49 protein-coding genes, 1 tRNA gene and 2 other RNA genes (1 of these 52 only partly in view) are annotated in these 57,671 nt (G+C 56.4%); 29 read left to right on the plus strand and 23 right to left on the minus strand.

The genetic code is table 11. The annotated features are described in order from the left end of the window. On the plus strand, window positions 1-380 hold the 3' portion of the coding sequence (locus DW56_RS03620) for a gamma-glutamylcyclotransferase (protein WP_024562133.1). The gene continues 316 nt to the left of window position 1, outside the view; the window shows 380 of its 696 coding nt (coding positions 317-696); its start codon lies beyond the left edge, outside the window; the stop codon is at window positions 378-380. 29 nt (window positions 381-409) lie between these two features. Here the strand turns inward: DW56_RS03620 and DW56_RS03625 are convergent, their stop codons facing one another. The 3 genes from DW56_RS03625 to DW56_RS03635 form a co-directional block, all read right to left on the minus strand. Further along, window positions 410-649 carry a DUF1883 domain-containing protein gene (locus tag DW56_RS03625; RefSeq protein ID WP_024555143.1) on the minus strand — a complete coding sequence of 80 codons (240 nt, stop codon included), beginning with the start codon at window positions 647-649 and terminating at the stop codon, window positions 410-412. A 219-nt stretch (window positions 650-868) separates the two neighbouring features. Next, a complete protein-coding gene (locus tag DW56_RS03630) occupies window positions 869-2,656 on the minus strand; it encodes a methyl-accepting chemotaxis protein (protein WP_024555144.1) in 1,788 nt (595 codons plus the stop codon). 106 nt (window positions 2,657-2,762) lie between these two features. Next, the gene (locus DW56_RS03635) at window positions 2,763-3,116 is read right to left on the minus strand and encodes a DsrE/DsrF/TusD sulfur relay family protein (protein ID WP_024555145.1); all 354 of its coding nucleotides are present in this window, start codon (window positions 3,114-3,116) and stop codon (window positions 2,763-2,765) included. 69 nt (window positions 3,117-3,185) lie between these two features. Between DW56_RS03635 and DW56_RS03640 the strand changes: the two genes are divergently transcribed. The 6 genes from DW56_RS03640 to DW56_RS03665 all read left to right on the plus strand — a co-directional run bounded on the left by DW56_RS03640 (window position 3,186) and on the right by DW56_RS03665 (window position 14,422). After that, window positions 3,186-4,400 carry a nitrate regulatory protein gene (locus tag DW56_RS03640; protein ID WP_024555146.1) on the plus strand — a complete coding sequence of 405 codons (1,215 nt, stop codon included), beginning with the start codon at window positions 3,186-3,188 and terminating at the stop codon, window positions 4,398-4,400. A 364-nt stretch (window positions 4,401-4,764) separates the two neighbouring features. Continuing rightward, window positions 4,765-6,021 carry a CmpA/NrtA family ABC transporter substrate-binding protein gene (locus DW56_RS03645; RefSeq protein ID WP_024555147.1) on the plus strand — a complete coding sequence of 419 codons (1,257 nt, stop codon included), beginning with the start codon at window positions 4,765-4,767 and terminating at the stop codon, window positions 6,019-6,021. Between the two features lie 71 nt (window positions 6,022-6,092). Further along, window positions 6,093-6,911 carry a nitrate ABC transporter permease gene (gene ntrB / locus DW56_RS03650; protein WP_235048765.1) on the plus strand — a complete coding sequence of 273 codons (819 nt, stop codon included), beginning with the start codon at window positions 6,093-6,095 and terminating at the stop codon, window positions 6,909-6,911. A 9-nt stretch (window positions 6,912-6,920) separates the two neighbouring features. Beyond that, window positions 6,921-7,709, plus strand: coding sequence for an ABC transporter ATP-binding protein (locus DW56_RS03655; protein ID WP_024562135.1), 789 nt, complete (start codon window positions 6,921-6,923; stop codon window positions 7,707-7,709). A gap of 9 nt (window positions 7,710-7,718) precedes the next feature. Further along, complete coding sequence (gene nirB, locus DW56_RS03660) at window positions 7,719-11,783, plus strand: nitrite reductase large subunit NirB (RefSeq protein ID WP_081711363.1); 4,065 nt, start codon at window positions 7,719-7,721, stop codon at window positions 11,781-11,783. Beyond that, on the plus strand, window positions 11,780-14,422 hold the full coding sequence (locus tag DW56_RS03665) for a nitrate reductase (RefSeq protein WP_024562137.1): 2,643 nt from the start codon (window positions 11,780-11,782) through the stop codon (window positions 14,420-14,422). Before nirB ends, DW56_RS03665 begins: the two co-directional genes overlap by 4 nt. On the opposite strand, the gene DW56_RS03670 is transcribed toward DW56_RS03665, so the two are convergent. Beyond that, window positions 14,360-14,911, minus strand: coding sequence for a YbhB/YbcL family Raf kinase inhibitor-like protein (locus tag DW56_RS03670; protein WP_024562138.1), 552 nt, complete (start codon window positions 14,909-14,911; stop codon window positions 14,360-14,362). The genes DW56_RS03665 and DW56_RS03670 overlap by 63 nt on opposite strands. A 205-nt stretch (window positions 14,912-15,116) precedes the next feature. Here DW56_RS03670 and DW56_RS03675 point away from each other — a divergent pair, with 205 nt between their 5' ends. Beyond that, window positions 15,117-16,532, plus strand: coding sequence for a YchO/YchP family invasin (locus tag DW56_RS03675; RefSeq protein WP_049294505.1), 1,416 nt, complete (start codon window positions 15,117-15,119; stop codon window positions 16,530-16,532). Here the strand turns inward: DW56_RS03675 and narL are convergent. Beyond that, window positions 16,529-17,179, minus strand: a complete 651-nt coding sequence (narL, locus tag DW56_RS03680; protein ID WP_024562140.1) for a two-component system response regulator NarL — start codon at window positions 17,177-17,179, stop codon at window positions 16,529-16,531. The two genes, DW56_RS03675 and narL, sit on opposite strands and share 4 nt — an antisense overlap. After that, a complete protein-coding gene (narX, locus tag DW56_RS03685; protein ID WP_029589731.1) occupies window positions 17,172-18,965 on the minus strand; it encodes a nitrate/nitrite two-component system sensor histidine kinase NarX in 1,794 nt (597 codons plus the stop codon). The genes narL and narX overlap by 8 nt, the downstream gene beginning before the upstream one ends. A 309-nt stretch (window positions 18,966-19,274) precedes the next feature. Here narX and DW56_RS03690 point away from each other — a divergent pair, with 309 nt between their 5' ends. The 5 genes from DW56_RS03690 to narI all read left to right on the plus strand — a co-directional run bounded on the left by DW56_RS03690 (window position 19,275) and on the right by narI (window position 27,717). Next, on the plus strand, window positions 19,275-20,666 hold the full coding sequence (locus DW56_RS03690; RefSeq protein WP_024552361.1) for a NarK family nitrate/nitrite MFS transporter: 1,392 nt from the start codon (window positions 19,275-19,277) through the stop codon (window positions 20,664-20,666). Window positions 20,667-21,057: 391 nt separating this feature from the next. Then, entirely contained in the window at window positions 21,058-24,804 is a 3,747-nt protein-coding gene (locus tag DW56_RS03695; RefSeq protein ID WP_024552360.1) for a nitrate reductase subunit alpha, read from the plus strand. Then, complete coding sequence (gene narH, locus DW56_RS03700) at window positions 24,801-26,333, plus strand: nitrate reductase subunit beta (RefSeq protein ID WP_024552359.1); 1,533 nt, start codon at window positions 24,801-24,803, stop codon at window positions 26,331-26,333. Before DW56_RS03695 ends, narH begins: the two co-directional genes overlap by 4 nt. Further along, window positions 26,333-27,040 (plus strand): nitrate reductase molybdenum cofactor assembly chaperone, encoded by a 708-nt coding sequence (narJ, locus tag DW56_RS03705; RefSeq protein ID WP_024552358.1) that lies wholly within the window; start codon window positions 26,333-26,335, stop codon window positions 27,038-27,040. The genes narH and narJ overlap by 1 nt, the downstream gene beginning before the upstream one ends. Continuing rightward, a complete protein-coding gene (gene narI, locus DW56_RS03710; protein WP_024552357.1) occupies window positions 27,040-27,717 on the plus strand; it encodes a respiratory nitrate reductase subunit gamma in 678 nt (225 codons plus the stop codon). Before narJ ends, narI begins: the two co-directional genes overlap by 1 nt. Window positions 27,718-27,806: 89 nt before the next feature. Here the strand turns inward: narI and DW56_RS03715 are convergent, their stop codons facing one another. Next, entirely contained in the window at window positions 27,807-28,700 is an 894-nt protein-coding gene (locus tag DW56_RS03715) for a DMT family transporter (protein WP_024552356.1), read from the minus strand. A gap of 104 nt (window positions 28,701-28,804) precedes the next feature. Between DW56_RS03715 and DW56_RS03720 the strand changes: the two genes are divergently transcribed. Further along, window positions 28,805-29,251 (plus strand): Lrp/AsnC family transcriptional regulator, encoded by a 447-nt coding sequence (locus tag DW56_RS03720; protein ID WP_024552355.1) that lies wholly within the window; start codon window positions 28,805-28,807, stop codon window positions 29,249-29,251. A 126-nt stretch (window positions 29,252-29,377) separates the two neighbouring features. Here the strand turns inward: DW56_RS03720 and DW56_RS04115 are convergent. The 5 genes from DW56_RS04115 to DW56_RS03735 form a co-directional block, all read right to left on the minus strand. Next, a non-coding RNA gene (locus DW56_RS04115) (RtT sRNA) lies at window positions 29,378-29,509 on the minus strand. Between the two features lie 46 nt (window positions 29,510-29,555). Further along, a tRNA-Tyr gene (locus DW56_RS03725) sits at window positions 29,556-29,640 on the minus strand. Window positions 29,641-29,669: 29 nt separating this feature from the next. Next, window positions 29,670-29,808: non-coding RNA, RtT sRNA (locus DW56_RS21255), on the minus strand. 168 nt (window positions 29,809-29,976) lie between these two features. Then, the gene (gene purU, locus DW56_RS03730; protein WP_024553051.1) at window positions 29,977-30,819 is read right to left on the minus strand and encodes a formyltetrahydrofolate deformylase; all 843 of its coding nucleotides are present in this window, start codon (window positions 30,817-30,819) and stop codon (window positions 29,977-29,979) included. 50 nt (window positions 30,820-30,869) lie between these two features. After that, window positions 30,870-31,328, minus strand: coding sequence for a YchJ family protein (locus DW56_RS03735; protein ID WP_071789765.1), 459 nt, complete (start codon window positions 31,326-31,328; stop codon window positions 30,870-30,872). A gap of 116 nt (window positions 31,329-31,444) precedes the next feature. Between DW56_RS03735 and DW56_RS03740 the strand changes: the two genes are divergently transcribed. From DW56_RS03740 to DW56_RS03760, 5 genes are all read left to right on the plus strand, one after another. Beyond that, window positions 31,445-31,801, plus strand: a complete 357-nt coding sequence (locus DW56_RS03740; protein ID WP_024553053.1) for a hypothetical protein — start codon at window positions 31,445-31,447, stop codon at window positions 31,799-31,801. Beyond that, window positions 31,798-32,811, plus strand: coding sequence for a two-component system response regulator RssB (gene rssB, locus DW56_RS03745; protein ID WP_024553054.1), 1,014 nt, complete (start codon window positions 31,798-31,800; stop codon window positions 32,809-32,811). The genes DW56_RS03740 and rssB overlap by 4 nt, the downstream gene beginning before the upstream one ends. A 201-nt stretch (window positions 32,812-33,012) precedes the next feature. Next, window positions 33,013-33,921: a UTP--glucose-1-phosphate uridylyltransferase GalU gene (gene galU / locus DW56_RS03750; RefSeq protein ID WP_024553055.1), complete on the plus strand. Its 909-nt coding sequence runs from the start codon at window positions 33,013-33,015 to the stop codon at window positions 33,919-33,921. Between the two features lie 22 nt (window positions 33,922-33,943). Next, complete coding sequence (locus tag DW56_RS03755; RefSeq protein WP_024553056.1) at window positions 33,944-35,284, plus strand: UDP-glucose dehydrogenase family protein; 1,341 nt, start codon at window positions 33,944-33,946, stop codon at window positions 35,282-35,284. A 14-nt stretch (window positions 35,285-35,298) separates the two neighbouring features. Beyond that, window positions 35,299-36,312 carry an NAD-dependent epimerase gene (locus tag DW56_RS03760; protein ID WP_024553057.1) on the plus strand — a complete coding sequence of 338 codons (1,014 nt, stop codon included), beginning with the start codon at window positions 35,299-35,301 and terminating at the stop codon, window positions 36,310-36,312. A 57-nt stretch (window positions 36,313-36,369) separates the two neighbouring features. On the opposite strand, the gene hns is transcribed toward DW56_RS03760, so the two are convergent. Then, window positions 36,370-36,780 (minus strand): histone-like nucleoid-structuring protein H-NS, encoded by a 411-nt coding sequence (gene hns, locus DW56_RS03765; RefSeq protein WP_024553058.1) that lies wholly within the window; start codon window positions 36,778-36,780, stop codon window positions 36,370-36,372. Between the two features lie 557 nt (window positions 36,781-37,337). Between hns and tdk the strand changes: the two genes are divergently transcribed. Then, window positions 37,338-37,961, plus strand: coding sequence for a thymidine kinase (tdk, locus tag DW56_RS03770; protein ID WP_024553059.1), 624 nt, complete (start codon window positions 37,338-37,340; stop codon window positions 37,959-37,961). 109 nt (window positions 37,962-38,070) lie between these two features. Here the strand turns inward: tdk and adhE are convergent, their stop codons facing one another. Then, window positions 38,071-40,746 carry a bifunctional acetaldehyde-CoA/alcohol dehydrogenase gene (gene adhE, locus DW56_RS03775; protein WP_024553060.1) on the minus strand — a complete coding sequence of 892 codons (2,676 nt, stop codon included), beginning with the start codon at window positions 40,744-40,746 and terminating at the stop codon, window positions 38,071-38,073. Between the two features lie 471 nt (window positions 40,747-41,217). Here adhE and DW56_RS03780 point away from each other — a divergent pair, with 471 nt between their 5' ends. Next, window positions 41,218-41,865: a YchE family NAAT transporter gene (locus DW56_RS03780; RefSeq protein ID WP_024553061.1), complete on the plus strand. Its 648-nt coding sequence runs from the start codon at window positions 41,218-41,220 to the stop codon at window positions 41,863-41,865. A gap of 521 nt (window positions 41,866-42,386) precedes the next feature. Here DW56_RS03780 and DW56_RS03785 read toward each other — a convergent pair. Then, complete coding sequence (locus DW56_RS03785; protein WP_024553062.1) at window positions 42,387-42,569, minus strand: hypothetical protein; 183 nt, start codon at window positions 42,567-42,569, stop codon at window positions 42,387-42,389. A gap of 88 nt (window positions 42,570-42,657) precedes the next feature. On the opposite strand from DW56_RS03785, the gene oppA reads away from it, so the two are divergent. The 6 genes from oppA (at window position 42,658) to DW56_RS03815 (ending at window position 49,239) form a co-directional block, all read left to right on the plus strand. Next, window positions 42,658-44,286 (plus strand): oligopeptide ABC transporter substrate-binding protein OppA, encoded by a 1,629-nt coding sequence (oppA, locus tag DW56_RS03790; protein WP_024553063.1) that lies wholly within the window; start codon window positions 42,658-42,660, stop codon window positions 44,284-44,286. A 185-nt stretch (window positions 44,287-44,471) separates the two neighbouring features. Then, entirely contained in the window at window positions 44,472-45,392 is a 921-nt protein-coding gene (gene oppB, locus DW56_RS03795) for an oligopeptide ABC transporter permease OppB (protein ID WP_024553064.1), read from the plus strand. Between the two features lie 14 nt (window positions 45,393-45,406). After that, on the plus strand, window positions 45,407-46,315 hold the full coding sequence (gene oppC / locus DW56_RS03800) for an oligopeptide ABC transporter permease OppC (RefSeq protein WP_024553065.1): 909 nt from the start codon (window positions 45,407-45,409) through the stop codon (window positions 46,313-46,315). A gap of 11 nt (window positions 46,316-46,326) precedes the next feature. Further along, window positions 46,327-47,340 (plus strand): ABC transporter ATP-binding protein, encoded by a 1,014-nt coding sequence (gene oppD, locus DW56_RS03805; RefSeq protein ID WP_024553066.1) that lies wholly within the window; start codon window positions 46,327-46,329, stop codon window positions 47,338-47,340. After that, window positions 47,337-48,341 carry a murein tripeptide/oligopeptide ABC transporter ATP binding protein OppF gene (oppF, locus tag DW56_RS03810; protein WP_024553067.1) on the plus strand — a complete coding sequence of 335 codons (1,005 nt, stop codon included), beginning with the start codon at window positions 47,337-47,339 and terminating at the stop codon, window positions 48,339-48,341. The genes oppD and oppF overlap by 4 nt, the downstream gene beginning before the upstream one ends. A gap of 49 nt (window positions 48,342-48,390) precedes the next feature. Further along, the gene (locus DW56_RS03815; RefSeq protein WP_024553068.1) at window positions 48,391-49,239 is read left to right on the plus strand and encodes an ion transporter; all 849 of its coding nucleotides are present in this window, start codon (window positions 48,391-48,393) and stop codon (window positions 49,237-49,239) included. A gap of 15 nt (window positions 49,240-49,254) precedes the next feature. On the opposite strand, the gene DW56_RS03820 is transcribed toward DW56_RS03815, so the two are convergent. Beyond that, on the minus strand, window positions 49,255-49,584 hold the full coding sequence (locus DW56_RS03820) for an HI1450 family dsDNA-mimic protein (RefSeq protein ID WP_024553069.1): 330 nt from the start codon (window positions 49,582-49,584) through the stop codon (window positions 49,255-49,257). 33 nt (window positions 49,585-49,617) lie between these two features. Then, window positions 49,618-51,078 (minus strand): cardiolipin synthase, encoded by a 1,461-nt coding sequence (gene cls / locus DW56_RS03825; RefSeq protein WP_024553070.1) that lies wholly within the window; start codon window positions 51,076-51,078, stop codon window positions 49,618-49,620. A 134-nt stretch (window positions 51,079-51,212) separates the two neighbouring features. On the opposite strand from cls, the gene DW56_RS22300 reads away from it, so the two are divergent. Beyond that, the gene (locus tag DW56_RS22300; RefSeq protein ID WP_125454196.1) at window positions 51,213-51,386 is read left to right on the plus strand and encodes a YciY family protein; all 174 of its coding nucleotides are present in this window, start codon (window positions 51,213-51,215) and stop codon (window positions 51,384-51,386) included. Window positions 51,387-51,818: 432 nt separating this feature from the next. Here DW56_RS22300 and DW56_RS03835 read toward each other — a convergent pair whose 3' ends face one another. Then, the gene (locus DW56_RS03835; protein WP_024553071.1) at window positions 51,819-52,115 is read right to left on the minus strand and encodes a YciI family protein; all 297 of its coding nucleotides are present in this window, start codon (window positions 52,113-52,115) and stop codon (window positions 51,819-51,821) included. 223 nt (window positions 52,116-52,338) lie between these two features. Here DW56_RS03835 and tonB point away from each other — a divergent pair, with 223 nt between their 5' ends. Further along, window positions 52,339-53,076, plus strand: coding sequence for a TonB system transport protein TonB (gene tonB, locus DW56_RS03840; RefSeq protein ID WP_024553072.1), 738 nt, complete (start codon window positions 52,339-52,341; stop codon window positions 53,074-53,076). Window positions 53,077-53,110: 34 nt separating this feature from the next. On the opposite strand, the gene yciA is transcribed toward tonB, so the two are convergent. The 5 genes from yciA to DW56_RS03865 form a co-directional block, all read right to left on the minus strand. Next, the gene (gene yciA / locus DW56_RS03845) at window positions 53,111-53,512 is read right to left on the minus strand and encodes an acyl-CoA thioester hydrolase YciA (protein WP_024553073.1); all 402 of its coding nucleotides are present in this window, start codon (window positions 53,510-53,512) and stop codon (window positions 53,111-53,113) included. Window positions 53,513-53,670: 158 nt separating this feature from the next. Continuing rightward, window positions 53,671-55,836 carry a TonB-dependent siderophore receptor gene (locus DW56_RS03850; RefSeq protein ID WP_411431231.1) on the minus strand — a complete coding sequence of 722 codons (2,166 nt, stop codon included), beginning with the start codon at window positions 55,834-55,836 and terminating at the stop codon, window positions 53,671-53,673. A gap of 365 nt (window positions 55,837-56,201) precedes the next feature. Further along, a complete protein-coding gene (locus DW56_RS03855; RefSeq protein ID WP_024553075.1) occupies window positions 56,202-56,915 on the minus strand; it encodes an ArsR/SmtB family transcription factor in 714 nt (237 codons plus the stop codon). After that, window positions 56,908-57,306 carry an amino acid-binding protein gene (locus DW56_RS03860; protein WP_024553076.1) on the minus strand — a complete coding sequence of 133 codons (399 nt, stop codon included), beginning with the start codon at window positions 57,304-57,306 and terminating at the stop codon, window positions 56,908-56,910. The genes DW56_RS03855 and DW56_RS03860 overlap by 8 nt, the downstream gene beginning before the upstream one ends. A 4-nt stretch (window positions 57,307-57,310) precedes the next feature. After that, window positions 57,311-57,622: an antibiotic biosynthesis monooxygenase family protein gene (locus DW56_RS03865; RefSeq protein ID WP_029697464.1), complete on the minus strand. Its 312-nt coding sequence runs from the start codon at window positions 57,620-57,622 to the stop codon at window positions 57,311-57,313. Window positions 57,623-57,671 lie beyond the last annotated feature (49 nt).

Here is a 57,671-nt window from a genome sequence, read left to right on the forward strand (position 1 = left end):
GCGTCGCTTACCGTCTGCCGGAGGCGCAACTTGAAGCTGAGCTGTCGTTACTGTGGAAGCGCGAGATGATTACCGGCTGCTATCTGCCAAGCTGGTGCAAACTTGAGCTTGACGACGGACGCACCATCAACGCGCTGGTTTTTATTATGGACCCGCGCCATCCGCTCTATGAACCAGACACCCGCGCCCGGGTTATCGCCCCGCTTATCGCCACCGCCAGCGGGCCGCTTGGCACTAACGCGCAATATCTTTTCTCGCTGGAGCAGGAGCTGAAAAAGCTCGGCATGCAGGATGACTGTCTGGACGAACTGGTAGGTGAAGTGCGCGCCTGGCAGCAGCGCGGCGAAGGGGACGCAGAGCTGCGTCCCGGGTTCGCCTGATCCCTCCGCTGGCGCGGAGGGGAATAAAATCAGGCCGCAACGTAGCTCACAGAGTGTTCCAGCGACTGGCTGCGGCTGTCGATTAATACATTCCATAAACCGCTGTAAGGCACCGTCAGATAAGCGCTGCTGCGATCCTGCACGCTAAGAATATCCGCCTCATCCGTCGACGCTTTCGCGCTCATCAAGTGGATATGGCATTTATCCGAGCAACGAACCACCACCGTATCGCCGCCAAATAATTTCAGAGTCGTTTTTACCAAAGCCATTTTTACCCCCGCTCATCATGTGAAATTGCTGTTTCAGCCGGAACGAAGGCTGAAAACAGAGAAGTTGTTCACAAAACCTGCCTTGCATAACACCAAAGAGGGAGTAAACCGATGCTGACTTTGATCAAAAAAAAGAATAAGCCATAAACTTTTGTGACAATCTGCCTGAAACCTTTCAGCGGGCGCGCCATTATGTGTAAAGAACGCGCCCGCGCAGAGTTAAATACGGAAATGGCCTGCTGTCTCCGCCAGTTCCCCCGCCTGGCTTTGTAAGGCGCCAGCGGCAGCGGCGGACTGCACCACCAGTTCCGCGTTCTGTTGCACCATGCGGTCCAGATGCACGACGGCATGGTTAATCTCCTGAATACCCTTCATCTGTTCACTGGTCGCGACAGTGATTTCTCGCATGATGCCGGAGACACTGCCAATGCTGCTGACAATTTCCTGCATCGACTCTCCCGCCTGTCGCACATAGCGGGAGCCTGTCGCCACGCTGCTGGTGGTGGAATCAATAAGCGATTTAATCTCCTTCGCCGCCTGCGCGCTGCGGCTGGCGAGGCTTCGCACTTCGCCGGCCACCACCGCGAAGCCGCGACCCTGTTCGCCGGCCCGTGCGGCTTCCACCGCAGCATTCAGCGCCAGGATATTGGTCTGAAAAGCGATGCCGTCGATAACGCTGGTAATATCGCCAATTTTCGAAGAGGCGGTTTCGATTATCTGCATGGTGTCGATAGCGCGGGTAACCACCTCGCCGCCGCGGCTCGCCACTTCCGAGGCGTTCTGCGCCTGGCCGCTCGCCTGGGCGGCAGCCTCGGTGGACTGCGCGACGGAGGCGGTAATTTGCTCTACGGCGCTGGCGGTTTCGCGCAGGCTGGAGGCGGCCTGCTCGGTGCGCCCGGAAAGATCCTGGTTGCCCGCCGCGATTTCATTGGCCGCCACCTTCACCGAGGCGCTGGCGTCACGCAACTGACCCATCACCACCGAAAGTTTGTCGCTGAAGGCGTTAAACGCGTGCGCTATCTGCGCCACTTCGTCTTTGCCATGCTCCGGCAGGCGTTGTGAAAGGTCATTCGTACCGGTGCTGATGGCATGCATGGCGTCGCGAATGGTCAGCAAGCGCGCAAGCAGCTTTGCAACCAGCAGGTGCACCAGCGCGCCCGCCACCAGCACCAGCACAATCAGCGAAAAGGCGGAAGCGTTAAGCTGCGCCCGCATGCCGGAGGTGGCGTCGTCTTTGTCCAGCGCCACCACCAGGTACCACTGCGTGCCCGGCACTTTTGACGCCAGCAGCTGTTTTTCTACCCCCTCCATTTCGCCGCTCTCGCTTTCCTGCTCCTGGATAAGCTCCCTGAAATCAACGCCGGAAACCGCATCGCCGAAGGGTTTAAGCGTCAGCGCCGCGTTGCTGGCGGCAATCACTGAACCATCAGCATTCACCAGCATGCCGCTGCTGTGTTCTGTAGGGCGGATGCTGCGCACGTTGGCGATAACGCTTTCCATCGACAGATCGCCCGCCACCACGGCGGCGAGTTCGCCATTGCGCTTCACCGGCACGGCGAAAGTCACAACCAGTTTGCCGGTGCCGGCATCGACGTAAGGCGCGGTAACGACGGGCGCATCGGCTTTCAGCGCCTGCTGATACCAGGGGCGAAGGGTCGGATCGTAGTCGGCGGGCACGCCGGTCGGGTCGGAGAATTTCGCGGTTTTACCCGGGTAGCCAACATAAACATTGGTAAATCCGCCCGCGGCGGCGATCTGGCGAAATACCGGAACCGGGTCATCGTTAACCGCTACGGCATCCAGCGACTGGACAACCGTCATCTTGTTTTTAACCCAGTCGGCAACCGCCAGCCTGTGGCTTGCACTGGTGCTGCGCAGCGTTTCAAGGCGTGTCTGCTGGTTATCGTTGCGAGAAACCAGGTAATTGAACACGGTATTTAGCAAAAGCGCGACAACGAGACAGCCAGCGGTGGCGGCGATTATCCGCGTGCGAATGGAAGTGAACATAGTAAGTACCCTGCTGTGTGGTTATAAAAGGGCTATCGGCAACCCCAGCAGGGACTTGATGACCAACGTCGCAGTATAAGAAAAAAGTATTACCCGGCGGTGATTATTAGAAAGTTAACACTTTATCCGCCGCAAGCGTCCACTGCGCAAGCTCCACCAGCGTGCCGACAGTCACGCCGTCCGCCAGCGGCAAATCGGTGATGCCGCGCCCGTCGGTGCAGGTTTTGCACAGCTTCACCGGCACGCCCTGGGCGGTCAGGATCTCAAGCATCTGCTGAATGTTATAGCCCTCGGCAGGGCGCTGGCCGCGCAGCCCGGCCGTCACGGCGTCAGACATCAGAAAGAGTCTCAGCGTCAGGCTCTCGTCCTGTTCGCGCAGCGCGATAGCCAGCCGCAGGCTGTTGAATAACGACTCGCTGCCGTAGGCGGCGCCATTCGCGATAATCACGATATTTTGCATATTCGCTCCTTTGCCCGGAAGGCACAGTTATTGCTTAGGTTAAAGAAATCCAGTTACGGGAGAGGCGGGATGCGCAATCCATCCGACCAGCCAACAGAGGCGCTGAGCTGGTTTCATTTTGCCCGCGAGCAGCAACGGCGGCAGCGCGAAGCCGGGTTGCATGTGGGCGAATGGGCCAGCCGGATAAGCCATCTGGTTCATATGCTACAGCGCGAACGGGGGGCTTCCAACATCTGGCTCTGTTCCGCAGGGCAACTCTTCGCCCGCGAAGTGCCGTTTTGTATCAGCCAGTCGGACGAACAGCTGGCCGCGCTGCGCGAGCGTCTGGCGGCGCCAGGCCTGGCGGTTAATGCCGCAATCGCCGCACGGCTGGCCTGCGCGTTCTGGTATCTGGAGTCGCTGCCTGCGCTTCGCAACCGCATCCGCAGGCGCGAAATCGAGCCGGAGGCGGCGATGGAGCAGTTCAGCCAGACCATTGCGCATTTGCTGAGCATTGTGCCGGAAGCAAACGACACGCTGGATGACGCCAGTCTCGCCCGGGCGCTCACGGCGCTTTACAGTTTTATGCAGGGCAAAGAGCTGGTAGGGCAGGAGCGGGCGGTAGGCGCGATAGGCTTTGCCCGGGGCGATTTCAGCGCACCGCTGCGCCAGATGCTGGTTGACCGTATTGACGGGCAGCAACGCTGTTTCTCCACTTTCGCCGCGCTGGCGGAAACCGCGCTGGCTGAGGAGTTTCACGCCCAGGGTGAAGCCACCCGTGAAACGGAGCAGTTGCGTCGGCTGGCCTGTACGCGCATGCCGGCAAATACCGAAACGGCGGAACTGGCGGTGCGCTGGTTCGCGCTGCAAACCAGCCGGCTCGACAGGCTTCGTGAAACCGAGGAAAAGCTTATCGCTTCCCTGCAACAGGTGGCGCATGTGCAGTTTGACCAGGCAATGCCAGGCGGCGAGGCGGATGAAGAGGCGTTTGCCCGCTGGGTTGGCGCTCACGCCTGTCAGGATGCCGCCGTCGCCCTGGACCGCCATCTTTTGCCGCTGGTACGTCAACAGGCGAGGCAGCTTGAAGCGCTGAGTCGCCAGCTCGCTTCGCTGCAAGAGACGCTGGAAGAGCGCAAGCTCATTGATAAAGCCAAGAGTTTGCTGATCCGCCATCAGCAAATGAGCGAAGAGCAAGCCTGGCAGCAGTTGCGAAAGCTGGCGATGAACCAGAATAAACGGATGGTGGAAATTGCCCGCGCCATGCTCGCCGTGGCCGATTTATGGCCGGTAACACCAAAGGAGTAGTTGCACAGTAAAAGGGCATTTTTTGCCTGGTGATGGTGCGGGGCGGGAGTTCTTCTGCCTCCTCGGGTAAAAGCCGGGTGAAGGGCAATAACGGCTTGCCCATAGAAGGCGGTAACGCGCTGAGCGCAGATAAAACGGCTAAGCCTGCGTCTTTCAACCTGTTGCCCGAAGAGAAGCGAGAAGGCGCTAAGTTATCGTCCGGCGTAAACGCTATAACCTGGCACAGCCTTTGCTTATTTATTTCTGACAGACATTTTCCGGCAGTCCGCCAACGGCGGCGGGCCAACCGGAAAGGATAAAGGCGTCCTGCAATGTGCTCGCACATTGCCGGGCGCTTTTTTTTTGCATTTTTTCAGGAGCCGATATGAGCGATTCGCCTTTCACCTTCTCCCGTCGCCGCTTTCTACAGGCCGGTGCTGCGCTTGGGAGCGCCGCGTTGCTGCCGGGGCTGATGAACAGCGCCTGGGCTGGCGGGTCCGACGCCCCGGAACGCACCACCGTTAAGGTCGGGTTTATTCCGTTGACCGACTGCGCCCCGGTGGTGATGGCCGCCCTGAAAGGGTTTGATAAAAAGCACGGGATCGCGATTGTGCCGAGTAAAGAGGCGAGCTGGGCGGCGGTGCGCGACAAGCTGGTTTCCGGCGAACTCGATGCCGCCCACGTGCTTTATGGGCTGCTTTACGGCCTGGAGCTCGGCATCGCGGGCAAAAAGCAGGCGATGGCGAACCTGATGACTCTTAACCGCAACGGGCAGGCGATCACGCTCTCGGCTGATTTACAGCAAAAGGGCATTACCGATGCCGCGGGGCTGAAAAAGCTTATCGCAGGGGCGGAACCGGGCGCTTACACCTTCGCCCATACCTTTCCGACAGGCACCCACGCCATGTGGCTTTACTACTGGCTTGCCGCGGCGGGCATCGATCCCTTTAACGACGTGCGTACCGTGGTGGTGCCGCCGCCGCAAATGGTAATGAACATGCGCATCGGCAACATGGTCGGCTTTTGCGTGGGCGAACCGTGGAATGCCCGCGCCATTAACGACCGTATCGGCTTTACCGCCGCCACCTCGCAGTCCATTTTTCCCGACCATCCGGAAAAAGTGCTCGGCACCCGCAACGCATGGGTGGAACAAAACCCCAATACCGCCCGCGCGTTAACGGCGGCGGTGCTGGAGGCGGCGCGCTGGATTGACGCCTCTGATGATAACCGGCGTGAAACCGCCCGCGTCCTTGCCAGACGCGCTTACCTCAACACCAAAGAACAGTACCTCACGCCGCGCATGCTCGGCGATTACGACAACGGCATCGGCAAGCGCTGGCGCGACGCGCACGGCATGCGCTTCTTCGCCGACGGCGACGTCAACTATCCGTGGCTTTCCGACGGCATGTGGTTCCTGACGCAGTTCAGGCGCTGGGGGCTGCTGAAGAGCGATCCGGATTACCGCGCTGTAGCGCAAAGCATCAACCGCACCGATATCTACGCCCAGGCAGCAACGGCCGCAGGCAATGTGGCGCTGCCCGCATCGCCTTTACGCGCCAGCCAGCTTATGGACGGTTCCCGCTGGGATGGCGCCGATCCGGCCGCCTACGCCGCCAGCTTTTCACTTCATCGTCAGGGGTAAACACAATGAAACAGGCGCAACAACGAGAGATCACGCCGCAGCCGCAACCCGCCCGCGCGGAAGTGATAACCATGCCGAAACCGCCAGCGCGAAAGCATCGCCCGCAGTGGCAAACCAGGGTTAACGCCGCGCTTTTGCGCGTGATCCCGGCGCTGCTGGGAATAGGGCTGCTGCTGGTGGCATGGCAAATCGCCGCCCTTAACAGCAAAGGGTTTCCCACACCGCTCAGCACGCTCGACTCGGCGTTAACGCTCTTCGCCGACCCGTTTTATAACGAAGGGCCGAACGATCAAGGCATCGGCTGGAATGTGCTTGCCTCGCTAATGCGCGTGGCCGTGGGCTTTGGCCTCGCCGCGCTGGTCGGCATTCCGCTCGGCTTCCTGATTGGCCGCTTCACTTTCTTTTCGCGCATGTTCACGCCGCTCATCGCGCTGCTGCGCCCGGTCAGCCCGCTCGCCTGGCTGCCCATCGGCCTGCTGCTGTTTCAGAAGGCGGAACCGGCGTCGAGCTGGACGATTTTCATCTGCTCTATCTGGCCGATGGTGATTAACACCGCCGACGGGGTAAAGCGCATTCCCGAAGACTACCTCAACGTCGCCCGCGTGTTGCAGCTCTCTGAGTGGACGGTAATGCGCCGCATTCTGTTTCCGGCGGTGTTGCCTGCGGTGCTCACCGGCGTGCGGCTCTCTATAGGCATCGCCTGGCTGGTGATTGTCGCCGCGGAAATGCTCACCGGCGGCCTCGGCATCGGCTTTTGGATCTGGAACGAGTGGAACAACCTCAACGTGGAAAACATTCTCATCGCCATCGTCATTATCGGCGTGGTCGGTCTGTTGCTGGAGCAGGGGCTGATGCTTGTCGCCCGCCGCTTTAGCTGGCAGGAAAAATAAGGAGCGCGCATGAAACCGATTATTCAGGTCCAGAACGTCAGCCAGCGTTTTTCTACCGCCAGCGGCGACTTCCTGGCGTTGCAGAACGTGAGTTTCGATATCTGTGAAGGCGAAACCGTCAGCCTTATCGGCCATTCCGGCTGCGGCAAATCAACGCTGCTTAACCTCATCGCCGGGATCACTTTGCCGAGCGAAGGCGGGCTGCTGTGCGATAACCGCGAAATCGCCGGTCCCGGCCCCGAGCGCGCCGTGGTGTTTCAGAACCACTCGCTGCTGCCCTGGCTTACCTGCTTTGACAACGTGGCGCTGGCGGTCGACCAGGTCTTTAAGAAGAGCATGAGCAAAAGCGAACGCCGGGAATGGATAGTCCACAACCTTGAGCGGGTGCAGATGGGCCATGCGCTGAACAAGCGTCCGGGGGAAATTTCCGGCGGCATGAAGCAGCGCGTCGGCATCGCCAGAGCGCTGGCGATGAAGCCGAAAGTGCTGCTGATGGATGAACCTTTTGGCGCGCTCGATGCGCTCACCCGCGCCCATCTCCAGGACGCCGTTATGCACATTCAACAGGAACTGAACACCACCATCGTGCTGATCACGCACGACGTGGACGAAGCGGTGTTGCTTTCTGACCGCGTGCTGATGATGACCAACGGCCCGGCGGCGACGGTGGGCGAAGCGCTGGAGGTCGATTTGCCGCGCCCGCGCAACCGCGTGCAACTGGCGCAAGAGAGCCGCTATCACCACCTGCGCCAGCGCATTCTCCACTTCCTTTACGAAAAACAGCCGAAGGCGGCGTAAGGAGGCGATATGGCGCAGCGACTGGCGATTATCGGCAACGGCATGGCGGCGGTGCGGCTGGTGGAGCAACTGACCGACCGCGCGCCGGGGCGCTTCGCCATCACCCTGATTGGCGAGGAGCCGACCCTTGCCTATAACCGCATTCTGCTTTCGCCGGTGCTGGGCGGCGAGAAACTCGCCAGCGCCGCGCAACTGCACGACGCGGCCTGGTACGCGGCGCGCGGCGTGGAGCAGCTAACAGGCGAGCGTGTGGAAGCGGTTGACCTGGCGTCGCGCTGGCTGCGCACCACGGCGCGCATGCTCAGCTGGGATGAACTGGTATTCGCCACCGGGTCAGTGCCGTTTATTCCCCCGGTTGAAGGCCATGACCTGCCGCACGTGCGCGGCTTTCGCACGCTGGCGGACGTAGAGGCTATTCTCGCCTTGCCTGGCCCTGCGGTGGTGCTTGGCGGCGGCCTGCTTGGCGTCGAGGCCGCCGCCGCGCTCAACAACCGGGGCGCGCAAGTTACCCTGGTGCACCGCCATCCCTGGCTGATGGAACAGCAGCTCGACGAGCAGGCCGGGGCGATTCTGGCGCAGCATCTGCGCGAGCGCGGCATTGCGTGCCGTCTGGCAAGCGGTATTGCCCGTATTGAAGCGCGACAGGTTGTGCTGAACGAGGGCGAGCGGCTGCCCGCCAGCCGGGTGGTGATGGCGACAGGCGTGCGTCCGAACGTGGCGCTTGCGCAGCGCGCCGGGCTGGTTTGCCAGCGCGCCATTGTTGTAGACGGCCAGCTTCGCGCCTCGCAGCCGGGCGTAAGCGCCCTTGGCGAATGTTGTGAACACAACGGCGAACTGTGGGGGCTGGTGGCGCCCTGTCTGCAACAGGCGGATGTGCTGGCGGCGCGGCTGGCGGGGGAGCCGGTAGCCGATTTTCACTATCAGCAAAGCGGCACGCGCCTGAAGGTTTCCGGCATCGATCTCTTCAGCCTGGGCACGGTCACGCCTTCAGCGGACACGCGCGAGCTGACCGCCTTCGACCCGCTTTCTCGCCACTATCGCCGCCTGCTGTTGCGCGACGGCAAATTAACGGGCGCGCTGCTGCTTGGCGATACCGCCGACGCCGCACAGCTTGCCGCCCAACTGCACCAGCCGGTGGAAGAGCACGCCGGGCTTCTCTTTAACTCTGATTCGCAGCCGCAGGCTGCCGGAAGCGATGCAATGACAAAATCAACCCTGGTGGTTGTCGGCCACGGCATGGTCGGCCACCACTTCCTTGAACAGTGCGTTAACACAAACCTGCACGAGCGTTTTCACATCATCGTTTTCGGCGAGGAAGCGCATCCCGCTTATGATCGCGTGCACTTATCGGAATATTTTAACGGCCGCAGCGCGCAGTCGCTCTCAATGGTCGAGGCGAATTTCTTTGAAACGCACGGCATTGAACTGCGCAGCGGCTGCAAAATCAGCCACATCGATCGTCGCCGCCAGGTGGTTATCGACAGCGAGGGACACGAGACCCACTGGGATAAGCTGATGCTGGCGACGGGATCGTTTCCCTTCGTGCCGCCGGTGGCGGGCAACGCTTTGCCGGGCTGTTTTGTCTACCGCACGCTGGATGACCTGGACGCCATTCGCGAACGGGCGCTAAACGCCACGCGCGGCGTGGTGATAGGCGGCGGGCTGCTCGGGCTGGAAGCCGCCAACGCGCTGAAACAGCTTGGCCTGCAAACGCATGTGGTGGAGTTCGCGCCCGGTCTGATGGCAGTGCAGTTAGATGCGCCGGGCGCGGCGATGCTGCGCGAGAAAATCGAGGCGCTCGGCGTTGGCGTGCATACCAGCAAGGCGACAACCGGGATAGCCGCTGTTGACGGCGCTCTGCGGATGCAGTTTGCCGACGGCGAAAGCCTGGAAACGGATTTGATCGTCTTCTCGGCGGGCATCCGCCCGCAGGACGCCCTGGCGAAGGCCGCGGGGCTTGAGATCGGCGAGCGCGGCGGCATCGTGATTAACGACCAGTGCCGGACAAGCGATGCGAACATTTTCGCCATTGGCGAATGCGCGCTGTGGCAAAACAAAATCTTCGGCCTGGTGGCGCCGGGCTACCAGATGGCGCGCGTCGCCGCCGCACAGCTTGCGGGCGAGGCGGCGGCGTTTCAGGGCGCGGACATGAGCACCAAACTCAAACTGCTGGGCGTGGAGGTGGCGTCTTTTGGCGACGCGCACGGGCGCACCCCGGGCAGCCAGAGCTACCAGTGGACCAACGGCCCGCAGCAGATCTACAAGAAAATCGTGGTCTCGGCGGACAACAAAACGTTGCTTGGCGGCGTGCTGGTGGGCGATAGCAGCGAATACGCCACCCTTTTGCAGATGATGCTTAACGGCATGGCGCTGCCCGCCCGGCCGGAAACACTGATCCTCCCCGCCGACAGCGGCGCGCCCGTAAAGGGGCTGGGCGTGGCGGCGCTGCCGGAAAGCGCGCAAATCTGCTCGTGCCATAACGTCAGCAAAGCGGATATCTGCGCCGCGGTGGCGAATGGCGCCACGGAAATGGGCGCGATAAAAAGCTGCACCAGGGCGGCTACCGGCTGCGGCGGTTGCAGCGCGCTGGTTAAGCAGGTCATGGAGTACCAGCTTGAGCAGCAGGGCGTGGCGGTGAAAAAAGATATCTGCGAGCACTTCCCTTACTCCCGCCAGGAAATTTATCACCTGGTGCGCGTCAACCATATCCGCAGCTTCGACCAGCTCATCAGCCGCTACGGCCAGGGCCTCGGCTGTGAAATCTGCAAGCCGCTGGTGGGCTCCGTGCTCGCTTCCTGCTGGAACGACTATTTGCTCAAGCCCGCGCACCTGCCGCTTCAGGACACCAACGATCGCTACTTCGCCAATATTCAGAAAGATGGCACTTACTCGATCGTGCCGCGTATGGCGGCGGGCGAAGTCACGCCTGATGGGCTTATCGCCATCGGCCAGATTGCCAAACGCTATAACCTTTACAGCAAAATTACCGGCGGCCAGCGTATCGATCTCTTCGGCGCCCGCCTGGAGGAGCTGCCCGCCATCTGGGCTGCGCTGGTGGCCGCAGGTTTTGAAACCGGGCACGCCTACGGCAAGTCGCTGCGCACGGTGAAATCCTGCGTCGGTTCTACCTGGTGCCGCTACGGGGTTCAGGACTCCACGGGCCTCGCCGTTGAGCTGGAACACCGCTACAAGGGGCTGCGCGCGCCGCACAAAATCAAAATGGCGGTTTCTGGCTGCACCCGCGAGTGCGCCGAAGCCCAGGGCAAAGACGTGGGGGTTATCGCCACCGAAAAAGGCTGGAACCTTTACCTTTGCGGCAACGGCGGCATGAAGCCGCGCCACGCGGATCTCTTCGCAAGCGATCTCGACCACGACACGCTTATTCGCACCATTGACCGCTTCCTGATGTTTTACATCCGCACCGCCGACCGTCTGCAACGCACCAGCGTCTGGATGGATAACCTGGAAGGCGGCGTGGATTATCTGCGCCAGGTTATCGTGGACGATTCGCTCGGCATCGGCGAAGAGCTGGAACGCGAAATGGCGCAGATCGTGGATAGCTACCAGTGCGAATGGCAAACCACGCTGGCAAGCCCCGACCGCCTCGCGCTTTTCCGCTCTTTTGTGAATAGCGATAAGCCGGACGAAGCCGTGCAGCGGCGTGAGCTGCGCGGCCAGCCGCAGCCGGTGGAGGTGGCGCAGCCGGTTAGCCTGAAGGGGAGCGAGCCCCCGTGGCAGGCCATTTGCGACGTGGCGGATATCCCGCCGCAGGCGGGCATCGGCGCGCGGCTTGGCGAAATGCAGATTGCGCTCTTTCGCGTAGGCGAGCAGATTTACGCGCTCGATAACCTGGAGCCAGGCAGCGAGGCGAACGTGCTTTCGCGCGGCATACTCGGCGATGCGGCGGGCGAGCCGGTGGTCATCAGCCCGCTCTACAAGCAGCGCATCCGCCTGCGCGACGGGCGGGGTGTTGAAAACGAAGCGGTGTGCGTACGCGCCTGGCCGGTGAAGGTGGAGGCGGGCAAAGTGCTGGTCGGCAACCTGGCGCTGATGGCGCGCGCGGAGGCGTCATGAACACGGTGCGCACCACCTGTCCGTACTGCGGCGTCGGCTGCGGAGTGATTGCGCAGCGCGACGCACACGGCGCGGTGACCGTGCGCGGCGATGCGCGGCATCCGGCGAACGTCGGGCGGCTGTGCGTAAAAGGCGCGGCGCTTGGCGAAACCACCGGGCTTGCCGGGCGGCTGCTTTATCCGGAAATCAACGGCGAGCGGGCATGCTGGGATAGCGCGCTGGATGAAGCGGGAGCGCGGCTTCGCGCCATTATCGACCAGCACGGCCCGCAGGCCGTGGCGTTTTACGCCTCCGGCCAGCTGCTGACCGAGGATTATTATGCCGCTAACAAGCTAATGAAAGGGTTTATCGGCGCGGCGAATATCGACACCAACTCCCGGCTTTGCATGTCTTCCGCCGTGGTGGGCTACAAGCGGGCCTTTGGCGCTGACGCCGTGCCGTGCAGCTATGAAGATATTGAGCAAACGGATCTGCTCATTCTGGTCGGCTCGAACGCCGCCTGGGCGCACCCGGTGCTTTACCAGCGTATTGCGGCGGCAAAGCAGGCGCGTCCTGAAATGAAAGTGGTGGTGATTGACCCAAGACGCACCGCCACCTGCGATATCGCCGATGCGCACCTTGCGCTTGCGCCCGGCAGCGACGCCGGGCTGTTCGTCGGCCTGCTGAACCGGCTTGCGCATAAGCAAGGCGACCGTTTTGATGGCGAAGAGGCGGCTTATGCCGCCGCCCGCGACTGGCCGGTCGAGCGCGTTGCGGCATTCTGCGGGCTGGCCGCTGAAGAGCTTGAACGCTTTTATGATGACTTTCTGAGCGCGCCGCGCGTTATGACGCTCTACACCATGGGGGTCAATCAATCCTCCAGCGGCAGCGATAAGTGTAACGCCATCATCAATGTTCACCTCGCCAGCGGCAAAATCGGTCTTCCCGGCTGCGGGCCTTTTTCGCTGACCGGTCAACCTAACGCCATGGGCGGGCGAGAAGTGGGCGGCCTGGCTAACCAGCTCGCCTGCCACATGGGGTTTGAGCCAGCCGACATCGCCCGGCTCGGGCGCTTCTGGGGCAGCGAGCGCATCGCGCAAACCCCCGGGCTGATGGCGGTAGAGTTATTCGACGCCATCGGGCGCGGCGAGGTGAAAGCCCTGTGGGTGATGGGCACTAACCCGGCGGTTTCGCTGCCGGACAGCGACCGGGTTAAAGCGGCGCTGGCGGCTTGTCCGCTGGTGATCGTTTCCGAGGTTGCGGCGCAGACAGACACCAGCCGCTATGCGCATATCCGCTTTCCGGCGCTGGCCTGGGGCGAGAAAAACGGCACCGTCACCAACTCCGAACGGCGTATTTCCCGCCAGCGGCCGTTTATGCCGGCGCCTGGCGAAGCGCGCGGCGACTGGTGGATAATTTCACAGCTGGCGCAGCGGCTCGGCTATGGCGACGCTTTTCGCTGGCCGCATCCGCATGCGGTTTTTTGCGAGCATGCGGCGCTTTCGGGCTATGAAAACGACGGCGCGAGGGCGTTTGATATCAGCGGGCTTGCCGCGCTTTCACGTGAGGAATATGACGCGCTTGAGCCGGTGCAGTGGCCGGTAAACGCCGGCAGCCCACGCGGCACGACGAGGCTGCTGGCGCAGGGGAGCGGCTGGCGGCAGGAGGGGAAATTACACATGGCGGCGGTCAAACCGCAACTGCCGCAGGCGCGGGTTAACGCACATTACCCGTTGCTGCTTAATACCGGGCGCATTCGCGACCAGTGGCACACCATGACGCGCACCGGTTATGTGCCGCGCCTGATGCAGCATATCCCGTTACCGCAGCTGGATATTCATCCCGACGACGCAACCCGTTATGGGCTTATTGCCGGGGCGCTGGCGAGGGTGCATTCGCCGCTCGGCTGGATGGTGGCGCGGGTGAATCTCACAACGGCGCAGAGGCCAGGCACGTTGTTTGCGCCAATGCACTGGAACGACTGCTTCGCCCGCCAGGGGCGGGTTAACGCGCTGGTGGCGCCGGTGGTGGACCCGCATTCGGGGCAGCCGGAGAGCAAGCAAACGGCGGTGCGTGTTGAAGGCTGGCGCGCTGCATGGCAGGGCGAAATATTCAGCCGTGAAGCGCTAACGCTGCCAACGGAGATGGTCTGGTGGCGGCAGGCGGCAGGCGCGCTTCAACATTATCTTTTCGCCACCGACAGCCAGGCGCCGGAGTGGGCGGCCGGGCTATGCCGCGTGCGCGGCTGGCAGGTTCAGTACGCGCGCGGCGAAAGGTTTGCCCATTTTCTGGCGTGGCGCGAAGGTGAGCTGCAACTGGCTTTTTTCGGCGGCGAAACGGCGCCGAAGATTCAGCGGGAGGCGTTGCTCGCTGCCTTCGTGACGCCTCCCGCTGACGCGCAGGCGCGCCATGCGCTGCTTGGCGCAAACGCGCCCGGCAATCAGGCGCAGGCGGGGCGCACCGTCTGTAGCTGCTTTAGCGTAGGGGAAAACAGCATACGCGCCGCCATTGCCGACGGCTGCGCCAGCGCCGCTGCGCTCGGCGAAAAGCTGCGCTGCGGCACTAACTGCGGTTCCTGCGTGCCGGAACTGAAAGCCTTACTGGCCGAAGCGGCCCACCAGCCCGGTGGCGGCGAGCGCGTGCCCCTTAAGCTTCTCTAACAGCGCTTCGCGGGTCAGCCCTGCCGGCAGGCCAGGCTCAAGGTCGGTTGCTATCAGCGTGAAATTATAATGGTGCGCGCCGCTGCCGGTGGGAGGGCAGGGGCCATACCAGGCGGCGGTGCCGGGGCTGTTTTTGCCGCCGGTAAAGCCTTTAGCGTCACGCAGGTCGTTCGCCGCGAAGCCGGTTGCGGTCGGCGGAATGTTGTAAGCCACCAGATGGGTAACGCCAAGGCCTTTCGCTCCTTCCGGGTCAAAGACAATCAGCGCGTAGCTTTTGGTGCCCTGGGGCGCATTGCTCCAGACCAGCGGCGGCGATTGATTTTCGCCGGTGCAGTTAGGGTTATCTTTGGCGTTGCCCGCATACTTTTTTTCCATCATGGCGTTATCGGCAACAGCCGGAGACTGCAACATAAAAATGCCTTCCGCACAGGCGGCGGAGGCATACAGCGCAGCGGCGCAGGTCAATGCGGACAGCAGCAGCCTTTTCATCATCGGTTTCTCGCACAGGGTGGGTGAGTTAAGCGTAGCGCAGGAGGTTAAAAACGCCTGAGGATAATCCTGAAATCGCGCTTTAACCGCCCGCTTTCTGGTGCGAACGGGTGAGGGCGCTTAGCGCGCGGGAGCGGTATGTTATACTGTGCCGATGTTTTATTTTCCCGGTTATCCGGTCTGAGAGCTGTCGCCGCCTGTCGTTATGCTGTTGTTACGTCAATCTGCTGTCTCATCTGTTGTGTTGCTTGCGCTCCTCTCCGGGGGCGGGGCTGTCGGTGCGCCATCAGGCTATATGCAAAAAGCGCAAAACCCCTTCGATAATAACGCGGATAATCTGCCCGACCTTGGCATGGCGCCGGAAGGCGACGCCACGGCGCGCCATATCGCCACCGTCGCCAAAGCGTTTGGCGAGGCGAGCCAGACCGAAAGCGATCTGGCGCCCGGCCAGCAGGCGCGGCAGTTCGCTTTTACCCGTCTGCGCGACGCCATCAGCGAGCAGGTGACCAGCGAGGCAGAATCGCTGCTTTCGCCGCTCGGCACCGCCAACATTGACTTACTGGTGGACGAGCACGGCAACTTCAACGGCAGCAGCGGTTCGCTCTTTACCCCCTGGCAGGACAACAACCGCTACCTGACGTGGACGCAGCTTGGCGTAAGCGAGCGCAGCGACGGCCTGGTGGGCAACGCCGGCGTCGGCCAGCGCTGGGTGGCGGGCGACTGGTTGCTTGGCTACAACACCTTTTATGACAGCCTGCTGGAAGAGAACCTCCAGCGCGCCGGTTTCGGCGCCGAAGCCTGGGGCGAGTACCTGCGGCTTTCGGCCAATTATTATCAGCCGCTCAGCGGCTGGCGCGAGGGCGAAAGCGAAACGCAGGAACAGCGGCTGGCAAGAGGTTATGACGTGACGGCGCAGGCCTGGCTGCCTTTTTACCGGCACATCAATACCAGCCTTAGCCTTGAGCAATACTTCGGCGACCGGGTCGATCTTTTCGACAGCGGCACCGGTTACCACAACCCGGTGGCGGTAAAAGTCGGGTTGAGTTACACGCCGGTGCCCCTCGTGACCGTCAGCGCGCAGCACAAGCAGGGAGAGAGCGGCGAGAGCCAGAACAACCTGGGGCTGCGGGTGAATTACCGTTTTGGCGTGCCGCTCGGCAAGCAGCTTTCGGCGGCGGAAGTGGCGACCACCAGTTCGCTGCGCGGCAGCCGTTACGACCGGGTGGAGCGCAGCGGCGCGCCAGTGGTGGAGTTTCGCCAGCGTAAAACGCTTTCTGTTTTTCTCGCCACGCCGCCGTGGGACCTGAACCCCGGCGAGACGGTGGCGCTGAAGTTGCAGGTGCGCAGCCTGCACGGGATCCGCCAGCTCTCCTGGCAGGGAGATACCCAGGCGTTGAGTCTGACGCCGCCGCTGAACGGCCGCAGCGCCGACGGCTGGAGTATTATCATGCCCGCCTGGGACAGCACGCCCGGCGCCAGCAATAGCTGGCGGCTTTCAGTCACGGTGGAGGATGAGCGCGGCCAGCGTGTGACCTCTAACTGGATAACCCTGCGCCTGACCGAGCCGGTGCAGGCGCTGCCGCAGGACGACCCGCGCTACAATTTGCTGCCGGAAAATTAGAACACGCGTTCCTGATGCACCCAGACTGCCGCTTCCACGCGCGATTTAAGCTTCATCTTTTTCAGCAGGTGCTTCACATGCACTTTCACCGTGCTTTCGGTGATATCAAGCTTGCGGGCGATCATCTTATTAGGCAGCCCCTGGGCGATGAGTTTTAAGATATCGCGCTCGCGCGGCGTAAGCTGCGACACGTCGCGCTCGGAGGTGGCGCGGCTTGCGCGCAGGCTCGCCGCCAGCACCGGCGTGAGCGCTTCGCTCAGCACCATTTCGCCTGCCGCCGCTTGCTGTAACGCCCGCAGCAGCTCTTCCGGCTCCATGTCTTTCAGCAGGTAGCCATCCGCGCCGCGCTTGAGCGCCGTCACCACGTCCTCTTCATGATTCGAAACGCTAAAGACGACCACGCGGCCGGAAAGGGCTTTTTCACGCAGCTTGTCCAGCGTTTCCAGACCATTCATGCCGGGCATGTTGAGATCGAGCAGGATAAGGTCCGGATCTAACGCCTCGGCCATGTCGATACCCTGTTCGCCGTTGCCGGCTTCGCCGACAACCGTAATGCCTGGCGCCATGCTGATAAGTTGCTTAACGCCGGTGCGCAGCATGGGATGATCGTCAATCAGCAGGATGGTGGCGGGTTCCGGGTTACTCATGGAGTTCTCCTTGTACAGATAAAAGGGGCGCATCGGGAATAAAGGTCACCACCACTTCGGTGCCGCCTGTCTCCCGCCGCCGGATCTGACAGTCACCGCGCAAACTCTGCGCGCGGTCACGCATAATAATCAGGCCATAGTGGTTGCTGCGCTCGGCGTTGTCGGGCAGACCGCAGCCGTTGTCTTTCACCGCCAGGCGCACCTGCTTGCCCTGCAACGCGACGATGACGGTCAGCGCGCTGGCCCCGGCGTGCTTGAAGGCGTTATTGAGCGCTTCACGGGCAATCTGCACCAGGTGAATGGCCTGATGTGAAGGCACAAGACGCGGCGGCAACTGGTAGTCAAGCTCAACCGGGAAGCCAAGACGCGCGCTAAACTCCTGACAGCTTGCCTCCAGCGCCGCCTTCAGGCCCGGTTCGGTAAGCTTAAGACGAAACGTGGTCAGCAGCTCGCGAAGCTGGCGCCAGGAGGTGTTGAGTTCATTGCGGATCTGGCTGAGAAGATCGCGGCTCGCCTCGGGCAGCGCGTCGCCCTGCATTTGCAGACAGCTTACCTGCATCTTCATGCAGGAGAGCGACTGGGCGATAGAATCATGAAGCTCGCGCGCGATGGCGGCGCGCTCTTCCAGCAACATCAGCTGCTGTTTGCGTTCCTGCTGGCGTTCCAGTGCGAGCGTAGCGGTAAGCTGCTCGGTGAGCGTATCAATCATCTGTTGCTGGTCGTGGCTTAAATGGCAGCCCGGCGGCAGCTTCGCCAGCAGCAGGCCGTACTGGGTATGGCTGTCTGCAAGGCGCCACTTCAGGGTCGTTTGCGTTTCGCCCGCTGGCTCGCGGCGCGGGCACAGCGTGCAGCCTTTTTCCGCACAGCGCTCGTCCGGCTGCCAGAGAAACTCCTGGTAGTGCTCCTCGTCATCCACTTCATAAACCCGCAGCGCGATGTCATGCAGCAGGGTGAGCTGTTGCAGATCGTTAAGCACCGGCGCCAGTCTTTCGCACAGCGGCGCGCTGGAGTGAAGGCGGCGGTTCGCCTGCCAGAGAAACGCGAGGATCTGGTTTTTATGCTCAAGCCCGGCGGTTTTTTCTTTTACGCGCGCCTCCAGCACCGCGTAGCTTTCCGCAAGCTCCGCCGACATGCTGTTGAGCGCCTGGCCAAGCGTCGCCATTTCGTCGCGCCCGGTGATTTGCACGCGCTGGGTGAAATCGCGCTGGCCAGCCGCCTGCGCCATCGACAGCAGCGCGCGCCAGGGGCGCAACAGCCGTTTTCGCAGCCAAATCAGGGTGAAAACCAGCAGTAGCCCGGTCAGCAGCGCCATGGCGCGCTGGAGCCAGACCACTCGCTCAATACGCAGCTCGGTTGTGTGATCGAAGGCAGTGACAAGGCGGTCTATCTGGCTGACGAACTGCCCGACGGCAGCGTTCACTTCCTGCGGCGCAGAGGCCGCGCGCAAGGCGGGGGAGAGATCGCCGCGCCAGTAGGCCTGAATTGCCCGCAACTGCGGCTGCTGGCCGTCGCGCGCGGCGGCGCGCTCAAGCTCCGGGCTCCAGGCGGTACGCGCCATTTCGTCGAGCAGCGGCGCGTCGTCCGCATCCAGCGGCACGCTGGCAAGCAGCCGGTAACTTTGCATACGCAGGGAGCCTGCTTTGTTAATGGCGTGCGCATTGCCCTGAATGCCCTGCGCCAGCCAGCCTGCAACGCCCATGCCCGCTACGCCAAGCCCGGCGAGCAGAAAGACAATCAGCGCCAGCTGATTGACCAGGGTAAGCGGAGAAAAGAGGCGTTTTAGCATGCGCGAAGCGTCCTGAATGGCGATAAATACGACAGGGAAACTATTGTCTGGTATCCCCCGGAGTATACCCATACCTCTAAGGGATTACTCCTTTATTGCCATGAGCCGGAGGAAAAGGGGCAGGTCGGAACAGGGGAAGCGCAGCGGAGTGAAAAACCACACTTTTTTTGCCTGTTCAGGCTACTCACTTAGGGGCATGGTTAATTTTTTATCGATTTACGGCGTGAATATCCATTGATTTACATCAACTTACGCGACGCGCTAACGCCTAAGGTGGCGGGGAGTTTATCCCCAACATTTGAGGTGTCTATGAGTCACTCTTCCGTCCCGGAACGGGCTTCCGGCGCGTTGTTAACCGACTGGCGGCCCGAGGACAGCACATTCTGGGAACGCCAGGGGCATCGCACGGCGCGTCGCAATCTCTGGATTTCTGTGCCTTGCCTGCTGCTCGCGTTTTGCGTCTGGATGCTGTTCAGCGCCGTCGCGGTGAACCTGAACAAAGTCGGCTTTCAGTTTACAACCGACCAGCTCTTTATGTTGACGGCGCTGCCTTCAGTTTCCGGCGCGCTGCTGCGCGTACCGTATGCGTTTATGGTGCCGGTTTTCGGCGGCCGCCGCTGGACGGCGTTCAGCACCGGTATTTTGATTATTCCCTGCCTGTGGCTCGGCTTTGTGGTGCAGGATCCGACCACGCCCTTCAGCACGTTTATTATTATCGCGCTGCTGTGCGGCTTCGCAGGGGCTAACTTCGCTTCCAGCATGGCTAACATCAGCTTTTTCTTTCCAAAGCAAAAGCAGGGCGGGGCGCTGGGTATTAACGGCGGTCTGGGTAACCTTGGCGTAAGCGTAATGCAGCTGGTGGCGCCGCTTGCGGTTTCGCTCTCTATGTTTGCGGTATTTGGCGGCACGGGCGTCCAGCAGGATAACGGCACAATGCTGTATCTGGAAAACGCGGCGTGGGTCTGGGTGGCGCCGCTTGCGATTTTCACCGTGGCGGCCTGGTTCGGCATGAACGATCTCGCTACGTCTAAAGCCTCGTTGCGTGAACAGCTGCCGGTACTCAAGCGCGGTCATTTGTGGATCATGAGCTTGCTTTACCTGGCGACCTTCGGCTCTTTTATCGGCTTTTCCGCGGGCTTCGCTATGCTCTCGAAAACCCAGTTTCCCCAAGTGGACATCATGCACTTCGCCTTCTTCGGGCCGCTGGTAGGCGCGCTTGCCCGTTCGGCGGGCGGGGCGATTTCCGACCGTCTTGGGGGAACGCGGGTAACGCTTGTGAACTTTATTCTGATGGCGGTCTTCAGCGCGCTGCTGTTTCTTACGCTGCCTGCGGGTGGCGAAGGCGGCAATTTCATCGCCTTCTTCGGCGTCTTCCTGCTGCTCTTTTTGACCGCAGGGCTTGGCAGCGGCTCTACTTTCCAGATGATCTCGGTTATTTTCCGCAAGCTAACCATGGACCGCGTGAAAGCGCAGGGCGGTACCGAGGAACAGGCGCTGCGCGAAGCGGCAACCGACACGGCGGCGGCGCTTGGGTTCATCTCCGCCATTGGCGCTATCGGCGGTTTCTTTATCCCGAAAGCGTTCGGCACCTCGCTGGCGCTGACCGGCTCGCCAGCGGGCGCGATGAAAGTCTTCTTTGTGTTTTATGTGGTATGCGTTGTGGTGACCTGGGCCATTTATGGTCGTAAGTCGTCACGCTAAAAGTTAACCTTTTGGTTATCCTTTGCGCGGCTTCGGTCGCGCCTTTTTTTAGTGCTATTTAGTTACAACATACTAAAAAGAAACGCGTTACAGACAGCGACCTTATGTGAAGTGCATCGCAGCGGGTAGGGGATATACCACCAAATACCCCGCCGTGGCTGGAAAACGGTATATGGCGATGACATTTTCAGGAAATCCTTTTATAAACAACATGATAGTTATTTCCAGTAATTGCCACTTTGGTGGTAGCGCCGAATTTCGCACGCCTTAACCTTCCCCTCCCGCTTGATCGTTATCAATTCCGCTAACTTAGCGCGGCGTTACCGTGCCGCCATTGCAGCAATGTCGATTTACCAGAAGGGCCTTAAGGCTCTCTACAGGAGAAACGCTGATGAGCAAATTTCTGGACCGGTTTCGCTACTTCAAACAGAAGGGCGACACCTTTGCCGATGGGCACGGCCAGCTTCTTAAAACCAATCGTGACTGGGAAGAGAGTTACCGCCAGCGCTGGCAGCACGATAAAATTGTGCGCTCGACGCACGGCGTGAACTGCACCGGCTCCTGTAGCTGGAAAATTTATGTCAAAAACGGCCTGGTGACCTGGGAAACCCAGCAGACCGACTATCCGCGCACCCGCCCGGATATGCCGAACCACGAGCCTCGCGGCTGCCCGCGCGGCGCCAGCTATTCCTGGTATCTTTACAGCGCTAACCGCCTGAAATACCCGCTGATGCGCAAACGCCTGATCAAACTCTGGCGTGAAGCCAAAGCGCGCCATAGCGACCCGGTCAACGCCTGGGCTTCCATTATCGAAGACAGCGAAAAAGCGAAAAGCTACAAACAGGCGCGCGGGCGCGGCGGCTTTGTTCGCTCCTCCTGGCAGGAAGTGAATGAGCTTATCGCGGCGGCGAACGTGTATACCGCTAAAACTTTCGGCCCGGACCGTATCGCGGGCTTCTCGCCGATCCCGGCGATGTCGATGGTCTCTTATGCCTCCGGGGCACGTTACCTCTCGCTGATTGGCGGCACCTGCCTGAGCTTCTATGACTGGTATTGCGACCTGCCGCCTGCGTCGCCCATGACCTGGGGCGAACAGACCGACGTACCCGAATCCGCCGACTGGTATAACTCCAGCTACATTATCGCGTGGGGCTCTAACGTTCCGCAGACCCGTACGCCGGATGCCCACTTCTTTACCGAAGTGCGCTACAAAGGCACCAAAACCGTTGCGGTAACACCGGACTACGCCGAAATCGCCAAGCTGTGCGACCTGTGGCTGGCGCCGAAGCAGGGCACCGACAGCGCCATGGCGCTGGCGATGGGCCATGTGATGCTCAAAGAGTTCCATCTCGACAAGCCAAGCCAGTATTTTACCGACTACGTGCGCCGCTACACCGATATGCCGATGCTGGTGATGCTGGAAGAGCGCGACGGCTACTATGCGGCGGGCCGCATGCTGCGCGCCGCCGACCTGGTGGACGCGCTGGGCCAGGAAAATAATCCTGAGTGGAAAACCGTCGCTTACGACAACCGCAACGGCGACCTGACAGCGCCGAACGGATCTATCGGCTTTCGCTGGGGCGAAAAAGGCAAGTGGAACCTGGAACAGCGCGACGGCGCCACCGGCGAAGAAACCGAGCTGCGTTTGTCGCTGCTGGGCCATCAGGACGAGATTGCCGAGGTGGGCTTCCCGTACTTTGGCGGCGAAAGCAGCGAGCATTTCAAGAATGTGAAGCTGGAAAATATCCTGCTGCACAAACTGCCGGTGAAGCGCATTACGCTTGCCGACGGCAGCCAGGCGCTGGTCGCCACCGTTTACGATTTGACGCTTGCCAACTATGGCCTCGACCGCGGGCTGAACGACGCTAACTGCGCCGCCAGCTACGACGACGTCAAAGCCTATTCACCCGCCTGGGCTGAGCAGATCACCGGCGTGCCGCGCGCGCAGATTATCCGCACCGCCCGCGAGTTTGCCGATAACGCCGATAAAACCCACGGCCGCTCCATGATTATCGTCGGGGCGGGTCTGAACCACTGGTATCACATGGATATGAACTACCGTGGGCTTATCAATATGCTTATTTTCTGCGGCTGCATCGGCCAGAGCGGCGGCGGCTGGGCGCACTATGTAGGCCAGGAGAAGCTGCGTCCGCAGACCGGCTGGCAGCCGCTGGCGTTCGCGCTGGACTGGAACCGTCCGCCGCGCCACATGAACAGCACCTCCTTCTTCTATAACCACTCCAGCCAGTGGCGCTATGAATCCCTGACGGCGGAAGATCTGCTGTCGCCGCTGGCGGATAAATCCCGCTACAGCGGTCATCTGATTGACTTTAACGTGCGCGCCGAGCGCATGGGCTGGCTGCCTTCCGCGCCGCAGCTTGGCGTTAACCCGCTGCGCATTAAAGCGGCGGCTGACAAAGCGGGCATGAGCCCGGTGGATTACACCGTGAATGCGCTGAAGTCGGGCGATATCCGCTTCGCAGCAGAGGAGCCGGAAAACGGTAAAAACCACCCGCGCAACCTGTTCGTCTGGCGCTCCAACCTGCTCGGCTCTTCCGGTAAAGGGCATGAGTATATGCTCAAATATCTGCTCGGCACCGAGAACGGCATTCAAGGGAAAGACCTGGGGCAGCAGGGCGGCGTGAAGCCGGAAGAGATCGAGTGGCAGGATAACGGCCTTGACGGCAAGCTGGACCTGGTGGTGACGCTGGATTTCCGTCTCTCCAGCACCTGTCTCTATTCCGATATCGTGCTGCCGACCGCCACCTGGTATGAGAAAGACGACATGAATACCTCGGATATGCATCCGTTTATTCATCCGCTTTCCGCCGCCGTGGACCCGGCATGGGAGTCGAAAAGCGACTGGGAAATCTACAAGGGCATCGCGAAGAAATTCTCTGAAGTCTGCGTGGGCCATCTGGGTAAAGAGACCGACGTGGTCACCCTGCCGATTCAGCACGACTCAAACGCCGAGCTGGCGCAGCCGCTGGACGTTAAAGACTGGAAGAAAGGCGAGTGCGAGCTGATCCCGGGAAAAACCGCGCCGCATATTATCGCCGTCGAGCGTGATTACCCGGCGACTTATGAGCGCTTCACCTCTATTGGGCCGCTGCTCGATAAAATCGGCAACGGCGGCAAGGGTATCGCCTGGAATACCCAGAGTGAAATGGATCTGCTGCGCAAGCTTAACTACACCAAAGCGGAAGGGCCGGCCAAAGGCCAGCCGATGCTGAACACGGCGATTGACGCCGCTGAGATGATCCTGACGCTGGCGCCGGAAACCAACGGTCAGGTGGCGGTTAAAGCCTGGGCGGCGCTCAGCGAATTTACCGGACGCGACCACACGCACCTGGCGCTGAATAAAGAAGAGGAGAAAATCCGCTTCCGCGATATTCAGGCGCAGCCGCGCAAAATTATCTCCAGCCCCACCTGGTCCGGGCTTGAAGATGAACATGTCTCTTATAACGCCGGTTATACCAACGTTCACGAGCTGATCCCCTGGCGTACGCTCTCTGGCCGTCAGCAGCTTTATCAGGATCACCAGTGGATGCGTGATTTCGGCGAAAGCCTGCTGGTTTACCGTCCGCCCATCGACACCCGCTCGGTGAAAGCGGTAATGGGCCAGAAGTCCAACGGCAACCCGGAGAAGGCGCTGAACTTCCTGACGCCGCACCAGAAATGGGGCATTCACTCCACCTACAGCGACAACCTGCTGATGCTGACGCTGTCGCGCGGCGGCCCGATTGTCTGGATGAGCGAAGACGACGCGAAAGATCTCGGCATTGCGGATAACGACTGGATTGAAGTGTTTAACGCCAACGGCGCGCTGACCGCCCGTGCGGTGGTAAGCCAACGCGTACCGGCGGGGATGACCATGATGTATCACGCCCAGGAGCGCATCGTGAATATTCCGGGTTCGGAAATCACCGGCCAGCGTGGCGGCATTCATAACTCGGTCACCCGCATCAGCCCGAAACCGACCCATATGATCGGCGGCTATGCGCAACTGGCCTACGGCTTTAACTACTACGGCACCGTGGGTTCTAACCGCGATGAGTTTGTAGTGGTTCGTAAGATGAAGAACATTGACTGGTTGGACGGCGAAGGCAACGACCAGAAACAGGAGAGCGTAAAATGAAAATTCGTTCACAAGTCGGCATGGTGCTGAACCTTGATAAGTGCATCGGCTGTCACACCTGTTCGGTGACCTGTAAAAACGTCTGGACCAGCCGCGAAGGGATGGAATACGCCTGGTTTAATAATGTCGAAAGCAAGCCGGGCGTCGGCTTCCCTAGCGACTGGGAAAACCAGGAGAAATGGAAGGGCGGCTGGGTGCGCAAAATTAACGGCAAGCTGCAACCCCGCATGGGCGGGCGCGGCATGCTGCTGGGGAAAATTTTCGCCAACCCGCATCTGCCGGGCATTGACGATTATTATGAGCCGTTCGACTTCGACTATCAGCACCTTCATAACGCGCCGGAAGGCAAACATCAGCCGATAGCGCGCCCGCGCTCTAAAATTACCGGCCAGCGGATGAATAAAGTCGAAGCAGGCCCGAACTGGGAAGAGATCCTGGGCGGCGAATTTGAAAAACGCTCGCAGGATAAAAACTTCGACAACATGCAGAAGGCGATGTACGGGCAGTTTGAAAATACCTTCATGATGTACCTGCCGCGCCTGTGCGAACACTGCCTGAACCCGGCGTGCGTGGCGACCTGCCCGAGTGGCGCGATTTACAAGCGTGAAGAAGACGGCATTGTGCTGATTGACCAGGACAAATGCCGCGGCTGGCGTATGTGCGTAACCGGCTGTCCGTACAAAAAAATCTACTTCAACTGGAAAAGCGGTAAATCTGAGAAATGCATTTTCTGCTATCCGCGTATTGAAGCAGGCATGCCGACGGTGTGTTCTGAAACGTGCGTGGGCCGTATTCGCTACCTCGGCGTGCTGCTTTATGACGCGGACGCCATTGAACAGGCGGCGAGCACCGAGCATGAGACCGATCTTTATCAGCGTCAGCTGGATGTGTTCCTCGATCCGAACGATCCGAAAGTGATTGAGCAGGCGCTGAAAGATGGCGTGCCGCAGAGCGTTATCGACGCCGCCCAGCAGTCGCCGGTCTGGAAACTGGCGATGGACTGGAAGCTGGCGCTGCCGCTGCACCCGGAATACCGCACGCTGCCGATGGTCTGGTATGTGCCGCCGCTGTCGCCTATCCAGTCTGCCGCTGACGCGGGCGAACTGGGCCGCAACGGCATTCTCCCGGATGTAGAGAGCCTGCGCATTCCGGTGCAGTATCTGGCGAACCTGCTTACCGCAGGCGACACCCAGCCGGTGCTGCTGGCGCTTAAACGCATGCTGGCGATGCGTCACTACAAGCGCGCTGAAACGGTGGATGGCGTAAATGACATCCGCGCGCTGGAAGAAGTGGGGCTGACTGAGGCGCAGGCGCAGGAAATGTATCGTTACCTGGCTATCGCCAACTACGAAGATCGCTTCGTTATTCCTTCAAGCCACCGTGAACTGGCGCGCGACGCTTTCCCGGAGCGCAACGGCTGCGGCTTTAGCTTCGGCGACGGTTGTCACGGCTCGGACAGCAAGTTCAACCTGTTCAACAGCCGCCGCATCGACGCCGTCGACGTGACCGTGAAAGGGGAGCATCTGTAATGGAATTGCTTATTCTCTCGCGTTTGCTGGAATACCCTGACGCTGCGCTCTGGCAGCATCAGCAAGAGCTGTTCGACGCGCTGGCTGAAGCCGAGCATTTGTCGCTGAAGGATGCCCACCAGCTGGGCGTCTTTATCCGCGACTTGCTTAACCAGGATCTGCTGGATGCCCAGGCAAGCTACAGCGAGCTGTTTGACCGCGGGCGCGCCACCTCGCTGCTGTTGTTTGAGCATGTGCATGGCGAATCCCGCGATCGCGGCCAGGCGATGGTGGATCTGCTGGCGCAGTACGAGCGCGCAGGGCTTGAGCTGAACAGCCGTGAATTGCCGGATCACCTGCCGCTTTATCTGGAATATCTCGCCCAGTTGCCGCACGCCGAAGCGGTGGGCGGCTTGCAGGATATCGCGCCGATTCTGGCCTTGCTCGGCGCCCGTCTTAAGCAGCGCGAAAGCCGTTATGCATTAATTTTCGACCTGCTGTTAAACCTTGCGCAAAGCCGCGTGGATGAGCAAAAAGTGCAGGCGCAACTGGCGGGCGAAGCGCGGGACGATACGCCGCAGGCGCTGGATGCCGTCTGGGAAGAAGAGCAGGTGAAGTTTTTCGCCGATAAAAGCTGTGGCGAAGACGCCATCAGCGCTCACCAGCGCCGCTTCGCCGGGGCCGTCGCCCCGCAGTATCTGACTATCTCTACCGGAGGACAGCAATAATGCACTTCCTGAATATGTTCTTCTTCAGTATCTACCCCTACATAGCGGGAACAGTGTTTCTGGTGGGGAGCTGGCTGCGCTACGACTATGGACAATATACCTGGCGCGCGGCCTCCAGCCAGATGCTTGATCGTAAGGGGATGAACCTGGCGTCTAACCTGTTTCACATCGGCATTCTGGGGATCTTCTTTGGTCACCTGTTCGGCATGCTGACGCCGCACTGGATGTACGAGTGGTTTTTACCGGTGGCCGTGAAACAGCAACTGGCGATGTTCGCAGGCGGCGTATGCGGCGTGCTGACGCTGGTGGGCGGTTTGCTGCTGCTGAAGCGCCGTTTGTTCAACCCGCGTATCCGCGCTACTTCCACCACGGCGGATATTCTCATCCTGAGCTTGCTGATGATTCAGTGTACGCTGGGGCTGATTACCATTCCGTTCTCGGCACAGCATATGGATGGTTCAGAGATGATGAAGCTGGTGGGTTGGGCGCAGCATGTGGTGACCTTCCGCAGCGGCGCGGCGGAGCAGCTTGACGGCGTGGCGTTTATTTTCCGCCTGCACCTGGTGCTTGGCATGACGCTGTTCCTGCTCTTCCCGTTCACCCGACTGGTGCATGTCTGGAGCGCGCCGGTGGAATATTTAACGCGTAAGTATCAGGTGGTGCGCGCGCGCCGCTGAGTCGTGAATCATTGCTAAACCCGGCTCCGGCCGGGTTTTTTATTGGCGAGGGAGCGCCACATGCCCTTCTTTCTTAAGAAGAAACGGCGTCAACGAGGCGTTGCCGCGGCTGACGGCTGCGTTTTTTCGCCCCATCCGAGGTTATTACCCGCCGCCGCCAGTAAAATAAGCGCGCCGCCTGCCAGCTGGAGCAACGACAGGCTATGTCCGAATACCGCCTGGTCGGCTGCAATAGCCACCAGCGGATAGATAAATGACAGCGAGCCTGTCAGGGGCGTCGGCAGCTTTTGGATTGCGCTGTAAAGAAGTTGATACATTACGCCGGTATGGACTACGCCAAGCAACACGAGAATGCCCCACTGCAACGGCGTCGGCGACAGAGAAAAATGCGCTGCCGGCAGGAGCATCACCACGCCCACACAAACCTGCACCAGCGCAATTTGCTGGGGCGGTACGCCTTTCAGCCGACGGGTAATTAAAGCGGTCAGCGCATAAAAGAATGCTGCGCCGAGCGCCATCGCGACGCCCAACAGCCACGCGTCATTATGCGCGCCGGTAAACTGACTCGACAGCACCAGCCCCATGCCGCCAAACGCGGCCAGCAGCCAGAACCACTTCGCCCGGGTCACTTCCTCCCCCAGAAACAGCATGCTCATCAGCACCAGCATCAACGGCTGCGTATTGTAAACCAGCGTGGCGAGACCAATGGAAAGCCGGGAGTAAGCAGCGAAAAGCAGCAGCCAGTTGAGCACCAGCGCCACGCCGCCCAGCGCGGCGATAAAGATGACTTTGCGCGTAAGAGGAGGCAGCCTGTTGCCGCTAAGGCGTGCAAAGGTAAAAAGGGTGACAGCGCCAACCAGACAGCGCCAGAAGACGACATCGGTAACCGGTTGGCCGCTCAGCAAAACAAAAACGCCGATGGAGCCCGAGATAAGCATGGCGGCGGACATTTGCCAGACGCCGGTTTTGTTTTCGTTGCGCATGATAACTCTCCTTTGTGCAGGCGTTATTCTCAGCTTTTCCGGCAACGCTTAATATAGTATGAAGAAGGTGATTTACTATTTTTGCCTTTATATATGAGGTTTCTATGGATAATTCCTTATTCGATAACATCGACAGGCAGATTCTGGCTTTTCTTTCCCATGATGCCAGGTTGTCGCTAAAAGTGCTCAGCGGCAAAATAGGGCTTTCCTCGCCCAGCACGGCGGAGCGTATCCGGCGACTTGAGGAGCGGGGCGTTATTCAGGGTTATAGCGCGCAGATTAACCTGCCGGCTGTAGGGTATGAGATGCAGGCGCTGGTGCGCATTAAGCCGTTACCCGGCATGCTGCATAAAGTAGAGAAGATGATTCAGGCGATGCCGGAATGTATCGAGTGTGACAAAGTGACCGGAGAAGATTGCTTTGTGATGCGCCTTGCGTTTCGCTCTATCGGCCAGCTTGATGAACTGCTTGATGGGCTGGCGGATTACGCGCAATCCAATACGTCAATTGTGAAGAGTTCACCGGTAAAAAGAAGGCTGCCGCCGCTTTGAGCGCGCCGTGGGCTTTTCAGAAATGCAGGCAGGGATATTTAAGAGGAAAAAAGCTTCACATCCTTCCTGCGTATACGCGATATGGAAGAAAATATTTCTGGTAACGGGGAGTTTAATCTGAAGAGGTGGTGGTGGGGGAAGGATTATTCGTCGCTGCGCTCCTCACCCTGCGGGCCGTTGCCAGAGGCAACGTTGTCTCGCTAAAGCGAGACCCGAACCTTAGTCGAAGCTTCTCATCCTTCCCGCGCAGAATTTCTGTGCAAAGCTGGCGTAAACAGGTAAGGGATGGTCGATATAAGAGGGATGGTGGTGGGGGAAGGATTCGAACCTTCGAAGTCGATGACGGCAGATTTACAGTCTGCTCCCTTTGGCCGCTCGGGAACCCCACCACGGGGTAAAACATATTATAAACATCGCCTTTTGAGAAGAAGGATTATTCGGAGCTGCGCTCCTCACCCTTCGGGCCGTTGCCTTCGGCAACGTTCTCTCACTGCGTTCGAGTCGAACCTTCAAGTCGATGACGGCAGATTTGCAGTCAGCTCCCTTATGTACGCTCGGGAACCCTATCACAGGGTAACGCATTTACTGGCCTGCTTCCTTACCGGGAAGCGGGGCGCATCATATCAAATGAAACGCCCCTGTAAAGCCTTGCGTTAAGGAAAACGTATCGTTTGCGTACTTTTTACACGTAACGCTGTAAAGCTAAGCAATTCATTTTACCGGCTTTACAGAATAATCGTGCGGTTGCCGTAAACGAATACGCGTTGCGCCAGCACCTGATAGAGCGCGCGGCTCAGCACGTTTTTCTCTACGTCGCGACCGGCGCGCATCATGTCTTCAGCGGTATAGTTGTGATCGACATGAATGACGTCCTGCATGATGATCGGGCCTTCATCAAGGTTATCGTTAACGTAATGCGCCGTCGCCCCGATTATCTTCACGCCGCGCTCATAGGCCTGATGATAGGGACGCGCGCCAATAAAGGCGGGCAAAAATGAATGGTGAATATTAATAATCTTGTTCGGGAAGCGGGCAACGAAGTCCGGCGTCAACACGCGCATATATTTGGCCAGCACAACATAATCCGGCTCGTAGCTTTCAATCGCCTGCGCCATCAGTTTGTCGTGCTCTTCACGCGTTAACCCTTCATGGCTGACCAACTGGAACGGAATATCGAAGCGCTCCACCAGAGTACGCAACGTTTCGTGGTTGCCGATAACCGCGGCGATATCAACATCCAGACCGCCGTAATTGGCTTTCATCAACAAATCGCCCAGGCAGTGCGCTTCCTTGGTGACCAGAATAACGATGCGGCGGCGTCCTGCCGGGTTCAGTTCACGCACCGACCCTTCAGGCAACGCGCTGTCGAGATCCGCCAGCAGCGTTGCATCGTTAAAAATTCCTTCAAGCTCGGTGCGCATAAAAAAGCGACCGGTGCGGTGATCCACAAACTCATTGTTTTGCACAATATTCAGTTCGTGTTTGTAGCAAATATTAGTGATACGCGCGATCAGGCCCTTCTGATCGGGACAAATCGTACGGAGTACTTTACGTTGTAATGCTTGCATTGCAGGGGAGATCCTGTTGAGTGTTTGCCATTCAGTGTTGTCAAAAGCGGTTACTGGCCGCAACACTTTTTGAATTTTTTGCCGGAGCCGCAGGGGCAGGGGTCATTACGACCCAGTGCCGGACGCGTGCCGTCAATGTAATACCAGCGCCCTTGTTCCTTTAAGAACCGCGAACGTTCGATAATAGCGCCGGATTTACCTTGCTCGCTATAGCGCGCCACAAAACTGACGAAGCCTTCATCATCATTCCGGCCTGGCGCTTCTTCATAAATCGTCAGACCCAGCCACTGGGTATGTGCGAACCCTGCCTCTATCTCGGCCCGAAAGCTGCCCGCCTGGCAATCCGGGTGCCAGGTATTGATGAGGTAATTCGCGTCTTTCATCACAAAAGCGCAATAGCGCGACCGCATGAGAAGTGACGGAACCGGAGCCGCCTTGCCGCCAGACAGATAAGGCTGGCAACATAGGCTATACTCCTGTGCGCTGCCACATGGACAAAGTTGCGACAAAGTTGCTCCTTTACATAAACAGGTAACGGCGTTGCGACGCCATGGCGGCATTATGTTAACCGAGCAGTGGCGATGACGCCACGGGATGTAATACCGGGGAAGTCAATTGAGGCGTAATGAAACATCAAACAGACGGGCTGGCGAGAAGAGAAAAACGCAACATTATTAACGCCCTGCTGGACATCGTCGTAAATTTAGGTTTTTTTAGATCGCTATCCATGGCCGGGGTCCCTGGGATCACCACGGCGATACACGCAGCCTGGCACTTTCGTAAAGAATATATTGATAATGTGGTTTTTATTCCAAGCAAATTCTGTCCTGATTTACGGACTTTTATCTTTGATGGCGCTTTTTACTGGACGCAATGTAAACAGAGTTCCCCCAAAACGGACATTCTTCAGGCGATTCTGACAGGCATCAGTCGCTGGAACATGCCACTATTGAGTTGTCATTTGTCAGGGGGAAGAAGATGACGCAACCCTTAGCCGGAAAACACATTCTTATCGTTGAAGACGAACCTGTTTTCCGCTCAATGCTTAACGCCTGGCTCACTGGAATGGGGGCTGAAACCACTGCTGCCTGGGATGGCGTAGAAGCGCTGGAAAAAATCGCTTTGCGAGCGCCGGATCTCTTGATTTGCGATCTGGAGATGCCGCGTATGAATGGGCTCCAACTGGTGGAGCATATCCGCAATGAAGGAGACCAGACGCCTGTTCTGGTGATTTCTGCTACGGAAAATATGGCCGATATCGCCAAAGCGCTGCGTCTTGGCGTGCAGGATGTGCTGTTAAAGCCTGTAAAAGATTTAAATCGCCTGCGTGAAACCGTTTTCGCCTGCCTTTACCCCAACATGTTCAATTCGCGCGTTGAGGAAGAAGAGCGTTTGTTCCAGGACTGGGACGCCCTGGTCAACAACCCGCAGGCGGCTGCAAAGCTGTTGCAAGAGTTGCAACCGCCGGTTCAGCAAATGATGTCGCATTGCCGCATCAATTACCGCCAGCTTGTCTCTGCCGACGAGCCGGGGCTGGTGCTGGATATCGCGCCGCTTTCAGAGCAGGACCTCGCGTTTTATTGCCTTGATGTCACGCGCGCTGGCGATAACGGCGTGCTCGCAGCGTTACTCTTACGCGCGCTTTTTAATGGCTTGTTGCAAGAACAACTCTCGCAACAGCGTCAGCGTTTACCTGAGCTTGGGAATTTACTTAAGCAAGTAAATCAATTGTTACGCCAGGCAAATCTGGTAGGCCAATTCCCGTTAATGGTCGGCTATTATCACAGCGGATTAAAAAATCTTATTTTAGTTTCTGCGGGTCTTAACGCGACGTTAAATACGGGCGACCACCAAATTCAGGTAAGTAATGGTGTGCCTTTGGGCACTCTGGGCAATACTTATCTAAATCAAATTAGTCAGCGTTGCGAATCCTGGCAATGCCAGATTTGGGGCGCTGGCGGCCGTTTAAGGCTGATGTTGTCTGCGGAATGAGCATTCGGCGAGATAAAGCGAGATAGCTTTATCTGCCCGCTCTTCGCCAGTGCTAATATCACGTTGGTTTTCTTCGTATTAGTCCTAAAGTGCCGGGGCACCGCGTATTCAGCCGCTTAATACAAATCTATGCTGATATACTCGAACGCGTTTTTAATTGACGAACAAGTGTGAAACTTGAACAGTCCAGGAGAATATTCAATGGCTGCCATTAATTCGAAAGTAAGAAAAGCAGTAATCCCGGTTGCGGGATTAGGGACCAGGATGTTGCCGGCCACTAAGGCGATTCCTAAAGAAATGCTGCCGCTGGTTGATAAGCCGTTAATTCAATACGTAGTTAACGAATGTATCGCCGCTGGCATTACTGAGATTGTTCTGGTCACTCACTCCTCAAAAAACTCTATCGAAAACCATTTCGACACCAGTTTTGAACTTGAAGCGATGCTGGAAAAACGCGTTAAGCGCCAGCTGCTGGAAGAAGTTCAGTCTATTTGCCCGCCGCATGTCACCATCATGCAGGTTCGCCAGGGGCTGGCGAAAGGTCTGGGTCACGCTGTGATGTGCGCGCATCCGGTTGTGGGTGACGAGCCGGTCGCGGTTATCCTGCCAGACGTTATTCTGGATGAATTTGAATCCGATCTCTCTCAGGAAAACCTGGCGGAGATGATTAAACGCTTCGACGAGACCGGCAACAGCCAGATCATGGTTGAGCCAGTCGCGGATGTAACCGCTTACGGCGTGGTGGATTGCAAAGGCATCGAGTTACAGCCTGGCGACAGCGTGCCGATGGTCGGCATCGTCGAGAAGCCGAAGGCCAATGTTGCTCCGTCTAACCTTGCTGTTGTGGGCCGTTATGTGCTCAGCGCAGATATTTGGCCGCTGCTGGCTAAAACGCCTCCAGGCGCAGGCGATGAAATTCAGCTCACTGACTCCATCGCTATGCTGATGGACAAAGAGACAGTGGAAGCCTACCACATGAAAGGCAAAAGCCACGACTGCGGCAACAAGCTCGGTTACATGCAGGCGTTTGTAGAATACGGTATCCGCCACAACACGCTGGGTGAAGAGTTTAAAGCCTGGCTGAATGAAACCGTGGGCGATAAGAAGTAACCTATTCAGGCAGGACAAGGCAATGAAAGTAACCGTTTTTGGTATTGGCTATGTGGGCCTGGTGCAGGCCGCAGTGCTGGCGGAAGTCGGCCATGATGTCATGTGTATCGACGTTGATGAAAACAAAGTCGAAAACCTGAAAAAAGGCGTCATTCCTATTTACGAGCCGGGCCTTACTCCGCTCGTAAAGAAAAACTATGAGGAAGGACGTCTGCATTTCAGCACTAACGCGAAAGAAGGCGTTGAGCATGGCGTAATGCAGTTTATCGCTGTAGGTACGCCGCCGGATGAAGACGGCTCCGCCGATCTGAAATACGTCACCGCTGTGGCGCGCACTATCGCGGAACATATGACCAGCCATAAGGTTGTGCTGGATAAATCTACTGTACCGGTGGGTACCGCAGATAAAGTTCGCAAGGTAATGAGCGAAACGCTCCAGGCTCGCGGCGTCGATTTTCCTTTTGACGTGGTGTCCAACCCGGAGTTCCTTAAAGAAGGGGCGGCAGTCTCTGACTGCATGCGTCCTGAGCGCATTGTTGTAGGCACGGATAACGACGGTGTTGTGGAACTGCTGCGTGAGCTTTACGAGCCGTTCAACCGCAACCACGATCGTATGATCCTGATGGATATCCGCAGCGCGGAGCTGACTAAATATGCCGCTAACTGCATGCTGGCGACTAAAATCAGCTTCATGAATGAAATCTCCAATCTTGCAGAGCGTTTAGGCGCGGATATCGAAAAAGTGCGTCAGGGCATCGGTTCTGATTCACGTATCGGTTACCACTTCATCTATCCTGGCTGCGGCTACGGCGGCTCCTGCTTCCCTAAAGATGTGCAGGCGTTAATCCGCACTTCCGAACAAATTGGCTATGTGCCGCGTCTGCTGAAAGCCGTGGAAGATGTAAACCACGACCAAAAGCAGAAGTTGCCGGAGTTCATTCGCCGTCACTTCGGCGAAGACCTGCGCGGTAAAACCTTTGCGCTGTGGGGGCTTTCTTTCAAACCCAACACCGATGATATGCGCGAAGCATCAAGCCGTGTATTGATGGAAGAACTCTGGAAACGGGGAGCGACCGTTCAGGCTTACGATCCGGAAGCCATGGATGAAACGCAGCGCATCTATGGTCACCGTGATGATTTACGTCTGATGGGAACCAAAGAGGCGGCGTTGCATGGCGCCGATGCGTTGGTCATTTGTACGGAATGGCAAGCCTTCCGCGCGCCGGACTTCGATACCATTAAAAATTCCCTTAAACAGCCGGTTATCTTTGATGGCCGTAACCTGTATGATCCAGCCAGGCTCAGCAAACGCGGCTTTGTTTATTATGCAATCGGCCGTGGAGCATCCATCAACATTGCATAATTAATGAGGGTTGTATGAAATTTCTGGTTACCGGCGCAGCAGGCTTTATTGGTTTTCATGTCAGTGAGCGTTTGCTGGCAGCCGGTCACCAGGTTATCGGTATCGATAACCTGAATGACTATTATGACGTTAGCCTCAAACAAGCCCGCCTTAATCTGATTGAAAATCATCCCAACTTTCGTTTTCAAAAACTGGATTTAGCTGACCGCGAAGGAATGGCGGATTTATTCGCTGCTGAGAAGCCTCAGCGCGTAATTCATCTTGCCGCGCAGGCTGGGGTCCGTTATTCGCTGGAAAATCCTCACGCTTATGCCGATGCGAATCTGGTAGGGCATTTAAATGTGCTGGAAGGTTGCCGTCATCATAAAGTTGAGCATTTATTATACGCCTCATCCAGTTCTGTCTACGGGCTGAACCGGAAAATGCCGTTCTCTACAGACGATAGCGTTGACCATCCTGTTTCTTTATATGCGGCGACTAAAAAAGCCAATGAATTGATGTCGCACACCTATTCGCATCTTTATGGTTTGCCGACTACCGGGTTGCGCTTTTTTACGGTATACGGGCCATGGGGCCGACCGGATATGGCGTTATTTAAGTTCACGAAAGCGATTGTCGAGGGTAAGCGCATCGATGTTTATAATCATGGCAAGATGCGCCGTGATTTTACTTATATCGATGATATTGCCGAAGCGATAGTGCGTTTACAGGACGTTATTCCGCAAGCCGATCCTTCCTGGACCGTGGAGACGGGTTCGCCTGCTACCAGTTCCGCGCCGTACCGCGTTTATAATATCGGGAATAGCTCGCCAGTAGAGTTAATGGATTATATTTCCGCGCTTGAAAAGGCGTTGGGGAAAGAAGCGCAGAAAAATATGCTGCCGATCCAGCCAGGCGATGTGCTTGAGACCAGCGCTGATACCAGCGCCTTGTACGAGGCGATTGGATTCAAACCGCATACTTCGGTAGAGGAAGGCGTTAAGCGTTTTGTAGAGTGGTATAAAGCGTTTTATCAGGTTGCAGGGTGATTCAATCCCGTAAAAACAAAAAATCCCGCCGCGGCGGGATTTTTTTATTGTGTCTGATTAATCTTTAATCAGGAAATCGTCCAGCTGTTTGCCTTCATCAATCGCTTTTTTGATAACAGCCGGAGTACGGCCCTGGCCGGTCCAGGTTTTGCTTTCGCCGTTTTCATCGATGTAGCTATATTTAGCCGGGCGAGCAGCGCGTTTGGCTTTGGTGCCGGTTTTCGCGGCAGACATGCTGTTCAGCAATTCATTCGGATCGATACCGTCTGCGATCAGCATTTCACGATATTGTTGTAATTTACGAGTGCGTTCTTCGATTTCAGCGGCAGCAGCGCTTTCTTCTTCACGGCGCTCATTAACAACAACTTCTAATTTTTCCAGCATTTCCTCAAGCGTTTCAAGGGTGCATTCTCTTGCCTGCGCACGAAGAGTACGGATGTTGTTCAGAATTTTAAGTGCTTCGCTCATTGTAGTAATCTCAAACTTATATTGGGGGTGGTTTGTTGTAGTAATAATAGAGCCTTAATTTAACTTCTGCAATAGGCGAGAATGTAAGGAATTCAAAATGTCGCCTTATTATGGACGTTATTTAAAATTGCGAAGTTAAATCTTCCTTTAAGAACCGTACAAAAAAAGCGGACATATTGCGGTGCGGACAGCATTTTTATAGACGCGACCAGGTAAAACATAAGCGTTTTTTTATAACCAGACTGGAGTGGGGTTGTATAAATATCATTCTTTCGCATGACCGTTGTCGGACCTGGCGGCAGTGCCAATAATTTTATATTTTTCAGTAATTTTATGAGTATGGTTAAGGGCTTAGTCAGGAGAGATTATTAATGAAAGCGGCTATTTACTGGCTCGCTTATATGGGTATATTCGCATTATTACCGGCCGGGTAAATATAAAGCATGTTGACGTTAACAACGTAAGCCATGATTAACGCACCGCCGCCGGGCATGCGGCATGCGCAGGATATGATACAATCGCGCGCATACCGTTTCATACAGTGGAGCTTGCCGCCAATGGCGCAACTTTATTTTTACTATTCTGCAATGAACGCAGGTAAATCTACCGCTTTGCTTCAGTCTTCCTATAACTACCAGGAAAGAGGGATGCGGACAGTAGTCTATACCGCGGAAATCGACGATCGCTTCGGTGCCGGAAAAGTGAGTTCACGCATCGGTTTGTCATCGCCTGCAAAACTTTTTAATCAAAGCTCGCCTTTATTTAGCGAAATAAGCAAGGAGCATGCCCGTGAGCCGGTTCATTGCGTCCTGGTCGACGAAAGCCAGTTTTTGACCCGTGAGCAGGTGCATGAGCTTGCTGATGTCGTGGACGAACTGGATATTCCCGTACTCTGTTATGGGTTACGAACTGATTTCCGTGGAGAGCTTTTTACAGGCAGCCAATATTTACTGGCATGGTCAGATAAGCTGGTTGAGCTGAAAACTATCTGCTTCTGTGGGCGCAAGGCAAGCATGGTGCTTCGGCTTGATCAAAACGGGCAGCCTTACAACGAAGGCGAGCAGGTGGTTATCGGCGGTAATGAGCGCTATGTGTCAGTTTGTCGCAAGCATTATAAAGAAGCGCTGGCTAAAGGCTCTTTACAGGCGATACAGCACCAGAACAGCCATTGCGGTTGCTGAGCATTTAAAAGCGTTTCTGACGCTCTCTGGCGGCTTAAAACAGACTGAGCATGCATCCCGCAAAGCAAAAAAAAACCCGCCATCAGGCGGGTTTTTATTAGAGGCTATCTCAGGCAGGTTTCTTCGCTTTTTTATCAGCTTTAACCACTGAAGCGACTTCTTTAGCTGCTGCACCGCCTTCGGTGTATTCGCGGCCGTAGAAGCTGTCCAGCAGGATCTGTTTCAGCTCGGAAATCAGCGGATAACGCGGGTTGGCGCCAGTACACTGGTCGTCAAACGCATCTTCTGACAGTTTATCCACGTGGGCCAGGAAGTCAGCTTCCTGTACACCCGCTTCGCGGATGGATTTAGGAATGCCGAGCTCAGCTTTAATGCTGTCCAGCCATACCAGCAGTTTCTCGATTTTCGCCGCGGTGCGATCGCCTGGTGCAGACAGACCCAGGTGGTCGGCAATTTCCGCGTAACGACGGCGCGCCTGAGGACGGTCGTACTGGCTGAACGCAGTCTGCTTGGTCGGGTTATCGTTAGCGTTGTAACGGATAACGTTAGAGATAAGCAGGGCGTTCGCCAGGCCATGCGGAATATGGAACTGCGAGCCCAGTTTATGCGCCATGGAGTGGCACACGCCCAGGAAGGCGTTCGCAAACGCAATACCGGCGATGGTTGCAGCGCTGTGTACGCGCTCACGCGCTACCGGGTTTTTCGAACCTTCATGGTAAGACGCAGGCAGGTTCTCTTTGAGCAGTTTAAGCGCTTGCAGAGCCTGACCATCAGAGAACTCGCTCGCCAGCACAGAAACATAGGCTTCCAGCGCGTGAGTTACTGCATCCAGACCGCCGAAGGCGCAAAGCGACTTAGGCATATCCATCACCAGGTTGGCATCGACAATCGCCATATCCGGGGTCAGGGCATAGTCTGCCAGCGGATATTTCTGACCAGTCGCGTCATCGGTCACAACGGCGAACGGCGTAACTTCTGAACCGGTGCCGGACGTGGTGGTGACAGCGATCATTTTCGCTTTCACGCCCATTTTCGGGAACTTATAGATGCGTTTACGGATATCCATAAAGCGCAGCGCCAGTTCCTCAAAGTGGGTTTCCGGATGCTCGTACATCACCCACATAATTTTGGCTGCATCCATTGGGGAGCCGCCGCCCAGCGCGATGATCACGTCCGGTTTGAAGGAGTTGGCAAGGTCAGCGCCTTTACGTACCACGCTCAGCGTCGGATCCGCTTCTACTTCAAAGAACACTTCCGTCTCAACGCCTGCTGCTTTCAGAACAGAAGTGATCTGATCCGCGTAACCGTTATTGAACAGGAAGCGGTCAGTCACGATCATGGCGCGTTTGTGACCATCGGTAATCACTTCATCCAGCGCGATGGGCAAAGAGCCACGGCGGAAGTAGATAGATTTCGGAAGTTTATGCCACAACATGTTCTCAGCTCGCTTGGCAACAGTTTTCTTGTTGATCAGGTGCTTCGGACCTACGTTCTCAGAGATGGAGTTACCGCCCCAGGAGCCGCAACCCAGCGTCAGAGAAGGCGCCAGTTTGAAGTTGTAAAGGTCGCCGATACCACCCTGAGATGCCGGCGTGTTGATAAGGATACGCGCGGTTTTCATCATCTGGCCGAAATGCGCAACGCGTTGCGGCTGGTTATCCTGATCGGTATACAAGCAGGAGGTATGACCGATACCGCCCATGGCGACCAGTTTTTCCGCTTTTACAACGGCGTCTTCAAAATCTTTCGCGCGATACATGGCGAGGGTAGGGGAGAGTTTCTCATGAGCGAAAGGCTCGCTTTCATCTACCAGAGTCACTTCGCCAATCAGGATCTTCGTGCCTGCCGGTACGCTGATGCCTGCCATTTCAGCAATTTTAGTTGCCGGCTGGCCTACGATGGCCGCATTCAGGCCGCCATTTTTCAGAATGATATCCTGAACCGCTTTGAGCTCTTTGCCCTGCAACAGGTAGCCGCCGTGGGTAGCGAAACGCTCGCGCACAGCGTCGTAAACGGAATCAACGACCACAACGGATTGTTCAGAAGCGCAGATAACGCCGTTGTCGAAGGTTTTGGACATCAGAATGGACGCGACTGCGCGCTTGATATCGGCGGTTTCGTCGATAACAACCGGCGTGTTGCCAGCGCCCACGCCAATGGCAGGTTTACCGGAGCTGTAAGCGGCTTTCACCATGCCCGGGCCGCCAGTTGCCAGGATGAGGTTGATGTCCGGGTGGTGCATCAACTGGTTGGAAAGCTCAACAGAAGGCTCATCGATCCAGCCGATAATGTCTTTCGGCGCGCCAGCAGCGATAGCCGCTTGCAGTACAATATCCGCTGCTTTATTCGTGGCGTTTTTTGCACGAGGATGCGGAGAAAAGATAATAGCGTTACGCGTTTTCAGGCTGATGAGCGCTTTAAAAATAGCGGTCGAGGTCGGGTTGGTTGTCGGAACGATGCCGCAGATGATGCCGGTAGGTTCAGCAATAGTGATGGTGCCGAAGGTATCATCTTCTTCAAGCACGCCGCAGGTCTTCTCGTCTTTGTAGGCGTTGTAGATATATTCAGAGGCGAAGTGGTTTTTGATCACTTTGTCTTCGACGATACCCATGCCGGATTCGGCAACGGCCATTTTAGCGAGGGGGATACGAGCATCTGCGGCGGCCAGAGCGGCTGCGCGGAAGATTTTATCGACCTGTTCTTGAGTGAAGTTGGCGTATTCACGCTGGGCTTTTTTTACGCGCTCGACGAGGGCGTTAAGTTCAGCGACATTAGTAACGGCCATAATGCTCTCCTGATAATGTTAAACTCTTTTAGTAAACCAGCTGTTTGAAACACCAATATGACGACAACAAACAGCACGCGTAACAGCCAGGATGTGACAACGCAATAGCTACAAACACCACGCTGATTTACTAAAAGAGCCTTAAGCCCACAGCCCTCAAGCTGGCTGTTTTTCCCTGGCGGCGTAAGCAAGGTTACTCACTTCTGAGTAGTCAAAATGTGATCAGGATCAATTTATATCGATGCTGACTCCTTTCAGCAGGCCTTATTTTAGTATCTCAGCGAACTTTAATAGCTTAGCTACAGCGTATATAAATCACGTTACCATAATCTCAACAAATAAATAACAACGGCGGTTCGTTTTCCTGTAATGAGAATATGCAGAATATTACCCTGCTAATCAGCGTAGCGTATGCGGGGCTTTTCCTTTACATTACGCAAGTCTTTCTGCTGACGCTTTTGCGGAGTTTTTGTGGCCCACTCGTTCTTAGATTTGCCAACTTACTTTAAGTTCTTTATCGGGCTTTTCGCGCTGGTGAACCCGGTTGGGATTATTCCCGTCTTTATTAGCATGACCAGCTACCAAACCGCGACGGCTCGAAATAAAACGAACCTCACGGCGAACCTTTCTGTCGCCATTATCTTGTGGACTTCGCTTTTCCTTGGCGACGGCATCCTGCAACTCTTCGGTATTTCCATTGATTCGTTTCGTATCGCCGGCGGCATTCTGGTCGTGACTATTGCGATGTCCATGATCAGCGGGAAGTTAGGTGAAGATAAACAGAACAAGCAGGAGAAATCAGAAACTGCGATCCGTGAAAGCGTTGGCGTAGTGCCGCTTGCGCTGCCTTTGATGGCGGGGCCGGGCGCCATTAGTTCAACCATAGTATGGGGAACCCGCTACCACACAGTGGGCTATATGCTGGGGTTCTCGCTGGCCATCGCGGTGTTCGCTTTATGCTGCTGGGGCGTCTTCCGTCTGGCGCCATGGCTTGTGCGTTTACTGGGCCAGACAGGCATTAACGTTATTACGCGTATTATGGGCCTGTTGCTGATGGCGTTAGGGATTGAATTTATCGTAACCGGGCTGAAAGCTATTTTCCCGGGCTTGCTCAATTAAGCGGCTTTCATTTGATAAGGCGGAGCTCAGGCTCCGCTTTTTTTTGCAAAATATTTCAGTTTCGTCTTTTTATTGAGCAGTTAACAGTCAGTCATAGCAAAAAAGAATGGTTAAGATAAATGTCGATTAAACAGAAGGTTAGTTAATGAGTACGGGTGCTAATGAGTGAAAAAGAAGCAAATGAAATGTTATTTTTCTCACACCATACTCTTACCCTTGCTGAGGGATAACCGAAATGTTATTAGTAATTTCATTCACAGAGTAGATTTATGTGCTAAAAAATCGCCAAATGTTAATTTTATGTGATAGCAGGCATCCGGCTCTGAAAGTCACTGTCAGGGTGGGGCTTTTCAGGTTAATGCGTTGATTTTAAAGGCATGTTCTTCTTAATATTCTATGTTAGCCAGCATAATGCAGCACTAAGCCATGCTACAAAAGAGAAATGGTTAACAAATTTGTAAATTCTATTGGCGCAGGATTGACGCTTTTGATACCTTCCGGCCAAAACATTCGGCTGCAAATTATTTGTTATTGAGAATGCTTTTCGTCTGAAAGCGTTTTCGGGCGACAGGTTCGCCACCCTCACGCTTCTCTTCAGACAGGGGAAGAGAAGCACGAATCGACGTAAAGGCTGCCGAACGAGCAGCCGTAAAAATAAAGTCGGTGATAGCAAGCAGTAAAAAAGAAAAACCTGACAGCGGCAAATCGCTCCTGCGCTGTACAGGCGCCCAAAAAGGGCGGCAAGAGGCTGGCTTAAGGGCCAGTAATTATAATGAGTGGAGTATTATCACAATGACCATCATCACAAAAAAAAGTCTGGTAGCTGCGGGTATCCTTTCTGCGCTAATCGCGGGCAATGCAATGGCAGCAAATGTGCCCGCAGGTGTGCAACTGGCGGAGAAACAGACGCTGGTTCGCAACAATGGTTCTGAAGTACAGTCTCTCGATCCGCATAAAATTGAAGGCGTGCCGGAGTCCAACATTAACCGCGATCTGTTTGAAGGTCTGCTGGTAACGGACGTCGACGGCCATCCGAGCGCGGGTGTTGCAGAAAAGTGGGATAACAAAGATTTTAAAGTTTGGACCTTCCATCTTCGTAAAGATGCTAAGTGGTCCAACGGCGACCCGGTAACGGCGCAAGACTTCGTTTATAGCTGGCAGCGTCTGGCGGATCCAAACACCGCTTCGCCTTACGAGAGCTACCTGCAATACGGCCACATCGCGAACATCGATGACATTATCGCCGGTAAGAAAAAGCCGACCGAGCTGGGCGTTAAAGCGATCGACGATCATACCCTGGAAGTGACGCTGACTGAGCCAGTGCCTTATTTCTATAAGCTGCTGGTGCACTCTTCCATGTCCCCTGTGCCTAAAGCCGTTGTGGAAAAATTTGGCGAAAAATGGACGCAGCCTGCGAATATCGTCTCAAACGGCGCTTATAAGCTCAAAGACTGGGTGGTGAACGAGCGCATCGTGCTTGAGCGCAACACCAACTACTGGGATAACGCGAAAACCGTTATCAACCAGGTCACTTATTTGCCTATCTCTTCTGAAGTGACTGACGTAAACCGCTATCGCAGCGGCGAAATCGACATGACCTATAACAACATGCCGATCGAACTCTTCCAGAAGCTGAAAAAAGAGATCCCTGGTGAAGTGCATGTAGATCCGTATCTGTGCACTTACTACTACGAAATCAACAACCAGAAGCCGCCGTTTAACGATCCGCGCGTTCGCGCCGCGCTGAAGTTAGGTCTGGATCGTGACATTATCGTCAACAAGGTGAAAAACCAGGGCGACCTGCCGGCCTATAGCTACACGCCGCCGTACACCGACGGCGCCAAACTGACCGAACCGGCCTGGTTCAAAATGACCCAGGAGCAGCGTAACGCGGAAGCGAAAAAACTGCTGGCGGAAGCGGGCTTTACCGCAGACAAACCGCTGACGTTCGACTTGCTCTATAACACGTCCGATCTTCATAAGAAGCTGGCTATCGCCGTCTCTTCAATCTGGAAGAAAAACCTCGGCGTAAACGTGAAGCTTGAAAACCAGGAGTGGAAAACCTTCCTGGACACCCGTCATCAGGGCAACTTTGACGTAGCGCGCGCAGGCTGGTGTGCGGACTACAACGAGCCGACCTCCTTCCTGAACACGATGCTTTCCGACAGCTCTAACAACACCGCTCACTATAAGAGCGAAGCGTTCGATAAGATTATCGGCGATACGCTGAAAGTGACGGATGAAGGTCAGCGCACCGCGCTTTACCAGAAAGCCGAAGAGCAACTGGATAAAGACTCTGCGATCGTGCCGGTTTATTACTACGTGAACGCCCGTCTGGTGAAACCGTGGGTGGGTGGTTATACCGGTAAAGACCCGATGGATAATATCTACGTTAAGAACCTTTATATTATCAAGCACTAATGGCAATGCGTGGAGCGAATCTTTCTTCCCCGCGCCGCAGTTAATTTTCCGCCGCTCAATGGCGGCGGGAATAAACCGCAGCGCAAAAGAGATTGTCGCGCCACTGTGCCCCGGAGCCTGAAAGCCGTCCGGCGCAGGCTCCTTTTTCATCTTTTCTCAAAGGCACATGCCAGAAGGTACGGGCAATGTTGAAATTTATACTACGTCGCTGTCTGGAAGCGATTCCGACGCTGTTTATTCTTATAACCATCTCCTTCTTTATGATGCGTCTGGCGCCGGGAAGTCCTTTTACCGGCGAGCGTGCGCTGCCGCCAGAAGTTATGGCGAACATAGAGGCGAAATACCATTTAAACGATCCGATCCTGACACAGTATTTCAGCTATCTGAAACAGCTGGCGCACGGGGATTTTGGGCCGTCATTTAAATATAAAGATTATTCCGTTAACGACCTGGTGGCCTCTTCGTTCCCGGTTTCCGCGAAACTTGGCGCCGCTGCTTTTCTGCTGGCGGTAATCCTGGGCGTAACGGCGGGCGTTATTGCGGCGTTGAAGCAAAATACCAAATGGGATTACACGGTAATGGGAATAGCGATGACCGGGGTGGTTATACCGAGTTTCGTCGTGGCGCCGTTACTGGTCATGATATTCGCTATTACTTTGCAATGGCTGCCTGGCGGCGGCTGGAACGGCGGCGCGCTCAAATTCATGATCCTGCCGATGGTGGCGCTGTCGCTTGCTTATATTGCAAGCATCGCGCGTATTACCCGCGGCTCAATGATTGAAGTTCTGCACTCAAACTTCATCCGCACTGCGCGGGCGAAAGGGCTGCCGATGCGCCGCATCATTTTCCGCCATGCGCTGAAACCTGCGCTGCTGCCCGTACTCTCATATATGGGCCCTGCGTTTGTCGGCATCATCACCGGTTCAATGGTTATCGAGACGATTTATGGTCTGCCGGGCATCGGCCAGCTGTTCGTGAACGGCGCGCTGAACCGCGACTATTCACTGGTGCTGAGCCTCACCATTCTGGTAGGCGCGCTGACCATTCTGTTTAATGCCATTGTCGATGTGCTTTATGCCGTTATCGACCCGAAAATCCGTTACTGACACTGGAGTACGCCATGATGTTGAGTAAGAAAAACAGCGAGGCGCTGGAAAACTTCAGTGAGAAACTGGAAGTCGAAGGGCGCAGCCTCTGGCAGGACGCGCGTCGCCGCTTTATGCATAACCGCGCGGCGGTAGCGAGTCTTATCGTGCTCGTGCTGATTGCGCTTTTTGTTACGCTTGCGCCCATGCTTTCGCAGTTCAGCTATTTCGATACGGACTGGGGCATGATGTCGAGCGCGCCGGATACCGAGTCAGGCCACTGGTTCGGCACTGACTCCTCCGGGCGCGACCTGCTGGTGCGCGTGGCTATCGGCGGTCGTATTTCGCTGATGGTCGGCGTGGCGGCGGCGCTGGTGGCGGTGATTGTCGGCACGCTCTACGGTTCGCTTTCAGGTTACCTCGGCGGCAAAGTCGATTCCGTCATGATGCGCCTGCTTGAGATCCTCAACTCCTTCCCGTTTATGTTCTTCGTTATTCTGCTGGTCACCTTTTTTGGTCAGAATATCCTGCTGATATTTGTGGCCATCGGCATGGTGTCCTGGCTGGATATGGCGCGTATCGTACGCGGCCAGACGCTAAGCCTTAAGCGTAAAGAGTTTATCGAAGCCGCGCAGGTCGGCGGGGTTTCCACCGCCAGTATTGTGGTTCGCCATATCGTGCCGAACGTGTTGGGCGTTGTGGTGGTTTACGCCTCGCTGCTGGTGCCAAGCATGATCCTGTTCGAATCGTTTCTGAGCTTCCTGGGGCTTGGCACGCAAGAGCCGTTAAGCTCCTGGGGCGCCTTGTTAAGCGACGGCGCGAATTCAATGGAAGTGTCGCCCTGGCTGCTGCTGTTCCCGGCAGGATTCCTTGTGGTCACCCTGTTTTGTTTTAACTTTATCGGCGATGGCCTGCGTGACGCCCTCGACCCGAAAGATCGTTAAGGAGTGCCGCCATGAGCACCATTGAAATTACCGATATCACCCGCGCCGGCACCGAAACACCGTCACTGCTGGAAGTAAAAGATTTACGGGTGACGTTTGCCACGCCTGACGGCGATGTCACGGCGGTCAACGACCTGAACTTCAGTTTGCGCGCTGGCGAAACGCTGGGGATTGTGGGCGAATCCGGCTCCGGCAAATCCCAGACGGCGTTTGCGCTGATGGGGTTACTGGCTTCTAACGGACGCATCGGCGGTTCGGCAACGTTCAACGGCAAGCAAATCCTGAATCTGCCGGAGAAAGCGCTTAACCATCTGCGCGCTGAACAAATCTCGATGATTTTTCAGGATCCGATGACGTCGCTGAACCCCTACATGCGCGTAGGCGAGCAGCTAATGGAAGTGCTGATGCTGCATAAAGGCATGAGTAAAGCGGAAGCCTTCGAAGAGTCTGTCCGCATGCTCGACGCCGTAAAAATGCCGGAAGCGCGCAAACGCATGCGCATGTACCCGCATGAATTTTCCGGCGGTATGCGCCAGCGCGTAATGATTGCCATGGCGCTGTTGTGCCGGCCAAAACTGCTGATTGCCGACGAGCCGACCACCGCGCTTGACGTGACCGTTCAGGCGCAGATCATGACGCTGCTTAACGAACTCAAGCGTGAGTTTAATACGGCTATTATCATGATCACGCATGACCTTGGCGTGGTGGCTGGCATTTGCGACAAAGTGCTGGTGATGTATGCCGGTCGCACCATGGAATATGGCCGCGCCCGCGATGTCTTTTACCAGCCGGCGCACCCGTACTCTATCGGCCTGCTGAATGCCGTGCCGCGCCTGGATGCGGAAGGCGAATCGCTGCTTACCATTCCCGGCAACCCGCCGAACTTGCTGAAACTGCCGAAAGGCTGTCCGTTCCAGCCGCGTTGCCCGCATGCGATGGAAATCTGTAATAGCGCGCCGCCGTTAATGGCGTTCGCGCCAGGGCGTTTACGCGCCTGCTATAAGCCGGTGGAGGAGTTAGCATGAGCGCCGTTGCTGAAGAGAAAAAAGTTTTACTGGAAATTGCCGACCTGAAGGTTCACTTCGATATCAAAGACGGCAAACAGTGGTTCTGGCAGCCGCCGAAAACGCTGAAAGCGGTAGACGGTGTGACGCTGCGTCTGTACGAAGGCGAAACGCTCGGCGTGGTAGGCGAATCGGGTTGCGGCAAATCGACCTTCGCGCGCGCCATTATCGGCCTGGTGAAAGCCACCAGCGGCCGCGTGGCGTGGCTTGGCAAAGATTTGCTGGGCATGCGTCAGGAGCAATGGCGCGACGTGCGCAGCGACATTCAAATGATTTTCCAGGATCCGCTGGCTTCCCTGAACCCGCGCATGACCATTGGTGAAATCATCGCCGAGCCGCTTCGCACTTATCATCCCAAAATGCCGCGTCAGGAAGTGCGTGACCGCGTGAAGGCGATGATGATGAAAGTGGGCCTGCTGCCTAACCTCGTCAACCGCTATCCTCATGAGTTTTCCGGCGGCCAGTGCCAGCGTATCGGCATCGCCCGCGCGCTGATCCTTGAACCGAAGCTGATTATTTGCGATGAACCGGTTTCCGCGCTCGACGTTTCCATTCAGGCTCAGGTGGTTAACCTGTTGCAAAAATTGCAACGCGAAATGGGGCTGTCGCTGATATTCATCGCCCATGACCTGGCGGTGGTAAAACATATCTCCGATCGCGTTCTGGTGATGTATCTGGGACATGCAGTAGAGCTTGGCACCTATGATGAGGTCTATAATAATCCGCTGCACCCGTATACACGGGCGCTGATGTCAGCCGTGCCAATCCCGGACCCGGATCTGGAGAAGAATAAAACAATCCAGTTGCTGGAAGGGGAGTTGCCTTCGCCGATCAACCCACCGTCAGGCTGTGTTTTTCGCACCCGCTGCCCGATGGCCGGGCCGGAATGCGCCAAAACGCGGCCGGTGCTGGAGGGGAGCTTCCGGCATGCGGTTTCCTGCCTGAAGGTCGATCCGCTATAAGCGCAGGGGCTGACATCATGTCAGCCCTTTTTTATTCCGGAGGCCATAAATGACAAGGATGCATTTATCTTTACGCCAGACGCTTTGGCATGCGCTTTTTGACCAGCGAACCCGCAGCGGGCGTTATGTTGAAGCGCTCTGCGGTCTGCTGGCGCTGTTAAGCGTCATTGTTGTCTTTATTGAGTCGGGCATCGGCACGCAGTATCACCTTAATTCGACGCAGTGGCAGCTGTTTGTGTCGATAGAGACCGCTTTTACCCTGGCCTTTACTCTCGAATATCTGTTACGCGTGATCACCTGGCCCAGACCTGCGCGCTATGTTTTCAGCTTTTGGGGCATAATCGATCTCGCCACGCTGTTGCCGCTGTATATCATGTGGCTCTGGCCGGAATTCGCCGGCAATTACTTCTTCGCCTGGCGTGCGCTGCGGGCTATTCGCGTACTGCGAATTTTAAAGCTGTTGCGTTTTATGCCCGCGCTCGACAGCATCTGGCGCGCCATAGTGAACGCCCGCCACCAGTTGATTCTTTTTTATGCTTTTATCGGCATCGTGATGGTTGTGGCAGGCGCATTGATGTATGGCATCGAAGGCGCAAACAGCGGCTTTACCACGCTTGGCACGTCGGTTTACTGGGCGGTTGTCACGGTGACTACGGTTGGCTATGGCGATATTACGCCGCACACGGCGACAGGCAGGCTTATCGCTTCGGCGCTCATCCTGATTGGCTATTCGGTCATTGCTATTCCAACGGGAATATTAACCTCGCAAATGACGGCAGATTTACAAAACAAACGTAATAAAAGACGATGCCCGGGCTGTCACGCTACCGAGCATGAAGATACGGCGAAGTTTTGCAGGTTGTGCGGCGAGCGGCTGCCTGCCGCCAGGGAAAAGTAACGCGGCCAGCGCGCTTTATTCGCGCCAGAGGATATGGCAAATCTTGTGGTCTTTTTCGCGGCACAGCAGCACGCGAGCGAAGATATCGTTAATTTCACCGCCGTCTGTATCGGCAAGACCTATGACTACTTCAGAGAAGAAGTCCGGGTTTAAGTCGAAATCGACATGTTCGCTCCAGTCTTCCGCAGGATCAAACAACTCGGCGCCGCCGCGCTCTTCAAATTGCAGGTTAAACAGGATGATATCCGCCGGGTCGAGGTTATCGCCAGCCAGCTCCAGAAAAATATCGTAGGCCTGCTCCAGCGTTTCGTCTTCCGTCAGACGGTTGTTCAGATCCATTTCCATCTTGATACCCCACTCAATAACGTTGCGCACGTTTTACAGCAATGGACTGAAGAAGTAAAACAGTCGCTCTACGACGCGCTGCCACAGCGGTCTTTTGTTCCAGCGCGCTACGTCCAGCAGGCGTGAGCGGGAGATGTAATCATCCTGCACTGCCGCCAGATCGCCGCCAAAACCGGCATCGTCTATAACCAGTGTAATCTCGAAATTGAGCCACAGGCTGCGCATATCCAGGTTAACAGTACCGACCAGACTTAATTCGCCATCCACCAGCACGCTTTTGGTGTGCAGCAAGCCGCCTTCAAACTGGTAGATTTTCACCCCGGCCGCCAGCAGCTCGGCAAAAAAGGCGCGGCTGGCCCATCCCACCAGCAAGGAGTCATTCTTGCGCGGCAGAATAATGCTGACATCCACTCCGCGCTGGGCGGCGGTACAAATGGCGTGCAGTAAGTCGTCGCTGGGCACGAAATAGGGAGTCGTCATGATGAGATATTCACGCGAGGCATAGACGGCGGTAAGCAGCGCCTGGTGAATCAAGTCTTCGGGAAAACCGGGGCCGGAAGCGATAGTGTGGATGGTGTGTCCGCTCGCTTGCTCAAAAGGCATGATATTGCTGTCCGGCGGCGGAGGCAGAATGCGTTTACCGGTTTCAATTTCCCAGTCGCAGGAGTAAACCACGCCCATGGCGGTCGCGACCGGGCCTTCCATGCGCGCCATTAAATCTACCCACTGACCGACGCCCGCATCCTGTTTGAAAAAACGCGGATCCACCAGGTTCATGCTGCCGGTGTAAGCGATGTAGTTATCTATCATCACCATTTTGCGGTGCTGGCGTAAATCCATACGGCGCAGGAATACGCGCATCAGGTTGACTTTAAGCGCCTCAACGACCTCTATCCCGGCGTTGCGCATCATGCCGGCCCAGGGGCTGCGAAAGAAGGTGACGCTGCCTGCGGAGTCGAGCATCAGGCGGCAGTGAACGCCGCGCCGCGCAGCGGCCATCAGCGACTCGGCGACCTGATCCGCCATGCCGCCTGGCTGCCAGATGTAAAACACCATCTCGATATTGTGTCGCGCAAGCTGAATATCGCGAATAAGCGCCTGCATCACATCATCAGAATCGGTTAACAGCTGTAACTGGTTCCCCTTAACGCCTGCTATGCCCTGGCGGCGCTCGCATAGCTGAAACAGCGATGCGGCGACAGGGCTGTTCTCTTCGGCGAAGATATGCTTACAGGCTTTTAAATCATTTAACCACTTAGCGGTGGAAGGCCACATTGCCTGCGCTCGCTCGGCGCGGCGCTTACCCAGATGCAGTTCGCCAAAGGAAAGATAGGCGATGATCCCCACCAGAGGAAGGATGTAAATAATCAACAGCCATGCCATTGCCGAAGGCACCGCACGGCGCTTCATCAGGATGCGCAACGTCACCCCGGCAATCAGTAACCAGTAGCCTATAACGACCAGCCAACTCACTACCGTGTAGAAGGTTGTCATAGTTAATTAGTCCTTTAAAATCCGCGTTGTAGTGAGTGTACGCAGAACCGGGCCGTCCTTAAACAGAAAAGCGCTGGTCTGACGATGCGAAGGGGCTATAATGGCCGCTCTGTTATAAGTCAAGAGTAGTTGAAATGAGGCGTAGTAGAACGGAAGTTGGGCGCTGGCGCATGCTGCGGCAGTCTCAACGGCGTAAAGCGCGCTGGCTGGAGGCTCAATCGCGCCGCAATATGCGCATTCATGCCATTCGCAAGTGCACTATTAATCGCCAGCGTAATGCTTTGCTGTTTGCCATTCACGACAGATAAGCCAAAGAGAAGGGCACCGTCCTGCGGTGCCCGGAAACTTTCTTGAATCCTGGCTGTTGCTCACTTCAAAATTTAACCACCGGCCGTTCTGCGGATTAAAGAAGCAGAGCGCACCTGCCGTACATTCATAATAAAAGAGACCCACTGGGAAGAGAGTCGCGTGGCGCTGGAAGATATTTATCAGATTGGCTGGCTGGTTTTGCTGGCGGTTATTTTTATTCGCGAATGGCTGACCACCCGCAAGAAGAAAAAAGATAAGTCAGACCCTGGCTGAATTCACGCTTTATTGACCGGGCACTTTTTTACGGATGCCTGATGGAATAGATATCTCATGCATCATCCGGGCAGACGTCGGGGTACAGGGCGAGCAGGCCCTGGCCGCGACGCTTTTTGATTATCAACTGCGATAGTGTCAAAAAGCGCCGCTGCAATTTAAAACACTTTTTTGTATGGCTTAACGGCAACCGTCTTATACACGCCCGCAGCAATATAAGGATCGGCTTGCGCCCAGGCCTGCGCGGCTTCCAGAGAATCAAACTCGGCAATAACCGTGGAGCCGGTAAAACCCGCGCTTCCCGGATCGTTACTGTCTACCGCGGGCATTGGACCTGCGGTGAGCAGGCGGCCTTCATCATGTAACAATTGCAGGCGGGCCAGATGAGCCGGGCGCACCGATAATCTTTTTTCCAGCGAATCCGCAACATCTTCAGCGTAGATAACATAAAGCACGGGCATAACTCCTGAGCAGAAAAAACGAGAAAAATTACGTTAAGTGAAACCGTGGCTTACTGCAACGCAAAGTTAAAAAGTGATGAGAGGCCGTAACAATGCTGTGGTTAATTCAGCCAGTTAAACGCGAATATGAACGAAGGCTGGATGCGTTGTTGAATATGATTGCTATTTGCATTTAAAATTGTGACTTCACTCATTCACTGAAACGATTATGACTTCAATGGCCCTTGATTTACCTCGTCGCTTTCCATGGCCGACGCTGCTCTCCGTCGCTATCCATGGCGCCGTAGTGGCGGGTTTGCTGTATACCTCGGTACATCAGGTTGTTGAACTGCCTGCTCCATCACAGCCTATTTCAGTCACTATGGTCGCGCCTGCTGAACTTGAGCCGCCACAGCCCGAGGTGGTGCAGCCGCCGCCGCAGCCGGTTGTTGAGCCAGAACCCGAGCCGGAACCGGAACCCGTACCGGAGCCGCCGAAAGAGGCGCCAGTGGTTATTCATAAACCAGAGCCTAAACCCAAGCCGAAGCCGAAGCCAAAGCCGGTGAAAAAGGTGCAGGAGCAGCCTAAGCGTGAAGTCAAACCCGTCGAGCCGCGTCCGGCATCGCCTTTTGAAAACAATGCGCCAGCGCGCCCGGCCACGACGGCCTCTCGCCCAACGCAGGCTGCGCCAGCCAAAGCAGCGCCGAGCGGCCCGCGAGCTGTGAGCCGTAATCAGCCGCAATATCCGGCGCGTGCTTACGCACTGCGTATGGAAGGCCAGGTGCGGGTGAAGTTCGACGTAGCGGCGGACGGCAGCGTGGAAAATATCCAGGTGCTTTCCGCAAAGCCTGCCAATATGTTCGAGCGAGAAGTGAAAACCGCCATGCGCAGATGGCGCTACGAACCGGGCAAACCGGGGCAGGGATTGATTGTGAACATTGTCTTTCGCATGAATGGCGGGGCGACGATGCAGTAAAAAAAACCTCCCTTCGGGGAGGTTTTTTTATGGGTTAGTTTACCGAAGGAAGAGGGCGAGGTTTGCCTTCCTGATCCACAGCGACATATATAAAGAGCGCTTCCGTTGCGCGATAACGCTGACCGATAGGCTCAGACGACACTTTTTTCACCCACACCTCAACATTGATGGTGACCGAGGTATTGCCTCGCTTTACGCAGCGTGCGTAGCAGCAGACAACATCGCCCACCGCGACGGGGCGCAGAAACGTCATGCCGTCCACCCGTACAGTGACTACGCGTCCGTGAGCCAGTTCTTTGGCGAGAATGGCGCCGCCCATATCCATTTGCGACATCAGCCAGCCGCCAAAAATATCGCCGTTAGCGTTAGTGTCGGCGGGCATCGCCAGCGTTCTTAAAACCAGTTCACCCTGTGGCGCTTCGGATTGTGTCGTCATTGCTTTTCTTCCGTTCAATGGCTTGTCAGTTTTTAGTTATACAAGGGCGGCGAGCGCATGCTCACAACGATCCTTTCGCCATCATAACATTGCGCGGAAAAAAGAGGGGGAGGAGGGAGAGGAAAGAATAAGGGGAGCGTCGCTCCCCGTCAGGAGATTCAGAAAGACATGGTTACACCGGCATAATAAGCGCGGCCGGGTTCGTTATAAGTCGAAGCGCCGTCGTTTTCACGGTAAATTTGCTTATCAAACAGGTTGCTGATACCGCCGTTGACGCGCAGATTTTTTGTCAGCTGATAATTCATGCCCACGCCGACAATGGAATAAGCGCCTACCTCGCGGCCCGACATAGAACCCGTTTCATTACGGCTTTCCGCATATTCGCGCGGTTTTTGTCGACCATACATTGTCCAGTTGACATTCGCAGAAAGCTTATCCGTAGCCTGCCAGTCAAGCATGGTGTTAATGGTATATTCCGGGATAATAGAGAGCGGGTTACCGGTATCTTTGTTTTTCGACTGGATCATGTACGTGGCGTTAGTGCGCCAGCTCAGCGTATCCTGAACGACCGGAATCGTCAGGTTGCCTTCCAGCCCTTCCACCACGGCCTTGCCGCCGTTTTCCCATTGCAGGATATTGTAACCGTTTGAGGCGTACCCCAGCAGTTCAGTGCCCGCGACGATCTTGTTTTTATAATCGTTGCGGAAATAAGTAATGCCTGCATCGAAGCCGTCTTTCGTAAATTCCAGACCGATCTCTTTATTAATGCTAATTTCAGGCTTCAGATCGTCATTGCCCAACAGATAGCAGCTGCCGCTGGCGATGTTGTTCGGACAACCGTTGCCGCGCGTGGCCAGCAAATAGCCTTCGCTGGACTGATAAAGGTTCGGCGCTTTATAAGCGCGGGCAATACCTGCTTTCAGCTTAACGTAATCGCTCAGCTCCTGAGAAACGTTCAGGCTTGGGCTCCAGTTGCCGCCGAATTCGTTGTGATAATCAAATCGCAGGCCGGGAATAATAAATGTTCCCGGCAACGCTTCGATATTATCTTCAACATAAAGCGCGCTGATGTCGGCGCTGTTTTTTGTGCTGCGGGCGGACGGATCGCCAGATACGCCGTTAATGACAACGCCCTGGGCGGAAGTGGCCTGCATTGAGGCCGGATCGTCGAGCTCTTCGCGCTCCCACTCTGCGCCCACCGTCAGCGTCTGATCTACCCACAGGTTCAGCGGAAGATTTATCTCGCCGTTAGCGCGATAGTTTTCGAGGCGGCTTGTGGCGTAGTCATCGCTGTTGATCATCCCCTCAACGCGACCGGTAGAGCCTTCCTGCAAGCGAGTGTTATTGGTTTTTTCATAATAGAAACCGACGCGCGACTGCCCCCAGTCCCAGATGCCGTTATGCGTGATCCCATAGTTCTGGCGGTACAGGCGGTTAGTTTCATGGCCATACAGCGACTCAACCAGGCCGTCCGGGCTGACATTGCCGTTACTGTATTGCGTATCACCTGCATAAATATTGCCCTGGCGGCTGTAACCGTACTCAACGTCGAGGATCTGCTCAGGCGTAATTTTCCAGGAAAGCACGCCGTTAATGTCTTTGTTGCGCACTCCCTCGCGCCCGGCGGCATACGAACCATTTTGCTGAGTGTTAATGTCGTAGTCGTCGGCATCGGTTTTGTTAATATTGCCGTACAAGCGCATTGTTAGCGCGTCGCCAGCCAGCGGGCCGCTCAGGTTAAAGTTGGCGCGCCGGGTTGCCCCTTCCTTGTCGTTTTCCGGCTGATTGGTGAAGAGAGAAAGGGCGCCGTGCCAGTCGTTAGTGGGGCGCTTAGTGATGATGTTGATAACGCCGCCCGCAGCGCCGTTCCCGTAACGTGCGGCCGCCGGGCCGCGAATAACCTCGATACGTTCGACCAGTTCCGCCGGAACCCAGTTGGTATCGCCGCGCGTATCCCTTTCACCGCGCCAGCTATAGCGCACCGAGTTGCGGGACGTCACCGGCACGCCATCGACCAGAATCAGCGTGTTTTCCGGTCCCATGCCGCGGATATCAATCTGGCGGTTGTTACCGCGACTGCCGCTGGCGCTGTTGCCGGTCAGGTTAACGCCAGGCATTTTGCGGATAATATCTGAGAGATCGTTTACCGGCGGGCTTTTCTCAATATCCTCAGCGGTAATAATTGAAACGCCCGGCTGCTGTTTGAGTTCTTCTTCCGCCGTGGCGTGCACCGTCATGGTTTCGCCATCTTCGAGTCTTGCCTCTTCAGCAGCCAACGCGCTGGCGCTGATAATAGCGGCAATGGTTAACGCCAACGGTTTCATTAAGCATTTCTTTTTATCAATCATTCTCTCAGTATCCATTTTGTGAGCAAATATGAACGCAAAACGGCATGATAATGATAACAATTATCATTACAACAAAAGAGAGCGATCTTCATTATTTCTTCATATTTGAGCGTCTGAGTGTAAGCTGAAAAAGAGAGGCGCTTATTTTCTTTATTTGCCAGTAAGATGGCTCGGCGTGTCGTAAAAACAGGAATAAAAATGAAAAAGAAAACGCGGTAAATAATGGAGAAAACGCGCTGTTAACAGCCTGTTTCAAAGGTCTGAGCTGCTATAAAGCGTAACATCCCTGTTTCATAAAGAAATTCGTTGTAACATTCCCATCACCAGCATCTTTCAGGGAGTTAATTCTGTGCTAATGAATGAATGGCGAAATGCTGCGAAAAAGCGCGACGGCCTTTTGCGGTAACGCTGACTTCACGAAAACCCGGTACGCGCGTTAACCACCCACTGCTTAAACAGTGTTGAAAGAGCGCGGCGCCTGCTTCACCGCCAAGATGAAAACGTCGCTCACTCCAGTCAAGGCAGGCGCAGCAGGCTTTACGGCGCGGATGCGGCGTAATAAATATCCCCATTTGCGCCAGGTTAACGCGCCCGCCGTCGGTAAGCGACGAGCCATCCGGGGTTAACCAGCCAGCCTGCGTCATAAAATCATAAATGTGAACCGCCAGCTCGCCTGCCAGATGGTCATAGCAACTTCTGGCGGCCCGCAGATGATGGGGCGTACGAGGGGTTGGCGGCGTTACGCTTTGCCAGGAGACACCCATCAGCGTTTCGATAAGCCCTGCGATGGGTTGCCCGGCAAGACGGTAGTAGCGGTGACGTCCCTGAGACAGGCAGGTTATAAGACGGGCGTTAACCAGCCGGGTCAGGTGCGCGCTGGCGGTAGACGAGGCGATTTCCGCAACGGCGCTCAGTTCCGTCGCAGTCCAGGCGCGGCCATCCATGAGCGCGCACAGCATTTTCATGCGCGAAGGGTCTGACATGGCGGCCGCGACGGCCGCCATAGACATTTCCAGCGCGTCGCTGGCTTCATTCTCTTTGCCCGGTTTAATCATCGTGGAGAGCTACGGCCCAGTTTTTTGTCGCCTCGCGAGCGACAGCGTCATTATCGGTAAGCAGAATCAATTGATTCGCATGGTCGCTGTATTGCGTCAGGATATTAACACCCCTGGCCGCAAGCGTGGCTGCAATTTCTCCCAGTTCGCCGGGGCGCTCCTGGCGCAGCTTACGAATAAGCGGGCGGCGCACAGCTGCAACGTTAACGCCTGCCTTTTCCAGAACGGCTCTGGCTTTTTCTCCGTCCTCCACCAAAAAATGGGCGTGGCATCTGTCGCCCACGGTAAACAGGCCGCCGCCCTCAAGCCCGACGCCATGCAATCCCAGCGTCGTGCCTAAGCGCGCCAGTTCGCCCGGCGCGTTAACCAGAATGATATGAATATCGTACATCTGTTTATCCTCTGCTTTCTGATGAGTAATCCCGAATAACCTGGGCAATGCGTATCCGGTAAAATGAAAACAGCGCGCTGCGGCCTTCCGCCTGCGCCGCCTGATGAAAAACGTTACGCTTCCAGGCCAGTACGGCTTCTTCATCGCGCCACCAGGATAACGAAAGGATCTTGCCCGGCGTGGTTAAACTCTGAAAGCGCTCAAGGGTAATAAAGCCATCCACCTCGTTTAACAAAGGCTTTAACTGTGCGGCGAGTTCGAGGTAGCGCGCTTGCTTTGCCGGGACGGCATCCGCTTCAAAAAGTACGGCAATCATTTTCACTCTCCGTTTCAGGTTTTCGCCTTACTCTAGCCGGGAGAAAAAA

It is taken from the genome of Franconibacter helveticus LMG 23732 (assembly GCF_000463115.2).
Taxonomy (GTDB): domain Bacteria; phylum Pseudomonadota; class Gammaproteobacteria; order Enterobacterales; family Enterobacteriaceae; genus Franconibacter; species Franconibacter helveticus.

Coding starts and splice junctions, on each gene's coding strand:
- DW56_RS03625 (WP_024555143.1), bottom strand. CDS start 649: ATGGCTTTGGTAAAAACGACTCTGAAATTATTTGGCGGCGATACGGTG.
- DW56_RS03630 (WP_024555144.1), bottom strand. CDS start 2,656: ATGTTCACTTCCATTCGCACGCGGATAATCGCCGCCACCGCTGGCTGT.
- DW56_RS03635 (WP_024555145.1), bottom strand. CDS start 3,116: ATGCAAAATATCGTGATTATCGCGAATGGCGCCGCCTACGGCAGCGAG.
- DW56_RS03640 (WP_024555146.1), top strand. CDS start 3,186: ATGCGCAATCCATCCGACCAGCCAACAGAGGCGCTGAGCTGGTTTCAT.
- DW56_RS03645 (WP_024555147.1), top strand. CDS start 4,765: ATGAGCGATTCGCCTTTCACCTTCTCCCGTCGCCGCTTTCTACAGGCC.
- ntrB (WP_235048765.1), top strand. CDS start 6,093: ATGCCGAAACCGCCAGCGCGAAAGCATCGCCCGCAGTGGCAAACCAGG.
- DW56_RS03655 (WP_024562135.1), top strand. CDS start 6,921: ATGAAACCGATTATTCAGGTCCAGAACGTCAGCCAGCGTTTTTCTACC.
- nirB (WP_081711363.1), top strand. CDS start 7,719: ATGGCGCAGCGACTGGCGATTATCGGCAACGGCATGGCGGCGGTGCGG.
- DW56_RS03665 (WP_024562137.1), top strand. CDS start 11,780: ATGAACACGGTGCGCACCACCTGTCCGTACTGCGGCGTCGGCTGCGGA.
- DW56_RS03670 (WP_024562138.1), bottom strand. CDS start 14,911: ATGAAAAGGCTGCTGCTGTCCGCATTGACCTGCGCCGCTGCGCTGTAT.
- DW56_RS03675 (WP_049294505.1), top strand. CDS start 15,117: ATGCTGTTGTTACGTCAATCTGCTGTCTCATCTGTTGTGTTGCTTGCG.
- narL (WP_024562140.1), bottom strand. CDS start 17,179: ATGAGTAACCCGGAACCCGCCACCATCCTGCTGATTGACGATCATCCC.
- narX (WP_029589731.1), bottom strand. CDS start 18,965: ATGCTAAAACGCCTCTTTTCTCCGCTTACCCTGGTCAATCAGCTGGCG.
- DW56_RS03690 (WP_024552361.1), top strand. CDS start 19,275: ATGAGTCACTCTTCCGTCCCGGAACGGGCTTCCGGCGCGTTGTTAACC.
- DW56_RS03695 (WP_024552360.1), top strand. CDS start 21,058: ATGAGCAAATTTCTGGACCGGTTTCGCTACTTCAAACAGAAGGGCGAC.
- narH (WP_024552359.1), top strand. CDS start 24,801: ATGAAAATTCGTTCACAAGTCGGCATGGTGCTGAACCTTGATAAGTGC.
- narJ (WP_024552358.1), top strand. CDS start 26,333: ATGGAATTGCTTATTCTCTCGCGTTTGCTGGAATACCCTGACGCTGCG.
- narI (WP_024552357.1), top strand. CDS start 27,040: ATGCACTTCCTGAATATGTTCTTCTTCAGTATCTACCCCTACATAGCG.
- DW56_RS03715 (WP_024552356.1), bottom strand. CDS start 28,700: ATGCGCAACGAAAACAAAACCGGCGTCTGGCAAATGTCCGCCGCCATG.
- DW56_RS03720 (WP_024552355.1), top strand. CDS start 28,805: ATGGATAATTCCTTATTCGATAACATCGACAGGCAGATTCTGGCTTTT.
- purU (WP_024553051.1), bottom strand. CDS start 30,819: ATGCAAGCATTACAACGTAAAGTACTCCGTACGATTTGTCCCGATCAG.
- DW56_RS03740 (WP_024553053.1), top strand. CDS start 31,445: ATGAAACATCAAACAGACGGGCTGGCGAGAAGAGAAAAACGCAACATT.
- rssB (WP_024553054.1), top strand. CDS start 31,798: ATGACGCAACCCTTAGCCGGAAAACACATTCTTATCGTTGAAGACGAA.
- galU (WP_024553055.1), top strand. CDS start 33,013: ATGGCTGCCATTAATTCGAAAGTAAGAAAAGCAGTAATCCCGGTTGCG.
- DW56_RS03755 (WP_024553056.1), top strand. CDS start 33,944: ATGAAAGTAACCGTTTTTGGTATTGGCTATGTGGGCCTGGTGCAGGCC.
- DW56_RS03760 (WP_024553057.1), top strand. CDS start 35,299: ATGAAATTTCTGGTTACCGGCGCAGCAGGCTTTATTGGTTTTCATGTC.
- hns (WP_024553058.1), bottom strand. CDS start 36,780: ATGAGCGAAGCACTTAAAATTCTGAACAACATCCGTACTCTTCGTGCG.
- tdk (WP_024553059.1), top strand. CDS start 37,338: ATGGCGCAACTTTATTTTTACTATTCTGCAATGAACGCAGGTAAATCT.
- adhE (WP_024553060.1), bottom strand. CDS start 40,746: ATGGCCGTTACTAATGTCGCTGAACTTAACGCCCTCGTCGAGCGCGTA.
- oppA (WP_024553063.1), top strand. CDS start 42,658: ATGACCATCATCACAAAAAAAAGTCTGGTAGCTGCGGGTATCCTTTCT.
- oppB (WP_024553064.1), top strand. CDS start 44,472: ATGTTGAAATTTATACTACGTCGCTGTCTGGAAGCGATTCCGACGCTG.
- oppC (WP_024553065.1), top strand. CDS start 45,407: ATGATGTTGAGTAAGAAAAACAGCGAGGCGCTGGAAAACTTCAGTGAG.
- oppD (WP_024553066.1), top strand. CDS start 46,327: ATGAGCACCATTGAAATTACCGATATCACCCGCGCCGGCACCGAAACA.
- oppF (WP_024553067.1), top strand. CDS start 47,337: ATGAGCGCCGTTGCTGAAGAGAAAAAAGTTTTACTGGAAATTGCCGAC.
- DW56_RS03815 (WP_024553068.1), top strand. CDS start 48,391: ATGACAAGGATGCATTTATCTTTACGCCAGACGCTTTGGCATGCGCTT.
- DW56_RS03820 (WP_024553069.1), bottom strand. CDS start 49,584: ATGGAAATGGATCTGAACAACCGTCTGACGGAAGACGAAACGCTGGAG.
- cls (WP_024553070.1), bottom strand. CDS start 51,078: ATGACAACCTTCTACACGGTAGTGAGTTGGCTGGTCGTTATAGGCTAC.
- DW56_RS22300 (WP_125454196.1), top strand. CDS start 51,213: ATGAGGCGTAGTAGAACGGAAGTTGGGCGCTGGCGCATGCTGCGGCAG.
- tonB (WP_024553072.1), top strand. CDS start 52,339: ATGGCCCTTGATTTACCTCGTCGCTTTCCATGGCCGACGCTGCTCTCC.
- yciA (WP_024553073.1), bottom strand. CDS start 53,512: ATGACGACACAATCCGAAGCGCCACAGGGTGAACTGGTTTTAAGAACG.
- DW56_RS03850 (WP_411431231.1), bottom strand. CDS start 55,836: ATGAAACCGTTGGCGTTAACCATTGCCGCTATTATCAGCGCCAGCGCG.
- DW56_RS03855 (WP_024553075.1), bottom strand. CDS start 56,915: ATGATTAAACCGGGCAAAGAGAATGAAGCCAGCGACGCGCTGGAAATG.
- DW56_RS03860 (WP_024553076.1), bottom strand. CDS start 57,306: ATGTACGATATTCATATCATTCTGGTTAACGCGCCGGGCGAACTGGCG.
- DW56_RS03865 (WP_029697464.1), bottom strand. CDS start 57,622: ATGATTGCCGTACTTTTTGAAGCGGATGCCGTCCCGGCAAAGCAAGCG.